Origin of the sequence: Shewanella sp. Actino-trap-3, assembly GCF_002836275.1 — a bacterium.
Taxonomy (GTDB): domain Bacteria; phylum Pseudomonadota; class Gammaproteobacteria; order Enterobacterales; family Shewanellaceae; genus Shewanella; species Shewanella psychromarinicola.
Window position 1 is genome coordinate 2,998,916 of sequence record NZ_PJCE01000001.1, and the last position, 57,671, is coordinate 3,056,586.

At 43.9% G+C, this 57,671-nt stretch carries 42 protein-coding genes, 4 tRNA genes and 4 rRNA genes (2 of these 50 running past the window's edge); 11 read left to right on the forward strand and 39 right to left on the reverse strand.

Annotated elements, in window-relative coordinates; all coding sequences use genetic code 11:
- Positions 1–2,228 carry the 3' portion of a DUF2339 domain-containing protein gene (locus CXF80_RS12830; protein ID WP_332871106.1) on the forward strand. It extends 835 nt beyond the left edge of the window, so the window shows 2,228 of its 3,063 coding nt (coding positions 836–3,063); its start codon lies off the left edge, out of view; its stop codon occupies positions 2,226–2,228.
- Positions 2,229–2,284: 56 nt separating this feature from the next.
- Here CXF80_RS12830 and CXF80_RS12835 read toward each other — a convergent pair whose 3' ends face one another.
- The 11 genes from CXF80_RS12835 to CXF80_RS12890 all read right to left on the reverse strand — a co-directional run bounded on the left by CXF80_RS12835 (position 2,285) and on the right by CXF80_RS12890 (position 14,372).
- Positions 2,285–3,559 (reverse strand): CinA family nicotinamide mononucleotide deamidase-related protein, encoded by a 1,275-nt coding sequence (locus CXF80_RS12835; RefSeq protein ID WP_101033238.1) that lies wholly within the window; start codon positions 3,557–3,559, stop codon positions 2,285–2,287.
- 578 nt (positions 3,560–4,137) lie between these two features.
- Positions 4,138–4,214 (reverse strand) — tRNA-Asp (locus tag CXF80_RS12840).
- Between the two features lie 103 nt (positions 4,215–4,317).
- Positions 4,318–4,433: ribosomal RNA gene (gene rrf, locus CXF80_RS12845) — 5S ribosomal RNA — on the reverse strand.
- 36 nt (positions 4,434–4,469) lie between these two features.
- Positions 4,470–4,545, reverse strand: a tRNA-Thr gene (locus CXF80_RS12850).
- A 31-nt stretch (positions 4,546–4,576) separates the two neighbouring features.
- Positions 4,577–4,692: ribosomal RNA gene (gene rrf / locus CXF80_RS12855) — 5S ribosomal RNA — on the reverse strand.
- Between the two features lie 192 nt (positions 4,693–4,884).
- Positions 4,885–7,788: ribosomal RNA gene (locus CXF80_RS12860) — 23S ribosomal RNA — on the reverse strand.
- A gap of 352 nt (positions 7,789–8,140) precedes the next feature.
- Positions 8,141–8,216, reverse strand: a tRNA-Ala gene (locus CXF80_RS12865).
- 145 nt (positions 8,217–8,361) lie between these two features.
- Positions 8,362–8,438, reverse strand: a tRNA-Ile gene (locus tag CXF80_RS12870).
- Between the two features lie 89 nt (positions 8,439–8,527).
- Positions 8,528–10,070, reverse strand: a 16S ribosomal RNA gene (locus tag CXF80_RS12875).
- Together the 16S, 23S and 5S rRNA genes with 4 tRNA genes alongside form the textbook arrangement of a ribosomal RNA operon.
- Positions 10,071–10,693: 623 nt before the next feature.
- Positions 10,694–13,414, reverse strand: coding sequence for a preprotein translocase subunit SecA (gene secA / locus CXF80_RS12885; RefSeq protein ID WP_101033240.1), 2,721 nt, complete (start codon positions 13,412–13,414; stop codon positions 10,694–10,696).
- A 58-nt stretch (positions 13,415–13,472) separates the two neighbouring features.
- A complete protein-coding gene (locus CXF80_RS12890; protein ID WP_101034769.1) occupies positions 13,473–14,372 on the reverse strand; it encodes a M23 family metallopeptidase in 900 nt (299 codons plus the stop codon).
- A 27-nt stretch (positions 14,373–14,399) separates the two neighbouring features.
- Here CXF80_RS12890 and CXF80_RS12895 point away from each other — a divergent pair, with 27 nt between their 5' ends.
- Entirely contained in the window at positions 14,400–14,852 is a 453-nt protein-coding gene (locus tag CXF80_RS12895; protein WP_101033241.1) for a DUF721 domain-containing protein, read from the forward strand.
- Between the two features lie 4 nt (positions 14,853–14,856).
- Here the strand turns inward: CXF80_RS12895 and lpxC are convergent, their stop codons facing one another.
- The 15 genes from lpxC to mraZ form a co-directional block, all read right to left on the reverse strand.
- Positions 14,857–15,777, reverse strand: coding sequence for a UDP-3-O-acyl-N-acetylglucosamine deacetylase (gene lpxC / locus CXF80_RS12900; protein WP_101033242.1), 921 nt, complete (start codon positions 15,775–15,777; stop codon positions 14,857–14,859).
- Positions 15,778–15,987: 210 nt separating this feature from the next.
- Positions 15,988–17,160 carry a cell division protein FtsZ gene (gene ftsZ / locus CXF80_RS12905; RefSeq protein WP_101033243.1) on the reverse strand — a complete coding sequence of 391 codons (1,173 nt, stop codon included), beginning with the start codon at positions 17,158–17,160 and terminating at the stop codon, positions 15,988–15,990.
- 26 nt (positions 17,161–17,186) lie between these two features.
- A complete protein-coding gene (ftsA, locus tag CXF80_RS12910; RefSeq protein WP_011639211.1) occupies positions 17,187–18,422 on the reverse strand; it encodes a cell division protein FtsA in 1,236 nt (411 codons plus the stop codon).
- The gene (locus CXF80_RS12915; protein WP_101033244.1) at positions 18,419–19,189 is read right to left on the reverse strand and encodes a cell division protein FtsQ/DivIB; all 771 of its coding nucleotides are present in this window, start codon (positions 19,187–19,189) and stop codon (positions 18,419–18,421) included. The genes ftsA and CXF80_RS12915 overlap by 4 nt, the downstream gene beginning before the upstream one ends.
- 121 nt (positions 19,190–19,310) lie before the next feature.
- A complete protein-coding gene (gene murC, locus CXF80_RS12920) occupies positions 19,311–20,768 on the reverse strand; it encodes a UDP-N-acetylmuramate--L-alanine ligase (RefSeq protein ID WP_101033245.1) in 1,458 nt (485 codons plus the stop codon).
- 1 nt (position 20,769) lies between these two features.
- Positions 20,770–21,873, reverse strand: a complete 1,104-nt coding sequence (murG, locus tag CXF80_RS12925; protein WP_101033246.1) for an undecaprenyldiphospho-muramoylpentapeptide beta-N-acetylglucosaminyltransferase — start codon at positions 21,871–21,873, stop codon at positions 20,770–20,772.
- Positions 21,873–23,087 carry a cell division protein FtsW gene (gene ftsW / locus CXF80_RS12930; protein ID WP_101033247.1) on the reverse strand — a complete coding sequence of 405 codons (1,215 nt, stop codon included), beginning with the start codon at positions 23,085–23,087 and terminating at the stop codon, positions 21,873–21,875. The genes murG and ftsW overlap by 1 nt, the downstream gene beginning before the upstream one ends.
- Entirely contained in the window at positions 23,077–24,399 is a 1,323-nt protein-coding gene (gene murD / locus CXF80_RS12935; protein WP_101033248.1) for a UDP-N-acetylmuramoyl-L-alanine--D-glutamate ligase, read from the reverse strand. The genes ftsW and murD overlap by 11 nt, the downstream gene beginning before the upstream one ends.
- 22 nt (positions 24,400–24,421) lie before the next feature.
- On the reverse strand, positions 24,422–25,504 hold the full coding sequence (mraY, locus tag CXF80_RS12940) for a phospho-N-acetylmuramoyl-pentapeptide-transferase (protein ID WP_101033249.1): 1,083 nt from the start codon (positions 25,502–25,504) through the stop codon (positions 24,422–24,424).
- A complete protein-coding gene (locus CXF80_RS12945) occupies positions 25,505–26,893 on the reverse strand; it encodes a UDP-N-acetylmuramoyl-tripeptide--D-alanyl-D-alanine ligase (RefSeq protein WP_101033250.1) in 1,389 nt (462 codons plus the stop codon).
- Positions 26,890–28,383: a UDP-N-acetylmuramoyl-L-alanyl-D-glutamate--2,6-diaminopimelate ligase gene (gene murE, locus CXF80_RS12950; protein WP_101033251.1), complete on the reverse strand. Its 1,494-nt coding sequence runs from the start codon at positions 28,381–28,383 to the stop codon at positions 26,890–26,892. The genes CXF80_RS12945 and murE overlap by 4 nt, the downstream gene beginning before the upstream one ends.
- Positions 28,367–30,106 carry a penicillin-binding transpeptidase domain-containing protein gene (locus tag CXF80_RS12955; RefSeq protein WP_101033252.1) on the reverse strand — a complete coding sequence of 580 codons (1,740 nt, stop codon included), beginning with the start codon at positions 30,104–30,106 and terminating at the stop codon, positions 28,367–28,369. Before CXF80_RS12955 ends, murE begins: the two co-directional genes overlap by 17 nt.
- 11 nt (positions 30,107–30,117) lie before the next feature.
- On the reverse strand, positions 30,118–30,432 hold the full coding sequence (ftsL, locus tag CXF80_RS12960) for a cell division protein FtsL (protein ID WP_101033253.1): 315 nt from the start codon (positions 30,430–30,432) through the stop codon (positions 30,118–30,120).
- Between the two features lie 14 nt (positions 30,433–30,446).
- Positions 30,447–31,388 (reverse strand): 16S rRNA (cytosine(1402)-N(4))-methyltransferase RsmH, encoded by a 942-nt coding sequence (gene rsmH, locus CXF80_RS12965; RefSeq protein WP_101033254.1) that lies wholly within the window; start codon positions 31,386–31,388, stop codon positions 30,447–30,449.
- Positions 31,389–31,413: 25 nt separating this feature from the next.
- On the reverse strand, positions 31,414–31,872 hold the full coding sequence (gene mraZ, locus CXF80_RS12970) for a division/cell wall cluster transcriptional repressor MraZ (RefSeq protein WP_101033255.1): 459 nt from the start codon (positions 31,870–31,872) through the stop codon (positions 31,414–31,416).
- 1,054 nt (positions 31,873–32,926) lie between these two features.
- Here mraZ and CXF80_RS12975 point away from each other — a divergent pair.
- A complete protein-coding gene (locus CXF80_RS12975) occupies positions 32,927–33,247 on the forward strand; it encodes a hypothetical protein (protein ID WP_101033256.1) in 321 nt (106 codons plus the stop codon).
- Positions 33,248–33,259: 12 nt separating this feature from the next.
- Here the strand turns inward: CXF80_RS12975 and glpK are convergent, their stop codons facing one another.
- The 6 genes from glpK to leuA all read right to left on the reverse strand — a co-directional run bounded on the left by glpK (position 33,260) and on the right by leuA (position 41,925).
- The gene (glpK, locus tag CXF80_RS12980; protein WP_101033257.1) at positions 33,260–34,756 is read right to left on the reverse strand and encodes a glycerol kinase GlpK; all 1,497 of its coding nucleotides are present in this window, start codon (positions 34,754–34,756) and stop codon (positions 33,260–33,262) included.
- A gap of 640 nt (positions 34,757–35,396) precedes the next feature.
- Positions 35,397–36,749 (reverse strand): outer membrane protein transport protein, encoded by a 1,353-nt coding sequence (locus CXF80_RS12985; RefSeq protein WP_101033258.1) that lies wholly within the window; start codon positions 36,747–36,749, stop codon positions 35,397–35,399.
- A 477-nt stretch (positions 36,750–37,226) separates the two neighbouring features.
- A complete protein-coding gene (gene leuD / locus CXF80_RS12990) occupies positions 37,227–37,832 on the reverse strand; it encodes a 3-isopropylmalate dehydratase small subunit (protein WP_101033259.1) in 606 nt (201 codons plus the stop codon).
- Between the two features lie 21 nt (positions 37,833–37,853).
- Positions 37,854–39,254, reverse strand: a complete 1,401-nt coding sequence (leuC, locus tag CXF80_RS12995; RefSeq protein ID WP_101034770.1) for a 3-isopropylmalate dehydratase large subunit — start codon at positions 39,252–39,254, stop codon at positions 37,854–37,856.
- 11 nt (positions 39,255–39,265) lie between these two features.
- Positions 39,266–40,360 (reverse strand): 3-isopropylmalate dehydrogenase, encoded by a 1,095-nt coding sequence (gene leuB, locus CXF80_RS13000; protein ID WP_101033260.1) that lies wholly within the window; start codon positions 40,358–40,360, stop codon positions 39,266–39,268.
- Positions 40,357–41,925, reverse strand: coding sequence for a 2-isopropylmalate synthase (gene leuA / locus CXF80_RS13005; protein ID WP_101033261.1), 1,569 nt, complete (start codon positions 41,923–41,925; stop codon positions 40,357–40,359). The genes leuB and leuA overlap by 4 nt, the downstream gene beginning before the upstream one ends.
- 510 nt (positions 41,926–42,435) lie before the next feature.
- Between leuA and CXF80_RS13010 the strand changes: the two genes are divergently transcribed.
- A complete protein-coding gene (locus CXF80_RS13010; protein ID WP_157822231.1) occupies positions 42,436–44,298 on the forward strand; it encodes a hypothetical protein in 1,863 nt (620 codons plus the stop codon).
- 4 nt (positions 44,299–44,302) lie between these two features.
- On the opposite strand, the gene recQ is transcribed toward CXF80_RS13010, so the two are convergent.
- Positions 44,303–46,150 carry a DNA helicase RecQ gene (gene recQ / locus CXF80_RS13015; RefSeq protein WP_164839416.1) on the reverse strand — a complete coding sequence of 616 codons (1,848 nt, stop codon included), beginning with the start codon at positions 46,148–46,150 and terminating at the stop codon, positions 44,303–44,305.
- Positions 46,151–46,351: 201 nt separating this feature from the next.
- On the opposite strand from recQ, the gene CXF80_RS13020 reads away from it, so the two are divergent.
- Both CXF80_RS13020 and rarD read left to right on the forward strand, forming a co-directional pair.
- Positions 46,352–46,816, forward strand: a complete 465-nt coding sequence (locus CXF80_RS13020; RefSeq protein WP_101033263.1) for a thioesterase family protein — start codon at positions 46,352–46,354, stop codon at positions 46,814–46,816.
- A 125-nt stretch (positions 46,817–46,941) separates the two neighbouring features.
- Positions 46,942–47,850: an EamA family transporter RarD gene (rarD, locus tag CXF80_RS13025; protein ID WP_101033264.1), complete on the forward strand. Its 909-nt coding sequence runs from the start codon at positions 46,942–46,944 to the stop codon at positions 47,848–47,850.
- 116 nt (positions 47,851–47,966) lie between these two features.
- Here rarD and argA read toward each other — a convergent pair whose 3' ends face one another.
- The 4 genes from argA to radC form a co-directional block, all read right to left on the reverse strand.
- Positions 47,967–49,286: an amino-acid N-acetyltransferase gene (argA, locus tag CXF80_RS13030; RefSeq protein WP_101033265.1), complete on the reverse strand. Its 1,320-nt coding sequence runs from the start codon at positions 49,284–49,286 to the stop codon at positions 47,967–47,969.
- A 478-nt stretch (positions 49,287–49,764) separates the two neighbouring features.
- Positions 49,765–49,938, reverse strand: a complete 174-nt coding sequence (gene rpmG / locus CXF80_RS13035; protein WP_011494790.1) for a 50S ribosomal protein L33 — start codon at positions 49,936–49,938, stop codon at positions 49,765–49,767.
- Positions 49,939–49,944: 6 nt separating this feature from the next.
- Positions 49,945–50,181, reverse strand: a complete 237-nt coding sequence (gene rpmB / locus CXF80_RS13040; RefSeq protein WP_101033266.1) for a 50S ribosomal protein L28 — start codon at positions 50,179–50,181, stop codon at positions 49,945–49,947.
- A gap of 121 nt (positions 50,182–50,302) precedes the next feature.
- Positions 50,303–50,980 (reverse strand): RadC family protein, encoded by a 678-nt coding sequence (gene radC, locus CXF80_RS13045; protein ID WP_101033267.1) that lies wholly within the window; start codon positions 50,978–50,980, stop codon positions 50,303–50,305.
- A 215-nt stretch (positions 50,981–51,195) separates the two neighbouring features.
- Here radC and coaBC point away from each other — a divergent pair, with 215 nt between their 5' ends.
- The 5 genes from coaBC (at position 51,196) to folE (ending at position 56,412) form a co-directional block, all read left to right on the forward strand.
- The gene (coaBC, locus tag CXF80_RS13050; RefSeq protein ID WP_101034772.1) at positions 51,196–52,392 is read left to right on the forward strand and encodes a bifunctional phosphopantothenoylcysteine decarboxylase/phosphopantothenate--cysteine ligase CoaBC; all 1,197 of its coding nucleotides are present in this window, start codon (positions 51,196–51,198) and stop codon (positions 52,390–52,392) included.
- A complete protein-coding gene (gene dut / locus CXF80_RS13055) occupies positions 52,389–52,847 on the forward strand; it encodes a dUTP diphosphatase (protein ID WP_101033268.1) in 459 nt (152 codons plus the stop codon). The genes coaBC and dut overlap by 4 nt, the downstream gene beginning before the upstream one ends.
- Positions 52,848–52,882: 35 nt before the next feature.
- Entirely contained in the window at positions 52,883–53,476 is a 594-nt protein-coding gene (gene slmA, locus CXF80_RS13060) for a nucleoid occlusion factor SlmA (RefSeq protein ID WP_101033269.1), read from the forward strand.
- A gap of 156 nt (positions 53,477–53,632) precedes the next feature.
- Entirely contained in the window at positions 53,633–55,582 is a 1,950-nt protein-coding gene (locus CXF80_RS13065) for an alpha/beta hydrolase family protein (protein WP_101033270.1), read from the forward strand.
- A 179-nt stretch (positions 55,583–55,761) separates the two neighbouring features.
- On the forward strand, positions 55,762–56,412 hold the full coding sequence (gene folE, locus CXF80_RS13070) for a GTP cyclohydrolase I FolE (RefSeq protein WP_101033271.1): 651 nt from the start codon (positions 55,762–55,764) through the stop codon (positions 56,410–56,412).
- Between the two features lie 94 nt (positions 56,413–56,506).
- On the opposite strand, the gene pyrE is transcribed toward folE, so the two are convergent.
- Both pyrE and rph read right to left on the reverse strand, forming a co-directional pair.
- Entirely contained in the window at positions 56,507–57,148 is a 642-nt protein-coding gene (pyrE, locus tag CXF80_RS13075; RefSeq protein WP_101033272.1) for an orotate phosphoribosyltransferase, read from the reverse strand.
- Between the two features lie 72 nt (positions 57,149–57,220).
- Positions 57,221–57,671, reverse strand: the 3' portion of a protein-coding gene (gene rph / locus CXF80_RS13080) for a ribonuclease PH (protein ID WP_101033273.1). 263 nt of this gene lie beyond the right edge of the window; the window shows 451 of its 714 coding nt (coding positions 264–714); its start codon lies beyond the right edge, outside the window; the stop codon is at positions 57,221–57,223.

Genomic DNA, 57,671 nt, shown 5'->3' on the forward strand with positions numbered 1-57,671 from the left:
TCGACACCAAAGTGGTCGCAATTGTCGCCTTGCTTGGCGGTTCGCTGGCGCCGCTGATGCTACTTGATGGCGGCCAAACACCGTTATTATATTTACCTTACTTAATGCTTATCGGTATCTGCTCTATGGTACAAAGCCATAAGTTAGCCTGGCCGATGTTAATTGAAGTAACCGCACTGCTTCATATTGCCTGTATCCAAATACTCAGTTTATTTATTCCATTACCGTTTTCAATAATCGATTGGCAAACCGGCTTAGCATTGCTGATGATCAATGGCTTGTTTTATCTCTATAGCATTGGCAGTTTGTTATTTATCATAAAATCGGCGTTGACGCCAAGGCTGCTAGCCGTACCTATCGCCTTATTGGTGTTTACCCTTTATACCCTGACAGAATGGAGCGTTTTTGCCGGAGAGCTTTTTGCACTTAATGCTTTCCTTTGTGCACTATTGTATTGGGTGATTAAACGCCACAAGGATATTGGCGCCCTTTCTTTAGCCTTTGCGGGGAGTTTTGCAGGCTTTGCGGCTCTATTTTTACTCAGCGCTGAACTGATAGGCTTAGTATTACTGCTAGAAGGTTTATTGTTATTGTGGATTGGCTGCAAACATCTGTTTAGCCCCATTCGAGCAGAAGCTTATGTATTACTAATGGTAGGTATAATCAGCAGCTTTATTCATGTTTTCGATGTGCTAGCTCAATCTCATTACAATGATGAAGGCATATTGGGTTATCAGGGTCTACTGACTCTATTGATGATCCTGACCTGCGCGATGACCTATTTAGCGCAAAAACTACTATCTCGACATAAAGCTGACTTAGTGAAATTCGAACACATTGCGGTGCGATTTATTCATGAGTTACTTGGGGTACTTTATTCGGTCACGTTACTACTCATCAGCTTTTTTATCACTGATGAATATTGGCTCAATACATTGCCATTTATTGGTTTATTACTTTTATACATGAGCGCTAAGCACACCTTACGTTTTAGTGAAGTATTAGCCTGGCTATGGCAACTGCCTTTATTAGGTTTAATCATTTTTGCCATGCTGGACGCCAATAGCCTTAGCTTTTCAGACCAAGCCCTGAATGCCAAGTTAGCCCGTATCGAACTGTTTGTGGGATTATTACTGGCTTATTATTGGTACCAAAAATACTATGCTGCTGCCAAGTTAATCCGCTTTGCTTACTATGTTCAGTTAGCTTGTTACTTAGCCTTACCGTTACTGTTATTACCCAAAATAGTTCGTAACTACCCTTATTACATTGCTATTTATTTGTGGTTCAGTTGTATTGTGAGTGTTGGTTTAGCGTATTTTGTTAACCACAAAAGTCTTCGTTATGAAGCGCAAATACTCACAGTAATGGCAACCATGATCACCGCCGCTATGTGTCTGGCAGAGCAATGGCAAGGGCTTGTTGCATTAGTTTTAGGTTTACTCTTTCTTGGATTTATTACTTTACGCTATTTGCAATTCCCCACAAAATGGCAGCAAATTACCACCCTACAATGGCACCTTGGCCCGTATTACATCGCCTTGGTGATGGCAGTATTAAGCCAAACGTTAACTAACTTACTGCATCCTTCATGGGCAATTACCGCATTAATAGTGTGTGGTTATTTCTGCATTATTACCGAAAGAAGCAATCGTGTCGGTCAACGTTTAAAGCAAGCCTTAGCGCCGAGTTATAGCTTGGCGTACTCTGCAATCTTTATCTGTGCCATTTTACCTATCGTGTTTCACAGTGAAGCACAGTTAACGTTAAACATTGATAGTTTGCTGACTAATTTAGCAGAGTTTGGAGTGCTCGTTTTATTAGGTCGATATTTACTAACAGCCAGATTAGGCATTAGGGCACACAGAAAAATTATCTCTTATATCGCGCTTAAGTGGGCTTGGCATGCTTTATTGGTGATAAGTTACCTATTATGGAGTTATCAATTCGACCTGAGTATTGCTGCGCCAATGAGTGCTGTGCTGCTGGTTGTGCATGCCTGTGTGGTGATGTTTATAAGCTTACGACCTAAGCAAGCAAGCCTAGTCAGGCTCGCTGCACTGCTATTCGCTTTGGCTTGTATAAAGGTGATATTTGTCGATATGGCGTCCTTTGAACTCATTCAAAAAATCGTCGCCTTTATTCTGATTGGGGTTATTTTACTGACAGTCGCTTACTTTTATCAAAAAGCTAAAAACAGCCAACCGTTGAACGAAGTTGAACCCTAGTCATTAAATCAAGCTTGCCTACCCTTTGTTTACGGGTAAGCAAACTTGTTATGCGACTATTTAGCGAAACGAGTTATAGCAGGATAATCGACTATTACAGCTTCTTCGAGTAACGCGCGGCGAAGCATATCGTAAGCAATCGCGGTACTCATACTACGAACAAGCTGACGAGAACGCTTTGGTAATTTCACCATTTGGCTATACACGCCATGCTTTGTCGCAAGCGCTATTGCAACAGTCCCTACAGGTTTGTCATCAGAGCCCCCCTCAGGACCAGCAATACCGCTAGTGGCTAAAGCAAAGTCACTGTCTAAAATACCTCTTACACCTTGCGCCATAGCTTCAACAGTAGGAATGGAAACCGCACCATGATCGTCTAGTATCTGTGGATTAACACCCAATACCTTCACTTTAGACTCATTACTGTAAGTCACTAATCCATGGTGTAAATAAGAAGAACTGCCAGCAAAGTCAATCAACTGACTGGTGATCATTCCGCCAGTACAAGACTCTGCCACACTTAAGCTCAAGCCTGACTGATATAAACGATGATGAATTTCGGCTGCTAATGTAGGACGATTCTCCGCAACAACGGCACTACCTAACAGAGTTTTAACTTGTTTAGTGACATCATCCAAATAGCGCATAGCCTTCTCACCACGGGCAAATATCTTAATTTCAATGTGTGGCATTGAAGAACGATACCCTAACTCGATACCCGCGGGTAATGAGAGTTCCGATAAAGTGTCTGCCAATGATGACTCACCATGACCAATCGTAAGTAACTTTTCTAGAGCCGATTTATCAGCGACCCCATACTCTTTGGTGATAAAGGGAATAAACTGCTCAGTAATCATGTGTTTTAGCTCAAATGGCACACCTGGGGTAAAGAATAACCACGCATTATTCAATTTAACCCTAAAGCCGCAAGCAGTGCCAACGGGGTTATCGACCATAATCGCCGAGGCCGGTAACCAAGCTTGCTTTAAATTGCTTTTGGCCATCACTCGATTATTACGGGTAAACCAGTCTTCTAAATGTTCACGCCATTGCACATTCTCGACAAGATCTTCGCCCTTAGCCTTAGCCATCGCTAATGCTGACATATCGTCGCTGGTAGGCCCCAAACCACCATTAACAATGATCACATCAGCATGCTTGCTACGCTCTTGGAATACGGCAACAAGATCAGCTAAACGATCGCCAACTGTCACTCTGTGCTGCATTTCAATACCCATCTCCATCATGGTATTAGCAACCCAAGCAGCATTGGTATCTACTATCTGGCCTGATAACACTTCTTCGCCTGTGCAAATCATTTCTAACTTCATCATTATTCCTTATCACATCCAATTGGCACTAACTTAGGTGACCAATATGTGAATGGCAAGAAAATAGACCGAATTATAGAAAATTAGATAATAAGTAGATGAATGAATTACAACAATTCAACAGAAATTGCTCAAAATAATTAAATGAGATCACACAAATACTCTAGAGCAAATTGAGCGAATAGAGACAAAAAAGTAGATTCTGTTGTGACTTACAACCCCCTAAGTGAATGATAATATTGCAATCTATAGATATTATTGGTCTACAAGGTTAGTATTTTTATATGTTGAGGATCCGTTGTACGAGGCAAAGTGGGAGCTGATAGTAATGAGAATAACCCCGTATGCTTTCGGCGCACCAGACAGGCAGTTTTAGTGTGATCAGCCGCTAAAGTCGTCAATGATGGGAGTGAATGTCCAATAATCGAGGAAATATTGTTGGCTCAATTGAACAGCGAAGTTCACGCAGGCAAAATGTCGTCGAGACTATAGATGATCGATAATGATCGCTATGACTGGTATTTCACCAAATTTCAGATACAAAAAAGCCTCGTCATATGACGAGGCTTAGATGTAATTGGCGGAGTGGACGGGACTCGAACCCGCGACCCCCGGCGTGACAGGCCGGTATTCTAACCAACTGAACTACCACTCCTTTAGCAAATTGCTTACGCACGATGCTAAATGCTTTTTAAGTCGCTAGTGTGTCAGCACAAGGAGACTTGCTTTTTCAAGCTACTCTTTCGAGTAAATTAGGCGCCTGGAAATGACCTACTCTCGCATGGGGAGACCCCAAACTACCATCGGCGCGATTGCGTTTCACTTCTGAGTTCGGAATGGGATCAGGTGGTGCCACAATGCTATGGTTTCCAGACAAACTGTTTTCTAGGACATTACACTAGATTATTCTTGGTGCTGATACCCAGAATCGAACTGGGGACCTCATCCTTACCAAGGATGCGCTCTACCAACTGAGCCATATCAGCAAAACTAGCTACTACTTCGAGCTTATTAGGCGCCTGGAAATGACCTACTCTCGCATGGGGAGACCCCAAACTACCATCGGCGCGATTGCGTTTCACTTCTGAGTTCGGAATGGGATCAGGTGGTGCCACAATGCTATGGTTTCCAGACAAATTTGTATATCTACCGCCTTTAAGGCCGTAAATAATAATTCGGAAAGCTGATTTTTTTGAGTCTACAAAACACTACTTAAGCGCTCTATTCTAACACTAAGGTTATGCTCCCTGTCAGTACGACCTCCATGGAAGGAGGAAGTGCTAGAAAATGTCGGGAACATTTTCAGTAAAACCCATCTGGGTTGTATGGTTAAGCCTCACGGGTCATTAGTACAAGTTAGCTCAACGCCTCACAACGCTTACACACCTTGCCTATCAACGTAGTAGTCTCCTACGGCCCTTTAGAGAGCTTAAAGCTCTAGGGATGACTCATCTTAGGGCTCGCTTCCCGCTTAGATGCTTTCAGCGGTTATCGATCCCGAACGTAGCTACCGGGCAATGCCATTGGCATGACAACCCGAACACCAGCGGTTCGTCCACTCCGGTCCTCTCGTACTAGGAGCAGCTCCCTTCAATCATCCAACGCCCACGGCAGATAGGGACCGAACTGTCTCACGACGTTCTGAACCCAGCTCGCGTACCACTTTAAATGGCGAACAGCCATACCCTTGGGACCGACTTCAGCCCCAGGATGTGATGAGCCGACATCGAGGTGCCAAACACCGCCGTCGATATGAACTCTTGGGCGGTATCAGCCTGTTATCCCCGGAGTACCTTTTATCCGTTGAGCGATGGCCCTTCCATTCAGAACCACCGGATCACTATGACCTACTTTCGTACCTGCTCGACGTGTATGTCTCGCAGTTAAGCTGGCTTATGCCATTGCACTAACCGTACGATGTCCGACCGTACTTAGCCAACCTTCGTGCTCCTCCGTTACTCTTTGGGAGGAGACCGCCCCAGTCAAACTACCCACCAGGCACTGTCCCGAACCCCGATTAGGGGCCGCGGTTAGAACATCAAAACTACAAGGGTGGTATTTCAAGATTGACTCCACTCAGACTAGCGTCCAAGCTTCAAAGTCTCCCACCTATCCTACACATGTAGGTTCAATGTTCAGTGCCAAGCTATAGTAAAGGTTCACGGGGTCTTTCCGTCTAGCCGCGGGTATACGGCATCTTCACCGCAATTTCAACTTCACTGAGTCTCGGCTGGAGACAGCGTGGCCATCATTACGCCATTCGTGCAGGTCGGAACTTACCCGACAAGGAATTTCGCTACCTTAGGACCGTTATAGTTACGGCCGCCGTTTACCGGGGCTTCGATCATGAGCTTCTCCGAAGATAACCCAATCAATTAACCTTCCGGCACCGGGCAGGCGTCATACCGTATACGTCATCTTGCGATTTTGCACAGTACTGTGTTTTTGATAAACAGTTGCAGCCACCTGGTATCTGCGACTGCCAACAGCTTAAGGAGCAAGTCCTATCACCGTCGGCAGCGTACCTTCTCCCGAAGTTACGGTACCATTTTGCCTAGTTCCTTCAGCCGAGTTCTCTCAAGCGCCTTGGTATTCTCTACCCGACCACCTGTGTCGGTTTGGGGTACGATCCCCACTAACCTGAAGCTTAGAAGATTTTCCTGGAAGTATGGCATCAACTACTTCATCACCTTAGTGACTCGTCATCAGTCCTCAGTCTTGCAATTAAATGCGTATCCCCGGATTTGCCTAAGAATACAACCTACCACCTTAAACGCGGACTACCAACGCCGCGCTAGCCTAGCCTTCTCCGTCTCTCCATCGCAGTTAGTGAAGGTACAGAAATATTAATCTGTTTCCCATCGATTACGCCTTTCGGCCTCACCTTAGGGGTCGACTCACCCTGCCCCGATTAACGTTGGACAGGAACCCTTGGTCTTTCGGCGAGGGAGTTTTTCACTCCCTTTATCGTTACTCATGTCAGCATTCGCACTTCTGATACGTCCAGTGTGGGTTACCCCTTCACCTTCAACCGCTTACAGAACGCTCCTCTACCGCGCAATTCTAATGAAATGCACCCGTAGCTTCGGTGGTATGTTTAGCCCCGTTAAATCTTCCGCGCAGGCCGACTCGACTAGTGAGCTATTACGCTTTCTTTAAATGATGGCTGCTTCTAAGCCAACATCCTAGCTGTCTGAGCCTTCCCACATCGTTTCCCACTTAACATACACTTTGGGACCTTAGCTGACGGTCTGGGTTGTTTCCCTTTTGACAACGGACGTTAGCACCCGCTGTCTGTCTCCCGAGTAGTACTCATTGGTATTCGGAGTTTGCAAAGGGTTGGTAAGTCGGGATGACCCCCTAGCCTTAACAGTGCTCTACCCCCAATGGTATTCGCTCGAGGCGCTACCTAAATAGCTTTCGAGGAGAACCAGATATCTCCGAGTTTGATTGGCCTTTCACCCCCAGCCACAAGTCATCCGCTCATTTTTCAACATAAGTCGGTTCGGTCCTCCAGTTGATGTTACTCAACCTTCAACCTGCCCATGGCTAGATCACTCGGTTTCGGGTCTACACCTTGCAACTAAACGCGCAGTTAACACTCGGTTTCCCTACGGCTCCGCTATTCGCTTAACCTCGCTACAAAATGTAAGTCGCTGACCCATTATACAAAAGGTACGCAGTCACGGTCTCAAGAACCGCTCCCACTGCTTGTACGTACACGGTTTCAGGTTCTATTTCACTCCCCTCACAGGGGTTCTTTTCGCCTTTCCCTCACGGTACTGGTTCACTATCGGTCAGTCAGGAGTATTTAGCCTTGGAGGATGGTCCCCCCATATTCAAACAGGATGTCACGTGTCCCGCCTTACTCGTTTTCATCTACGGTTAGTTTTCATGTACGGGGCTATCACCCTGTGCCGCTGTGCTTTCCAACACATTCCACTAACACCCCATAGACTTAAGGGCTAATCCCCGTTCGCTCGCCGCTACTAGGGGAATCTCGGTTGATTTCTTTTCCTCTGGGTACTTAGATGTTTCAGTTCCCCAGGTTCGCCTCATAACGCTATGTATTCACGTTATGATGACCACTTATGTGGCCGGGTTTCCCCATTCGGATATCGTTAGCTCAAATGCTTATTACTAGCTCGCCAACGCTTTTCGCAAGTTATTACGTCCTTCATCGCCTCTGACTGCCAAGGCATCCACCGTATACGCTTGGTCACTTAACCATACAACCCAAATGAGTTTCACTTGCGTGAACCTCTGAGTCATATCATGACCAGCTGGTTTTTACTTGTCTCACCTCCGGGTAGGAAGTGGACTCGCCTTAGTTTTTTAGAATATTCAAGACACTTAAACAGTGTTTTGAGAACTCAAGATACTAATGCTTTCGCATCAGTATTATTTTTCGCACTAACGTAATCACACCAATAACAACGAATCATTATTCATGCGCCTTTAGTTAGTACTATCAGCTTTCCAAATTGTTAAAGAGCGGGCTTAAAAAAGCCAAAGATAAAGTTTCATTTATCTTTGGCATCTCTAACCTATGCATATGCTTATCATCATGATAAGTGTAAATGGTGGAGCTATGCGGGATCGAACCGCAGACCTCCTGCGTGCAAGGCAGGCGCTCTCCCAGCTGAGCTATAGCCCCATTTACATGCAGTTGAGATTTTACGTTTACCTTCAATGAAGGTCTTACCAAAAAAATTGGCTTGCCAATCGTTTCTAATCAAGGCGGTTGATAGCGACGTTTAGTATACTAAACGAGTTATCATCCAACGCAGAGTAGGAAAGATTGGTGGGTCAGAGTGGACTTGAACCACCGACCTCACCCTTATCAGGGGTGCGCTCTAACCAGCTGAGCTACAGACCCAACGTAATTTCTCTTTCTTTCTATCAAGTAATCTGTGTGAACACTCACATGCATCGCTGCACTTTTAGGTATTGAGTTAGTCGTATAGGTAAGGAGGTGATCCAGCCCCAGGTTCCCCTAGGGCTACCTTGTTACGACTTCACCCCAGTCATGAACCACAAAGTGGTGAGCGTTCTCCCGAAGGTTAAACTACCCACTTCTTTTGCAGCCCACTCCCATGGTGTGACGGGCGGTGTGTACAAGGCCCGGGAACGTATTCACCGTGGCATTCTGATCCACGATTACTAGCGATTCCGACTTCACGGAGTCGAGTTGCAGACTCCGATCCGGACTACGACAAGCTTTGTGAGATTAGCTCCACCTCGCGGCTTTGCAACCCTCTGTACTTGCCATTGTAGCACGTGTGTAGCCCTACTCGTAAGGGCCATGATGACTTGACGTCGTCCCCACCTTCCTCCGGTTTATCACCGGCAGTCTCCCTAGAGTTCCCGCCATTACGCGCTGGCAAATAAGGATAGGGGTTGCGCTCGTTGCGGGACTTAACCCAACATTTCACAACACGAGCTGACGACAGCCATGCAGCACCTGTCTCACAGTTCCCGAAGGCACAAGTCCATCTCTGGTCTCTTCTGTGGATGTCAAGAGTAGGTAAGGTTCTTCGCGTTGCATCGAATTAAACCACATGCTCCACCGCTTGTGCGGGCCCCCGTCAATTCATTTGAGTTTTAACCTTGCGGCCGTACTCCCCAGGCGGTCTACTTAATGCGTTAGCTTGGGAGCCCAGTGACTAAGTCACCAAACTCCGAGTAGACATCGTTTACGGCGTGGACTACCAGGGTATCTAATCCTGTTTGCTCCCCACGCTTTCGTGCATGAGCGTCAGTCTTTGTCCAGGGGGCCGCCTTCGCCACCGGTATTCCTCCAGATATCTACGCATTTCACCGCTACACCTGGAATTCTACCCCCCTCTACAAGACTCTAGTTCGCCAGTTCCAAATGCAATTCCCAGGTTGAGCCCGGGGATTTCACATCTGGCTTAACAAACCGCCTGCGCACGCTTTACGCCCAGTAATTCCGATTAACGCTCGGACCCTCCGTATTACCGCGGCTGCTGGCACGGAGTTAGCCGGTCCTTCTTCTGTAGGTAACGTCACAGTAACGGGCTATTAACACGCTACCTTTCCTCCCTACTGAAAGTGCTTTACAACCCGAAGGCCTTCTTCACACACGCGGCATGGCTGCATCAGGGTTTCCCCCATTGTGCAATATTCCCCACTGCTGCCTCCCGTAGGAGTCTGGGCCGTGTCTCAGTCCCAGTGTGGCTGATCATCCTCTCAGAACAGCTAGGGATCGTCGCCTTGGTGAGCCATTACCTCACCAACTAGCTAATCCCACCTAGGTTCATCCTGTCGCGGAAGGCCCGAAGGTCCCCTCCTTTCCCCCGTAGGGCGTATGCGGTATTAGCAGTCGTTTCCAACTGTTATCCCCCTCGACTGGGCAGATCCCTAGGCATTACTCACCCGTCCGCCGCTCGTCACCTCAGGAGCAAGCTCCCTTGTGTTACCGCTCGACTTGCATGTGTTAGGCCTGCCGCCAGCGTTCAATCTGAGCCATGATCAAACTCTTCAATTAAAGTTTTTTGAAAACCCCACTCTTACAAGTAAGAACGATGCTTTCGGCTCAATGAATTCTGATTTCATTAATTAGACTCGGAAGAATCTAAATAATGTTTGTACATATTACTATGAACACTCATCGTTGCATTGAGTTGAAATTTTTTGATTGCCAACATTCCGAAGAACAGAAGACAATTTCGAATAACTCAATACCTGTGAATGTCCACACAGATTACTTGATAAATTGTTAAAGAGCGTTGACCGTTTCAGTAGGTCAGGGGTGCGTATTCTACGCATTCCCTTTATGGCGTCAAGTGTTTTTTCAAACTTCTTTTTGCCTGTTATCAACACTACTAAGTAGTTGTTAATAACGCTAACCGGTTTTTGCTTTCGCTGTATGCCGTGTCAGTGGATGCGCATTATAGGCAGCTTGAGATTTAGTGCAAGCGCTTTTGTGTAAAAAAATGACCTTTTTATGATCTTTTATTCATTTCACCACTTAACTACAAGATACCCACTATTTACCCCCAAAGTTATCCACAATTGGTTAATTTATCAGAGAGTTTTAAGATGACAGAAACAAAAAAGGTAGCGAATAATCGCTACCTTTTTTATCTAATATCAATGATGAACTGATAATTAACTGAGTTTACCGTGACATTGTTTGTACTTTTGGCCTGAACCACATGGGCATGGATCGTTACGGCCTATCTTCTCACCTTCACGGATCACCGTTTTAGGCGCTTTTGCTTGTTGTGCATCTTCATTGCCTAATGCTTCAGCTGATGCGTGTTGATAAGCCAGTTCGATCTTTGCTTCTTCGTCACGGCGACGCTGTTCCATTTCGTCTACATCGGACTGAGCTTGCACTTGGACCTTAGATAGAACACTTATCACATCATTTTTCAATGATTCAAGCATTTGTTGGAATAACTCAAAAGATTCACGCTTATATTCTTGCTTTGGATTTTTCTGTGCATAGCCACGTAAATGAATACCTTGACGCAAATGATCCATAGCAGCTAAGTGTTCTTTCCAGAGTCCATCGAGTGTTTGTAGCATTACCGATTTTTCAAATTGACGTAATACCTGTGCACCGACCATTTCTTCTTTAGCTTTATATAAATCAGTCCATGATGTCACGATACGTTCGCGTAAGGTTTCTTCATGCAGATTATCATCTTTATCTAACCATTCTTGTATCGTTAACGCTAGACCAAACTCATTACTGAGGCGTTGCTCAAGCCCAGGCACATCCCAGAGCTCTTCGAGTGAACGTGGTGGGATATATTGATCGATAATAGCGCTGATCACATCTTGTTCGATATTCTGAATCGTTTCTTGAATGCTTTCAGCATCCATTAACTCATTACGCTGTGAATAGACGACTTGACGCTGATCGTTAGCAACATCATCATATTCCAGTAGTTGCTTACGAATATCGAAGTTACGCGCTTCTACTTTACGCTGGGCATTTTCGATAGCACGCGATACCCAAGGATGTTCAATCGCTTCACCTTCTTCCATCCCTAGTTTTTTCATCATGCCTGAAACACGATCTGAGGCGAAGATACGCATTAAGCTGTCATCCATCGACAAGTAAAAGCGTGAAGAACCGGCATCACCTTGACGACCTGAACGGCCACGTAGCTGATTATCGATACGACGTGATTCATGACGTTCTGTACCAAGAATATGTAAACCGCCAGCTTCGAGTACTTTACCATGCTGAATGTTCCAGTCTGAACGAACCTTAGCAATCTGTTCAGCCGTTGGATTTACTAATTCTTCAATTTCAACTTTCCAGTTACCACCCAGAACAATATCCGTACCACGGCCAGCCATGTTTGTTGCAATGGTTACTGCGCCAATACGCCCGGCTTGAGCAATAATCTCTGCCTCTTTCTCGTGGAATTTGGCATTCAATACACTGTGTGGAATTTTTGCTTCTTTTAGTAATGATGCTAAAACTTCAGATTGTTCAATTGATACGGTACCAACAAGCACTGGCTGACCACGTTCACGACAAGCTTCAATGTCTTTAACAATAGCTGCATATTTCTCTGGCGCGGTGAGATAGACCAGATCAGGCATATCGTTACGCACCATAGGCTGATTGGTCGGTACAACAACTGTATCTAAACCATAGATATGTTGAAATTCAAATGCTTCAGTGTCTGCAGTACCTGTCATACCGGCAAGTTTGTCATACTGTCTAAAGTAGTTTTGGAAAGTAATAGAAGCCAGAGTTTGGTTTTCATTCTGGATTTTAGCGCCTTCTTTGGCTTCGACAGCTTGATGTAAGCCTTCAGACCAACGACGTCCAGGCATAGTACGACCTGTATGTTCATCGACGATAATGACTTCATCATCTTTGACAATATAATCGATATCTTTTTCAAACAAGGTATGTGCGCGAAGTGCGGCATGAGCATGGTGCAACAAAGAGATATTCGACGCAGAATAGAGTGAATCACCTTCTGCTAACATGCCTTTCTCAATTAAGAGTAGCTCAACTTTTTCTTGCCCACGTTCAGTTAAATAAACCTGCTTACCCTTTTCATCAATTGTGTAATCACCTTCGCCAACATAGTCTTCGGTATCTTCTTTGTCTTGACGGATTAAACTTGGGATTAATAAATTGATTTTAGCGTATAGCTCAGAACTGTCTTCGGCCGCACCAGAAATAATCAACGGTGTACGGGCTTCATCAATTAAAATTGAATCGACTTCATCAATAAGGGCATAGTGCAATGGTCGCTGAACACGTTCTTGGGGAGAAAACGCCATATTGTCACGAAGGTAGTCAAAACCAAATTCATTATTGGTGCCGTAGGTGATATCGGCAGCATAGGATTCTTTCTTTTCAAATTGGCCTATACCAGAAATGTTAATCCCAACACTTAAGCCTAAAAACTCAAACAGTGGGCGGTTATTTTCAGCATCACGCGTTGCTAAGTAGTCGTTCACAGTAATGATGTGAACACCTTTGCCCGTTATTCCATTAAGGTAGGCTGGCAGGGTTGCCGTCAGGGTTTTACCTTCACCGGTTCGCATTTCAGCAATACGATTGCTGTCTAATACCATGCCACCGAGTAATTGAACATCAAAGGGACGCATTTCAAACACACGCTTTGATGCTTCACGTACAACAGCAAAAGCCTCTGCCATGATATTATCTAACGTTTCACCATTTTCTAGACGGGTACGGAACTCTTCAGTTTTAGCTTTAAGTTCTTCATCAGAAAGTTTTTCGTAATCAGATTCTAATGCATTAATTTGATTAACAATTTTTCCAAGACTTTTCAGGGTGCGGTCGTTGCGACTTCCGAATACTTTTGTCAGTAGTTTGCCTAACATCTTAATCACTTATCTGTTGTAGGTTTGGCTCATTTGAGCGCATTAACCGTTAATATTATTAACTTGCTTTGCGGTAGACGTATTTCTGTGGATCTATTTGTTGTTTACCGCGCAGCACTTCGTAATGCACATGGGGGCCGGTTGAACGGCCTGTGCTTCCCATACTGGCAATTTTATCGCCTTTGGCAACGACGTCACCTACGTTTACTGACAGAGATTTATTATGTCCATACCGAGTGCGAAGACCATTTCCATGATCAATTTCGACTAACTCACCATAGCCAGACATCCTTCCTGACCATGTTACTACGCCTGCAGCAGTCGCAGTAACATCTGTCCCTTCTTTACCGGCGAAATCAATACCTTTATGCATTGTTCGTCGGCCATTAAAAGGGTCATTTCGTAAACCATAGGACGAAGATAACCAACCTTTATCGATTGGCCGCCCTGATATAAAACGCTCTTCATCTATATGGAGATTAGATGCTACTGTTTCAAGTAGTGATAGCTGAACGTTATTATTATCAATTCTAGATGCCAGCTCATTCATTTCATCGATAAGCTGACTTAATTCGACACCATTGCCTATTTCGCTTAAACCGCCGATACCAACTTCTGTAGAGAAATCAAATTGATCATCAAGGAGGTTATTTTGCGCTACTTGTTGCCCCAGGGCTTCAAGACGGGTGATTTTGGCTTGCATCTTGGCCACATGAACAACCAAAGTTGTCAGCTGGGTTTCTGTTGCAGTTTTGAGTTCTACCACTTGTTGCTTTTGCTGTTGGCGCAGTTGTTTATTTTCATCAACTTTCGCTTGTTGGTTAGCAAAACGCTCAGTGCTATATTGATATATTCCTGTGCCTGTGGCCATTAGAATAATAGGTAGGAGTAACCAACGCTTGCTAGGTTGCCAGCGCGTTACACCATTTCGACCTTGGATAAAAACTGTTACACTCATAGCTTCATTCAGCCATCTAATTATCATATGAAAAAGCCCCCTCAAGATCTCAGTAATTTAGTTCATCTGTCTGGGAGACTGCCTGAACTGGCCGAGAAAGCAGAACTACTTAATAATCTGAATCGTTATGTAAAACAGACGTTAAATGGTCCTGTGGCCGAGCAGCTCAAAGTCGCCAATCTCCGCCAGGGTGTTCTTGTTATTGAAACTACATCAGCAGCATGGGCTGCTAGAATAAACTTTCAAAAGCAGAAGCTATTAAAACAGCTTCAAACTGATACGCTTCCGATGCTTACCGGTATTGAGGTGAAAGTCAATCCTGGACTTGCCTTAGCAAAACCACAATCTCAACCTAATCAAAATATGATCAGCACCACTGCTGCAAAACATATTGAAGCATTAGCAGAACATATCGATGGTTCTTTAGGTGAAAAACTAAAACGGCTGGCTGCATTAGCCAGCCGTAATAGGCAATCTTAACCAGTTAAGCGAGTGTTAACGCACCTGGAACCATGAAACTGACAGGTACATCAGCCTCTTTGTCAAAGCTCACTAATTCCCATGCATCTTGCTGAGCAAGTAATGCACGGACAAGTTGGTTGTTTAACGCATGACCAGTTTTATAAGCCGAAAACTCACCGACAATGGCATGGCCAGCAACATATAAGTCACCAAATGCATCGAGAATTTTATGCTTAACGAATTCGTCTTCATAACGCAGACCATCAGGGTTTAATACACGATATTCGTCAAGTACAACGGCATTTTCCATGCTGCCACCCAGTGCAAGATTATTCGCACGTAGATATTCAATATCTCGCATAAAACCAAATGTTCTGGCACGACTAATGTCTTTCACGAACGCTGATGTCGAAAAGTCCATCACCATGTGTTGCTGACTGCGAGCAATTTCTGGGTGAGCAAAGTCAATTTCAAAATCAACTCTAAACCCTTTGAAAGGTTTTAACTCGGCCCATTTATCGCCATCTTCAACACGCACAGGTTTGGTGATTTTTAGATATTTCTTCGCGGCTGCCTGTTCTTTAATACCTGCACTTTGCAGTAAGAACACAAATGGACTTGCACTGCCATCCATAATCGGGATTTCTGGAGCGTCAACTTCGATAATAGCATTATCGATGCCTAAGCCAGCAAGTGCAGCAAACAAATGCTCAATAGTTGATATTCTTATACCGTCATCGTTTACCAGGGCTGTACACATTGTTGTTTCACGAACCATATTGGCCTTTGCTGGTATAGACACAGCTGGGCTAAGATCGGTACGCTTTAGCACAATCCCGGTATTCACAGGTGCAGGCTTAATGCACAGAGTCACTTTGTTGCCAGAATGTAATCCGACACCAGTGCTCTTCACCATTTTTTGAACAGTTCTTTGAAAAATCATTCAGAAGCCCATAAATATCAATATTAAACAAATAGTTGCAATTATAGCCTCAGGCTATCATGCATAACTGGTACAACATCTTACCATAAATTTGGCTTTTCACAAAAAAAACGCCAAACACATAGCAAATTATAAACCTGTTTACAAAATAACCCTTGTCAGCACATCGCGCTCATTAGTCACGCAAAAACATAGCGTTTTATCCGTGTACTAATCAGCTTGTTTACGCAAGAATGCTGGAATATCAAGATAGTCAGCATCTGTGCGCGGTACTGGTTGTGTCTGTGTCTGTGGAACAGCATTACCTTTTGACGCAGCATAACTTTGTTGTGATACAACTTCATCAACAGGTTCTGGACGAGGCTCCATTACAACGGGCTCTGGACGAGCAACAGGCTTAGACACTAATTGAATGTCTGGCTTTTTCTCTGCACCAATACCTGTCGCAACAACGGTTACTCGCAATTCATCACTCATTTCTGGATCAATAACAGCACCCACAACAACAGTTGCATTCTCAGATGCATAGGCTTTAACGTGATTACCCACAGTTTCAAGCTCTTCAATGGTGATATCCATACCGGCGGTAATGTTCACTAACACACCGCGAGCACCTGCTAAATCGATATCTTCAAGTAATGGGCTGGCAACAGCTGCTTCTGCAGCTTCTTCAGCGCGATCATCACCACGAGCGACACCGGTACCCATCATGGCATTACCCATTTCAGACATAACGGTTTTCACATCGGCGAAATCGACGTTGATAAGACCTGGGCGAGTAATTAGCTCTGCAATGCCTTGAACGGCACCAAGTAATACGTTGTTAGCAGCAGCAAAGGCATCAAGTAGTGATGTGCCACGGCCAAGTACTTTTAATAACTTTTCGTTTGGAATCGTAATTAAAGAGTCAACATGTTTTGCTAATTCTGCAATACCAAGTTCAGCGTAGGCCATACGCTTTTTCCCTTCGAATGGGAAAGGCTTAGTCACTACTGCAACCGTTAAAATACCTTCTTCGCGAGCAATTTCTGCCACGACTGGAGCAGCACCAGTACCGGTACCACCACCCATACCGGCTGCGATAAAGATCATATCAGATCCTTTAATCGCCGCACGAATATTCTCACGGTCTTCTTCAGCGGCTTGACGACCGACATCTGGGTTTGCACCCGCACCGAGCCCTTTGGTCACGTCGCGACCAAGCTGAATAGTTGAACCCGCACTTGATTTACGCAGTGCTTGTGCATCTGTATTTGTGACGATAAATTCAACACCTTCGATGCTGTGCTTTACCATATGTTCGACAGCATTTCCGCCGCCGCCACCGACGCCGATGACTTTAATCACCGCTTCGTCTGAATGTGTATCCATGATCTCAAACATTGTCTGATCTCCGATTGTCTGCGTTATTAAAATTCACCTTTAAACCAACTTTTGACCCGATTCAAAAAGCTGGTAACCCCTTGTCGCTCAGGTCGTTCGAACTGACGTTCGATAACTCGCCTTGCTCCATAATGAAGCAACCCTATTCCTGTCGAATAAATAGGTTGATCCACATATTCGTATAATCCTTTTACTGGTAGCGGTGATGCGACACGAACTGGCATGCCAAAGGTTGCTTCAGCAATTTCAACGGCACCCGATATCGAGGACGTTCCCCCAGTAAGCACAATCCCTGCTGCAATTTGATCTTCTAAACCGCTATCTTGTAACTGCTTGAGAACAAGCTCAAACAGCTCTTGGTATCTTGGCTCTACCACTTCTGCCAGAGTATGTCGTGACATGCTGCGTGAAGGACGACCACCCACCGATGGCACTTCAATACTGTCTTCACGACTTACCGTTGAACTTCTGGCACTAGCAAACTGCACTTTAATTTGTTCTGCATGGGTTAACGGTGTTCTGAATATCTTGGCGATGTCACTGGTGACTTGATTACCCGCGACAGGGATCACCGCACAATGACGTAATGCGCCGTTGGTATATACAGCAATATCGGTCGTTCCACCACCAATATCGACAATGCAGACACCTAAATCTTTCTCATCATTTGTGAGTACTGAATCCGCTGAGGCAATACCCGAAAACACGAGGTCATCCACTTTTAAGCCACAACGTTCAACACTTTTAGTAATGTTCTTTGCCATGTCATTGGCACACGTCACAATGTGAGCTTTGGCTTCCATACGCATGCCCGACATTCCAATTGGGCTCTTAATCCCGTCTTGAACATCGATAGAATATTCTTGCGGTAGTACATGCAAGATACGACGTTCTGTCGGGATCTTAACCGAGCGCGCAGTATGGATGACATTATCAACGTCTTCTTGAGTCACTTCTTCGTCGTTAATCGACACCATGCCGTTTTCATTTTGGCAGGCAATATGTTTACCCGAAATACTTAAGTACACCGATGACACCTGGCAATCCGCCATTAACTCAGCTTGATCTAACGCTCGTTGTACACTACGTACAATTGAGTCGAGATCATTTACACCGCCTTTATCCATGCCACGAGAAGGATGATTACCTAAACCAATGACACTAATCTCACCATCAGGTAATACTTCGCCAATGATCACTGCGACCTTGGATGTCCCTATATCTAACCCCACGATGAGGTTTCTTTCCTGATTTTTGGTCATTTATTGTCGACTCTCTGTTTTGAATCATCCCAACCTACGGCGAAACCGGTATCGTAACGTAAATCAACGGTCGCAACGGGTTTATTACTTTGCTTCAAAGTAGGATACACATTAATAAAACGTTGTATCCGTGACATTTTATCTTCCCGCCCAAGCTCAATTTCAATTCCATTTGCTAGTACGGCATGCCAGGCATGGCGTGGGCTTAAGCGTAAACTAGCCAACTTAAACTCGTTTATTGTCAATAAATCATCTAACTGCTGATAACTGGTCAAGACTTCTATTTCCGTCCCTTCTGGGCCAGATAACTTGGGTAGAGCATCATGTTCGGGATGCGCTAGCGCATCAAATATCTCACCGTTAATATTGAGCCACGACACTTCATTCCAATGCGCTACAGCTTGTTGCTCTTGCAAGGTGACCTTAAACTTTGCCGGCCATTCTCGTCTCACTGATGCATGATAAACCCAAGGCAAAGCCTCTAATGCTTTTTGTACATCCACGATATCGGCGTTAAAAAAACTACTTTGCATTAATGACTGCAATGCGTTTTTAATTTCGTCATCGGTGGTATAAATTCGCTCGCCTTTAATAGCAACCGCTTCAATTGGCAGTGTATCTGCATCATTTAACAGATCGTGTAGTTGCACACCGCCCCACACTACGGTGCCAAGCACACTGCATAAAAACACTACACCAGTGCAAAAATACCAATTAACACGAGCCAGTTTATGTTTTAGTTGGCGGCCTTTATCGCTCCACGACACCTTAAATCCGCCTCTGACGTTGTTCCGACATTAGCCGCAAAAGATCGGCCATTATATAGACCAATTTAGAAGGATTAAAGCCCGATTTTCACACTCAATAATGGGTGAGAAATCAATCACTTTATTGACCTTCTGCAGGCACTTTACAACCCAGATTATTCTGGGCTAATTCTTTCGATAAGCTACCAATATTACCTGCGCCTTGAGTCAGAAATAAATCTCCATGTTGCAATACATCAGATAATACTGCCGCAAGTTGATCTGGGCTGGCGATAAAAATAGGGTCTAATTGGCCACGTAGTCGAATTGAACGGCACAATGACCGTCCATCGGCACCCGGTATTGGCGCTTCACCTGCTGCATAAACATCTAATAATAATAAACAATCTACTTGTGATAATACGTCAACAAAATCTTCATATAGGTCACGGGTGCGGCTGTAACGATGCGGTTGATATGCCATCACTAAGCGTTTATCTGGCCAACCAGCTCGCGCCGCTTTAATCGTTGCTAATACTTCACTTGGATGATGGCCGTAGTCGTCTACGAGCATCACACTGCCATTAGGCGTATCGAATTCACCTACATGCTGAAAACGACGGCCTATGCCTTCAAATTTTGCAAGTGCTTCTACAATCGCACTATCATCAATGTCATCTTCACTGGCGACAGCAATCGCGGCTAATGCATTAAGTACGTTATGCTCTCCAGGTAAATTAACCACAAAATCGACATTCTCTTTACCATGGCGCTTAACGGTAAAACTTGATTGATAGCCATTCTGGGCAAAATTAATCGCCTGAACATCAGCCTCTTCGCTAAAACCATAAGTGACAATTTTACGACCTATTCTCGGCATAATTTCACCAATAACCTCATCGTCAATGCACATAACTGCCACACCGTAAAAGGGTAAATTATGCAAAAAATCGACAAAAGTATTTTTCAACTTTTCAAAATCACCACCATAGGTATCCATGTGATCGGCTTCGATATTGGTGATCACACTCACCATTGGCTGCAAATGTAAAAAGCTTGCATCGCTTTCATCTGCTTCGGCAATGAGATAACGACTTGTGCCTAAACGTGCATTAGTACCTGCACTATTGAGCAAACCACCAATCACAAATGTTGGATCTCGTCCAGCTTGACCATAGACACTGGCGATTAGACTGGTTGTCGTGGTTTTACCATGGGTGCCAGCAATCGCAACACCATGACGATAACGCATTAACTCGGCCAGCATCTCTGCACGGCGTACGATCGGAACGCGTAACTCTTTAGCAGCAATAATCTCAGGGTTTTGCTGGTTAATGGCAGTCGAAACGACAACCACATCAACCTGTTCAACACTTTGGGCCTGATGGCCAATAATGATTTTTGCGCCTAAACTCGCCAAACGTTCAGTGACTCTATTGATGGCGATATCCGAACCACTGACTTGATAACCTTCGTTCAAAAGTACTTCCGCAATACCCCCCATGCCAGCACCACCGATGCCAACAAAATGAATGCGCTTGATCCGCCTCATTTCAGGGATCATGCTACGAAGCTGTGCGTATCTTTCTGTCTTTGTCATTTCAACCCTTTATCGCAAATGAGGCACAAATATCTGCTACTCGTTGAGTCGCATCTAATACTGCCACGCCTCTTGCTTTGTGACCCATTTGGACCAGTTCTTGTCTATTTTTAGCAAATAACTGCAATTTCTCTGCAAGATTATCTGCATTTAAAATGGTTTGAGGTAATAAAAAACCTGCACCTGCATCAACAAGCACTGATGCATTAACGGTTTGATGATCATCAACCGCATGGGGATACGGAACTAAAATACTCGGTAAGCCCACTGCAGCAAGTTCTGATACTGTAAGAGCGCCTGAACGGCACACCACTACATCGGCCCAACGATAAGCCGCTTCCATATCATCAATAAATTCAGCAACATTTACACTGTCTGATTGTCCGAGTTGTTGATAGCTCGCTTTCACAGTGGCGAGGTTATTTTTACCCACTTGGTGCCAAACTGTCAGTGAATGGTACTTGCTTAAATGAGCAACCACTGCTGGCATGACATCATTCAATACTTTGGCGCCTAAACTGCCACCCACAACGAGTACTCTTAACGCATCAGCTTGTGACGCTTTAATTTGTCCGCCTAACTCTATCAATTCTTGGCGAATTGGATTGCCCACAACCTCCACATTAGCCACGTGGCTGGCAAAGGTATTTGGGAATGCACACAATACCTTTTTGGCAATCTTAGATAACAATTTATTGGTTAATCCTGGAATCGCATTTTGCTCATGCAATACTAAAGGAATACCTGATAATCTCCCTGCCACGCCACCAGGGCCACTGGCAAAACCGCCCATGCCTAAAATCACGTCGGGCTGGAAATCATCAATCACGGCTTTGGCTTGAATGATTGAACGAATAATTTTAAACGGTGCCGCTAATTTGCGAATAAGTCCATTACCACGCACGCCTTTAATATCAATAAACTCAATATCAAATCCATGTTGCGGAACAAGGCGAGCTTCCATCCGCTCAGCAGTACCCAACCAGCGAATTTGCCATCCTTTGTCGGCTAAGTACTTAGCCACCGCAAGAGCTGGGAAAACATGGCCGCCAGTGCCGCCAGCCATAATCAATATCTTAGGAGAGCTACTAATATTACTGTTCATTAACTCGTTCTCCCTTGTACTGCTTGCACCAAACTAACTCGACGTTCATGATCTATCCTAACAAGCAACATCACAGCAGCGGTCATAATCCACAAACTACTGCCACCATAGCTAATAAACGGTAGGGTAAGCCCTTTGGTTGGTAACATACCAATACTGGCTCCCACATTCACTACAGTCTGAAAACATATCCAAATACCCACACCATAGGCGACATAACTTTCAAATGGTCGCTGCATTTTCAAACATAAATTACCTAATCTAATCGCACGAATAGCAATAAAAAATAATGTGGATAACACAATAATAATACCTATAAACCCCAGTTCTTCACCAATCACCGCAAAGATGAAATCAGTATGGGCTTCGGGTAAATACGCTAACTTCTGAATACTGTTACCCAATCCCTGACCAAACCAATCACCGCGGCCATAAGCCATTAATGATTGTGTTAATTGATAACCACTGCCAAATGGATCTTCCCACGGGTCCATAAATGAGGTCACTCGTCGCATACGATAAGGCTCAAATAGCACCAATAATACGAATGTTGCTACGCCAAGTAAAACCAACACCATAAAGTCAGTAATGCGGGCACCAGCTAAAAACAGCAAGCTTACCGTACACACAAATAGCACCACCACGGTGCCAAGGTCGGGTTGTAATAAAATCAACACGGCGAACAGACCGTAAACCCCAATCGGTTTATAAAAGCCTTTACGGTTTTCACGAAGCTCACCATGGCGTCGCACCAAGTAACCCGCCATGTAAACAATAAATACAAACTTGGCTATTTCGGCTACTTGGATCCTAATCGGACCGATAGACAACCAACGACGCGCACCGTTAACCGATGTGCCGATAAACAGCACTGCTATCAATAAGACCAACACGGCGAGCATCAACATGCCGCTATTTTTTTCCCAATAACTGACTTCGAACTTAAGTACCACATACGAAATAATCACGCAGCCCACAAGATAAAGCACATGGCGGTACATAAAATAAAATGGATCGCCAGTCAGTTTGGTCGCTTCAGGCATCGAAGCGGACATTACCATTACAAAGCCAAAACATATCAAGCCGACAATCGCGACTACAAAACTTCGGTCGTACAGCAGCATATCAGGAGCATGCTCATCCGATAATAACGAGGGTAAAGACCAATTAAGACCTCGTTTAAACAAGCTCAGTTGCGGCTCGTTATTCGCCATTGGCTAACAACTCCACGCACTGCCTAAAATCATCACCGCGGGCCATAAAGTTCTTATACATATCTAAACTGGCACACGCGGGAGACAATAGTACTATGTCTCCCGACGACGCTAATTCAGCGGCTTTGGCGACAGCATCGGCCATTGTTGCCACCTGAAGAGTGCCTTTTTTTAATTTGGCTATCTTGGGGCCATCTCGCCCCAAGGTAATCAATTGAGTAATATTACTCAGCGGTTTTGTCAGTGGACGAAAGTCGCTTCCTTTGCCCGCGCCCCCTGCGATCAAGTACAAATCGCCTAAGTGTGAATTAAGCCCCTCAAGTGCGGCAACTGTTGCGCCGACATTAGTGGCTTTGGAGTCATTGATGTACGACACACCTTGTTTAACCGCAATCAGCTCACAACGATGGCTTAAGCCGACAAAGTTTTTGGCCACTTTAATCATGGCCGCTTTACCCACATCACAAGCATCGGCTAATGCCATTGCTGCGACTAAGTTTGCATGGTTGTGACTACCAATTAAGGTCACATCAATTAAATTAATAATCTCACTGTCACCATGAAAAATTTTGCCATCACTTAATCCCCATGCATCACCCTCTGGCACGTCTAAACCAAAATTATTTTGATTCATCGGCTCAAAAGGATAAGTCAGCTGATCGTCACGGTTGTACATCACAAAACGACTTTGCGGGTATAAACGTAATTTGGCTTCGCGATATGAATTCAAATCGCTGTAACGATCCATATGGTCTTCGCTAATATTAAGGCACGTTGCCGCAATACAATTTAACGAATAAGTCGTTTCCAATTGGAAACTCGACAACTCAAGCACATAAATTTCAGCATCTTGAGCTAATAGATCCAATGCGGGTGTGCCAATATTGCCGCCAATCGCAACAGACTTACCGGCAGCGAGCAGCATTTCGTATACTAATGTGGTGACCGTAGATTTACCGTTTGATCCGGTGATGCCGACAACACACGGTTTTTTGTCTGCAATGTGGCGCGCAAATAGCTCAACATCACCGATCACTTCAATGCCCATATCCAATGCAGCACGCACTTCAGGCGTATCAACCGGTACACCTGGACTGATAATAATTTGGCTGGCCTGAACTAAATAGCGACAATCAAACCCACCGGCTAATAATTCAATATCGGCAAACTCTTGTGCCAACGTCTCAGCACCAGGCGGATGACGACGGCTGTCCATCACTAAAGGTTTAATGCCTTTAGTCGCTAAAAAACGCACGACCGAGAGCCCTGTAGCCCCTAAGCCTAAAACAATGTGCGTGTATTGAGTGTGCATAATACTGACCTTTATTAATTGCTTAGCGTAATTTTAGAGTCGCAAGACCCAGTAACACTAAAAACAACGAGATAATCCAGAAGCGCACAATAACCCGCGGCTCTGGCCACCCTTTTAACTCATAGTGATGATGAATAGGCGCCATACGGAAAATACGTTGACCACGTAACTTATACGAGCCCACCTGTAAGATCACCGATACCGTTTCCATCACAAAAACGCCACCCATAATAACCAACAAAATTTCTTGGCGAACTAAAATGGCAATCACACCCAATGCGGCGCCCAATGCTAATGACCCCACATCCCCCATAAACACTTGTGCGGGATAAGTGTTAAACCATAAAAAGCCTAAACCAGCACCGACTATTGCAGTACACACAATCACTAATTCGCCCGCTAAAGGTAAATGAGGAATGTGTAAATAATTGGCAAATTGAGCATGGCCAGATAAGTAAGCAATTAATGCAAAGGCAGCCGCGACCATCACAGTTGGCATAATCGCCAAGCCATCTAAACCATCGGTTAAGTTAACCGCATTACTGGCACCAACTATGGTGAAATACGCTAAAACGATAAACATGATGCCTAATTGAGGCATTATATCTTTAAAAAATGGCACCACTAGTTGGGTTTCGCCGACCATGGTCGATGTACTGTACAAATACACTGCCACCACTAAAGCGGCGATAGACTGAAAAGCATATTTCCAGCGAGCAATCAGACCTTTAGTATCTTTTTTTACCACTTTACGATAATCATCAATAAAGCCAATAAGCCCAAAACTAGCCAATACAAACAAAGTCACTAATACGTAACGGTTGGATAAATCACCCCATAACAACACGCTGATAAAAATACCCGCAAGGATCAATATGCCACCCATTGTCGGCGTACCGCGTTTGCTAAAATGAGACTCTGGGCCATCACTTCGAACCACTTGACCAATTTGCAACATCTGCAAACGATTGATCAAAATAGGTCCCCACCACAAACTAAATACCAACGCGGTTAACAAGCCTAAAATAGCCCGGAACGTCACATATGAAAAAACGTTAAACCCTGAATAAAACTGGGTTAAATACTCGGCTAGATAAACCAGCATTTACACTAACTCCCCACGCCCGTAGGCATCTAATAAACTGTCCACAACTCGCTCCATAGCCGCGCTGCGGGAACCTTTAACTAAAACGGTGATATTACCTGTGATACTTGCTAACTGTTTTTGTAATGCCACAATTAATGCCTCTTGAGCAATAAAGTGTTTACTACCAAATGCTTCACTGGTATTTGCCGATAGCTGGCCGCAACAAAATAACGACTCTATGGTTGCATTTTTAACCTGCAATCCAATACTGGCGTGCAAAGGGGCAGCATTGTCGCCTAATTCGCCTAAATCTCCCAGCACTAAACAACGATATCCATCTCGTTGTTGCAACCAATTAATCGCTGCACTGACCGATGTTGGATTAGCGTTATAACTATCATCAATTAATAACACTCTACCAAGATCGTGAGGCTGCATTCGGCCCTTTACGGGTTGGAGTAATGCAAAGCCTTGGGCAATTTCAACAAGCGATAGTCCTAAAGCAATACACATAGATGCAGCGGCAAGCGCATTACTCACTTGATGCATGCCAGCAAGTGGTAACTGCACCACTTCACGCTGCCCAGAAAAAGTTAATGTAAACTGAGAACAACCATTGGTATCTGTCACTATGTCTGTCGCGGTAACATCGGCATCAACATTTATCTCACGGGAAAAACGCAGTTGTTTTCGCCCAGTGGACCGTTGCAACATAAAATCGGCAAACGTGTCATCAGCATTGATAACTGCGGTGCCATCTTGTGAAAGATGATTAAAAATTTCAGATTTAGCCTGAGCAACACCTTCAAGCGAACCAAACCCTTCAAGGTGAGCATTGCCAATATTATTAACCAATGCGACTCGGGGTTGAACTAGTGATGAGGTGTAATCAATCTCGCCACGATGGTTTGCACCAAGCTCAAATACCCCATATTCATCACCTTCAGTTAACCGCAGCAAGGTTAACGGCACGCCAATATCGTTGTTAAAATTACCCGCGGTAAACAACACTTGGTGATGTTGAGATAAAATAGTGGCCAGCATTTCTTTAACGCTGGTTTTGCCGTTTGATCCGGTTAAGGCCACACAAATAGGTGCAACTGTTTGGCGAACTAAAACGCCCATTTCGCCCATAGCTTTTTGGGGATCAGCGACCACAATTTGCGCAATACCTGCTGTAACAGGGTTATCGACTAATAGATGATCAACCAAAAGTGCTACCGCACCATTTTTTACCGCTGTAGCAGCAAAATCATGGCCATCAAAACGCTCGCCTTTTAATGCGATAAACAAACATTGAGCGGCAATATTGCGACTATCTGTACTAACACTGGTGATGACGCTATCTTGACCTGTTAACGTGCCATTAAGGTGCTGCGCTAATGCTAATAGATTGACACTTATCATAACGTCTCCTGAGACAACTTGAATGCTAAAGCACGTTCATCATAATCAATTCGCTCGCCAGCCACTTCTTGATAGGTTTCATGACCCTTACCCGCAAGCAGCACAATATCGTCAGCTTGTGCCAATGAGACAACATGGGTAATGGCTTGAATACGATCAACCTCGGTGAGTACGTTTTGAGGCTGACTAATACCTTGTAAAATATCATTGATAATGGCTTGTGGATCTTCGCTTCTGGCATTGTCACTCGTGATCATCACTTTATCTGCATATTGCTCAGCGGCTTGTGCCATCAAAGCACGTTTACCTTTGTCACGATCGCCACCGCAACCAAATACACACCATAACGTCCCTTTGCAGTGCAGTTTTAATGCTTTTAAGGCTTGTTCAATGGCATCTGGAGTATGAGCATAATCAACAACCAAAGTAGCTTTATTAACCGATGAAAAGCGTTCCATACGCCCTGCAACAGGGATCAACTGTGGCAGTACGGCTAATATTGATGCCATTGCCATTCCTTGTAGATATAACACCGATATGGCTGCTACAAGATTAGACAAATTAAAGGCACCTAATAGCGGTGAGCTAAGCGTCCCACTTAGCGGGCGTCCACTGTCAATGTCGGTGAAATGCAGTGTCGCCGTCACCCCAGCGTCATGGTATTGGATGGCATCACAGTAAAAGTCCGCTGTGGTATTAGCTTGAATGCTGAAGGATTTATTCTTTTGGTTCGCCAGTTCTGTCAACCATTTGGCACCGACGGTATCATCAAGGTTAATCACACCATGTTGTACACTGGGGAATTGAAATAAGCGTTTTTTAGCTGCGGCGTAATTATCCATATCACCATGATAATCTAGATGATCACGGCTTAAATTAGTAAAAACAGCTATATTAAATGGCGCCGCTTCGACGCGTCCTTGGACTAAACCATGGCTCGACACTTCCATCGCACACAGTTCAGCGCCTTGAGCAACAAACTCTCCAAGTTGGCGCATAACAGTCACCGCATCTGCAGTTGTATTGCCGCTATCAACAAGTTGCCCCCACAAACCATTACCTAACGTCCCCATCACAGCGGCTTGATGGCCGAGTAAATGAACAATTTGAGCGATAATTTGGCTGACAGAGGTTTTGCCATTGGTCCCCGTTATTCCAATTAAAGACAACGATTGACTATTGGGTAAATAAAACTGTGCGGCAACTGCCGATAATTGACGGCTTAATTGGGAAAAATACACTAATGGCACAGTATACTGAAGGCGATCGACCCTGCCATGTTCATCAGAATTATCAGTATGAATCAGTATTGCCGCAGCTCCCGCTTGGATCGCTTGAGGAATGAAGACTCGACCATCGACTTTATGACCAGGCAAGGCCACAAATAAACCACCCGCTTTAACATCACGGCTGTCTAGCGTTAATCCATTAATGGATTCGCCGCCAGAATAATGAAACCACGGTGCTAATAGATCATTTAATAACATCATGGTGGACTCCTTGCACAGCGGCCAAGTGAATAGCATCCCTCGGTTCAACATTAAGCATTTGTAAGGCACCAGACATAATTTTAGCAAATGCGGGGCCAGCAACGTCACCACCGTAATATTTGTCACCTTTGGGCTCATTAATCACAACCGAAATGGCCAAACGCGGTTTATGAACCGGTGCAACGCCCGCAAATATAGCCACATAGTCATCGCCATAGCCACCGGCAACGGCTTTACGGCTGGTACCGGTTTTACCGGCTACAGGGTAACCATCAATATGCGCTTTCGTCGCCGTTCCTCCAGCCTCAGTCACACCCACTAACATTTTCATTACGTCGTGAGCAACTTGAGTTGAAATCACTTGTTCACCCTTGGGTGCTTTCCTTAGCTTTAATATCGACACAGGATAGAGAATGCCGCCACTGCCTAGCGTGGCGTACATACGTGCAATTTGTAACGGCGTCGCAGTCAAGCCATACCCGAAAGACAGGGTGGCACGCTCAAAGTCAGACCAGCGATGACGAACATGAATTAACCCAGCACTTTCACCGGTTAAATTAATACCTGAATAATTACCTAACCCCATTGATTGATAAGTGGCTAATAACTGTTGTACAGGTATCGACAACGCCAGTTTACTAATGCCAACGTTACTCGACTTAACCAGAATTTTAGCTAATGACATTTCACCGTAATTATGGGAGTCACGAACTTGACGCCCACCGAGGCGGATCCAACCTGGTGATGTCGATATCAATTCATTCACTTTCACTGTGCCAGCTTCAAGTGCTGCAGCAACAACAAAGGGTTTTATGGTTGAACCAGGTTCAAATGTGTCAGTTAACGCGCGATTACGCATTCGATGTGGCTGTAAATTATCTCTGGCATTGGGATTATATGAAGGCGTATTCACCATCGCTAATACTTCGCCGGTATTAACATCAATAACCACCACAGATCCAGAAGTCGCTTGGTATGTTTCAGTCGCACGCTTCAGTTCGCGATAAGCCAATTGCTGAATACGTTGATCAATACTGAGCACTAAATCGTTAGAGCTTTCGCCTTCTTGTACTATATCTAAACGCTCAACAACGCTACCATCGCGGGATTTACGGACTTTTTGTTTAGATGGCGTCCCGGTTAACCACGTATTATAAGTGTTCTCAATGCCTTCAATACCCACATCGTCAATATTGGTAATGCCAATTAATTGAGCGGCTATTTCACCTGAGGGATAATAACGGCGAGATTCTGGTTTAAGATAAATACCGCCAATTTTAAGCTCCTCAATATAGTCAGCAACCGCTGATGTTACCTGACGTTTGAGGTATACAAAGCGTTTGTCAGGGTTGTTTTTAACTTTATTAACCAGCTCATCAACAGGCTCTTGCAATACATCGGCGAGCGCTTGCCAACGGCGCATATCTTTAAACGCATCTTGATCATAGGCATGTTTGGGATCCGCCCACACCGCTCTCACGGGCACACTGACCGCCAGCATATCGCCATTGCGATCGGTTATTAAGCCTCGCTGAACTTGGTTACTGGTTGTGCGTAACGTGCGCATATCACTTTCGTGACGAAGTCTGTCAGGTTCAATAATTTGAATATAAGCTGCACGTGCAACTAGACTGCAAAATAATAACAATACAAAACCCACCACAACGTATAAACGCCATGGAATAAGTTCGTGATTTAATTTTTGTTTTGCTTGTCTAGCCATATTCCCTATGCTCACTTGACTCGAATCATCACTTCCTCCTTAGGAAGCGGCCGAGTCATATTTAATTCTTTGGTTGCAATCCGAGTCACGCGACTGTGCTCAGATTGCGATTGTTCTTCTAATAATAAATTTCGCCATTCAATATCCAAGCGATCTTGCTCTTGCAGCAACTGATCCCATTGGGTAATCAACTTACGCGTTACATGGCTGGTGTAAACTACGGCTACGCCATTCATCACAACCAATACACTCAACAGCAATATCCACTTGTGGTGCCAAATGTCGTGTAACACAATCTGAGGCAAATTTAATGGTGATTGGCTCACATTACCCTCAGTGGTTAATAATCCAGACGCTCGGCAACTCGTAACACAGAGCTGCGCGCGCGTGGATTTTGCTCTAATTCCGCATCAGAAGGCTTCATCGCCTTACTCATGGCTTTTAATTTACGAGATTTATTAATTTCAGCTTCTGTGATCGGTAAACCATGTGGCACGCTATCACCTTGACTATGACGACGAATAAAACGTTTCACCATACGATCTTCTAGGGAATGGAAACTGATCACTGATAGACGGCCCTGGGGAGCTAGCACCGCTAAAGCACCTTCTAACGCTTGATTTATTTGTTCTAATTCGCTATTGATGTAAATACGAATCGCCTGAAACACTCGCGTCGCTGGATGCTTATTACGCTCTTTCTTTTTGGTAATACGCGCGATTAAATCGGCTAAGTCTTTGGTGCGTAAAAAGGGTGTCTTCTCACGATCAGCTGCAATACAACGTGCAATATGGCGCGAATTCTTTTCTTCACCGTAGGTTTTAAATACCCATGCCATATCTTCAATTTCTGCACGCGCTATCCACTGGGCAGCGGTTTGACCTTGACTGTTATCCATACGCATATCGAGCGGGCCGTCACGTAAAAAACTAAAGCCACGTTCCGCATCGTCTAATTGTGGCGACGACACGCCAAGATCAAGCAATACACCATTAATCTGGCCTGTTAATCCAAGCTCATCGACATACTCAGCTAATTGACCAAAGCCACCGTGGACAATTTGGAATCGTGGGTCATCAGCAAACTGCTTAGCAGCCTCGATGGCTTGCGGATCTTTGTCTATCGCAATTAAGCGACCATTTTCACCCAAATGACTCAACACATGACGCGAATGCCCACCACGGCCAAAAGTGCCATCAATGTAGATGCCATCACTTTGGATATTGAGACCATCGACGGTTTCATTTAGTAATACAGATAAATGGGCAAACTCTTGGCTCATTGGATTCTTCTAACCTTTTTGGTCACTACAGTGAAAAGTGTGCCAAGCGTTCATTGCTGGCTAAATCTTGGCTTTGAATGAGCGTATTGCCATCATCCATTTGTTGTTGCCAAGCACTCTCTTCCCATAATTCAAATTTATTCAGTAAGCCCACCAGCATGGTTTTCTTTTCTAAACTGGCGAAACTTCGTAATGCCGGCGGGATCACAATGCGTCCGTGGCTATCTAGTTCGCAATCTTGTGCGTGACCTAGTAATTTTCGTTTAAAGGAGCGCTCAAGTGGATCGGTATCAGAAAGCAATCTTAGCTTTGCTTCAATCTGCTCCCATTCGTGTAGCGGATAAATCAATAAACAAGCGGCTTCAATGTCTACGGTAATAATCACAGTACCGGCATGTTCAACACGCAACGCATCACGGTATCTCGCTGGAATAGCGATCCGCCCTTTAGCATCCATGTTGATTGCACTGGCACCACGAAACACGTTATTGAGTCCTTATTGTTATCATTTGATCCACAATGATCCACTTCTTCCCACAAATGCTAAGTTTAGGGACTCTATGCAAGTTTTGTCAAGGGATGGACAGATATATTAAATCCAGACACCAAGCGGGTTAGCAGCAAATTAATATCAAGCAGGATGAATGACAGAGCCATTTGTAGAAAACAGCTAAAAATCAGGGTAAATGAGTTAAACCAGAGACATAACGGTCGTTTTATCGGCAAAAATAAACACGTGATCTTTTTAATTAATCTTATTTTATGCTTCGAATACTCCATCTTTACGTCGTAATCTTGCCCATAAACGCCATTTTAATCACATTAAAGATCAACAAATAGTCGACTGAGTCCACTTTATATCGTTAAAAACCGCCTTATCTTATGCAATGTCTTGCGACTGTATTCAATCTCAGGATTGATCGCCGCGTTATTGAGACGTAAAAGCCTCTTTATTCACCTTGATGTGCATTGTACTGATGAAATGAATAACAATGCTTAAACGACTTGGTATCATTAGCTTATGCTAAAACGCTATCACTCAAGATCACGGTATTTGTCTTCGATATCTTAATGTTGAGCGCAGCATTTTATCAATTTATCTGGCAATCACAGTTAATTATGTTTAATGCCTTAAGGGTCATGCGGTTGTGATGACTCAATGAAAACGGTTAAAGGCAGTGCTCGAAAGTGAATAACGCGGTGATCACACTAAATCTAAATCCAACCAGAAGTTACACCTTCTTTGGTCAGCTAAGATCAAAGCGACGCGTTGTTGACGTCACTCTGTTAGTAACGCTCTGTTAGCATTATTCTGTTAGTGTTAATGCATCATTGAAATAACGCATAACAATAATGAAATGAGCATATTTGCTGATACCCACCACAAGCAAAGGGCCAGTCTAAATGCATCAATCAAGAGTATGAAAATGTCAGCCAAATTATTCTTAACCTAAAAAGATTAAATTTTAACCAACCTGAGTCGATAAACAGTTATGATGATTAACATCACCGTCATTTCATCGTTACAGGAGAGCAACATGAGTATTGACAGCATTTATGCCATGCTAGCCAGGCCAGTACAGGCTGTGAGTGAACGTAAACGGATTGTTGAACAAGTCAAAAATGCCAGTGCGATTAGTGCGGACAGTCACGAGGCGCCTCAGTCACAATTACCACCAAATATTAGCCATAAAATGCCTATTCAACGGCAGGAAGCACCTCTACAAGATAGGCGAGCCAAACCGCGAACGGTTAATGAGAAAAAAAATGTCGGTAACAAAATTAGACGAATGAAAAGTGATAAGCGATTCTCTACTCGTGGAGAAACCGCCAGTCAGCATATTGATATTGAAGTGTAACGCTTGCCTTAGTTAAGCAAGGTTACCATTAGGACTCACTTGAGATACTGCTTGCTTCCAACCATGGTACAACTTTGCACGGATCTCTATATCCATTGTCGAGGTAAATTCCCGCTCGGTAGACAGCATGGTTTGTAATTCATCCGTCGACTTCCACACACCAACGGCCAAGCCCGCTAGAAATGCCGCCCCCATCGCGGTGGTTTCAGTTACAAGGGGACGAATAACCGTTGCCCCAGTAATATCTGCTTGAAATTGCATTAAAAAATCATTAGCCACCGCACCACCATCGACTCGAATTTGTGTCAGTGGTACATTAGAATCTTTACTCATAGCATCAAGCACATCACGTGATTGGTAAGCAATCGCCTCTAATGCCGCACGAATAATATGATTCCGATTGGCGCCACGGGTTAAGCCAATGATGGCACCACGGGCATCGGCATCCCAATAAGGTGCACCTAAGCCCACAAATGCAGGCACTAAGTACACGCCATTGGTGTCACTCACTTTGTCGGCAAAATATTGAGTGTCGCAGGCATCGGTAATAAGACCTAGCTCATCACGCAACCATTGAATCACGGCCCCTCCCATAAATACCGAGCCTTCTAAGGCATAATTCACTTTTGCATCAGTACCAATAGCAATGGTGGTTAATAAACCATGGGTTGACTCGACAGCTTTGTCACCGGTATTCATTAACAAAAAACACCCTGTGCCATAAGTATTTTTAGCCATCCCAGGTTCGATACATAATTGGCCAAACAAAGCCGATTGTTGATCACCCGCCATCCCCGCCACGGGAACAGGATTGCCTGCAAGTTCGGTATAACCGTATATTGCGCAAGAAGGTTTCACTTCAGGTAACATTGCCCGAGGTATCGTAAACAAATCGAGTAATTCTTGGTCCCACTGTTGATCGTGAATGTTAAATAACATGGTCCGAGAGGCATTAGTCGGTTCGGTCACATGAACGTTACCTTGTGTTAGCTTCCACACCAACCAAGTGTCAACGGTGCCAAACAATAGATCGCCCGCTTCTGCTTGTTCACGAGCACCGTCAACATTATTCAAAATCCACTCAATTTTTGACGCCGAAAAGTACGGATCAAGTACTAGCCCGGTTTTCTGACGAACCATCTCTTCAGCACCTTGTGCTTTATGATGTTGGCATATTGCTTGGCTGCGGCGGCATTGCCATACAATGGCGTTATATACTGGCTTACCTGTGTGTTTATTCCAGACTATCGTGGTCTCACGTTGATTGCTAATACCAATCGCGGCAACATCATGATGACTTATCCCTTTACGAGTCAGTACTTCAACCAGTACTGAACTTTGTGAAGACCATATCTCCATGGGATCATGCTCTACCCATCCCGCTTGCGGATAATGTTGGGTAAATTCACGCTGAGCCACGGCGACGATATTGGCTTGATGATCAAACACAATGGCACGAGAGCTTGTAGTGCCTTGGTCTAACGCGACAATGTATTTATTTGCAACCATCTGACTTCCTATCTCATGTAGATGTGATCTGTTATGTGGTTTTATTATCCAATTACTTACATAATTGTTTTATATGGGTTTTATAATTTTTTATATCGTTTCTGTACTGACTAATCCAACATTACATCCTAAATCGATATATAAAATCAATGCAAGGAAATGTCCTCTGTTAGCATAAACCCAAACCACTTCAACATGCTCGTGTCAGTACTCCCGTAGGAAAACGAACAAGGCAGTAATTGAAGGTAATGGGACTGCCTTACCGAGAGCGTCGCTTCGCGACTTATAGGTTCTAGGAACTGGCAAGCTAGCCAGAGGGCGGATTTCGTCCTTCTAGATCCTAGCAGCCGCAGGCTCTCTAGCACCTAGAAGCGACCCTAGACCGCGCTATCCGTGAGCGCAGCGTTCGCTTGTTATCCGTTATCAGCTTTCCGTAAGCATAGCGCCCTATTCCTAGCACCTTAAACCTTGTCTCTTCTCGACATGTTAAATACTGCATCTAGGGGTCGTTTGGGTATAAACCTCATCATGATTTTAGGCTATTTAATGATGTTAGTAGCTTAACTGCATCACGTAAATAGCAGACTAAAAGGCCCCGCAATTGCGAGGCCCTTTGATCAATGATATCCAACGACATCGATTACATTTTATAGCTTAACTGCACACCTGTTAACCAGACATCACCGGTGGCTTCACCAGTATAGCTAACCGCTGCAAGGTCTTGTAGGCCCTGAGTCTCAGTAATTGGTGCGTCACCATGAGTGCGAATGTAAGTCACACCCACATCAACATTCAGATTTTTGGAGACTTGATAACCGGTACCAACGCTGAACCATAAACGGTCAGAATCTGGAATGGTTGTGGTGCGATGCTGATCATCAACCGCAGTTGTATCTAATGCCATACCAGCACGTAATGTCCACTGGTCATTAAGGGTATAGGTAGTACCCAGCGCATAACGCCAGTTATCTTTAAAGTTCTCTTCTTTTACTACGTCTGACGTTAAACCACCTACTGGCTTAACATCTCCAGGGAAATACGCTACTAGTTGCTCAAACACGCTCCATTCAGTCCAATTCACACTGGCATGCATCGCCCAATTTTCGGTTAACTGATGATAAGAAGCAAGTTCGGCAAAGGCAGGTAACTCAATCGGTAAATAGCCTTCAATTTCGATGTCTTGGCCACCATTATAAATCACGCCAGACACATGACCGTCTAGTTTAAGATCAACACCACTGTGGTAAGCCAAACCAATGCGGTTAGCGGAGTTAACTTGCCAGCTCGCGCCCGCTTTCCAACCATAGCCAACATCATCACCTTCCATTGACTTAAGATTAGTCCCACCCGCAGGTAAACGTGCGCTAATGCTTGCAGGTAAATTAGGATTGGCTTTAATCGTATCAATCCAACCTGGCGCAGTAGCACCCACTTCACCTTCGCCGTACACCACACGAAGACCAGCGCCTACGGTAAATGCATCATCAAGACGGTAGGCAACATTCGGGTTAAATTCGACAGTCGTAATTGAGGTTTTACTACCAAAAATAGCCGCCGCATCCGCCACTGGAATATTGGTTTCTAAACCATAATTTGAATTGACGGCTAAACCCCAAGTCCATTGGTCATTCAACTGGTTTGAATAGTAAAAGTTTGGCACGAGTGCATTATCAGCAACATCGTAGTCATCTGCACCGATCACTAATGGCTCTGAGCCTAATAGTGGTGAAGAAATGCCAACATCACCCATCACATCCACATTTGGCATGACATAGATGCCGCCTGATGACACCTGGCGGCCTTCGAGATAAGCCAGCATCGCAGGATTACGCGCTTGAGTTGACGCATTATCTGCAATGGCGGCTTCACCAGCAAATGCACGTCCTAAACCTGTCGCTGAATATTCTGCAAGTTGGAAACCTGCCGCATTCACTTGAGTCGTTGCCCCAAATACAATGGCGCTAATCGCCAGTGTTAACACTGTTTTTTTCATTATAATTCTCTGTGTTTAGATTCAAACTGCATAAATCGGCTTACATAGAGTTAAAGCTCGACTTAAATGAAGCTGTCAGTGTACTGATCCAAAAAAGCATTGCAACAGCCGCAAGGGACTGAACAAGAAGTGAGTGATTCAATTTTAAATTGTGATCGTGATCAAACTTTTGATTTAATGATGTAAAAGACAACCCGAAAAACAGGGTAACGGTAAATCTAATGGACCTCACCTTACCAATAGTTAATTTTTTGCATTAATAAACAGTATCTTAAATAAAAACTATCGTATAACAATAAGCTTAAATGGTTAAAAATATTGGTCTAAAATAAGCCTAGCTTGTTTTTGTGTACAAAATGGTTACATAAAAGTTTTTACAATTAAAAACAAAAAAAACCTCTTCATGACAACATGAAGAGGTTTTAATTCATTGTTTACACAATATTAACGACACACTAAACACTCAGTGATAGCAGATTATGCATACCAATCGGGTATATGAGCTTCATAGTCACTGATCTGTTGCTCAAATGACAATGTCAATCCGATAGCATCCAGACCATTGAGTAATTTATGCCTTGCAGACTCAACCATGGCAAAATCAAACACACAACCAGAGGGTGATGTGACCGTTAGCGCATGTAAATCTACTGTAATCTGCGCTCCTTCTTGGGCTGCCACTTCATCCATCAATTGTTGTACTTCAGCAGAGGTTAGCGTTACCGGTAGAAAGCCATTATTTATCGAGTTGCCGTAAAATATGTCCGCAAACGTCGGGGCAATGATGACCCTAAGACCAAAATCAGCTAATGCCCAAGGTGCATGTTCACGTGATGACCCACAACCAAAGTTTTCTTGCGCTAATAAAATAGAAGCACCTTGGTAACGAGGCTGATTGAGCACGAACTCAGGATTAGGCTGATCACCCGCATCATCTAAATAACGCCAATCATGGAACAAGTGCACCCCAAAACCGTCACGAGTCACTTTTGACAAGAACTGCTTAGGGATGATTTGATCAGTGTCGACATTGGCGCTGTTAATGGCTACCGCTAAACCGGTATGTGCTGTAAAAGCTTGCATAAAATATCCTTGTTTAGCTGATTAATAAGGTTGACGAATATCAACAAAGTGGCCCGCAACTGCTGCAGCAGCAGCCATAGCAGGGCTAACCAAATGGGTACGACTGCCACGACCTTGACGACCTTCGAAATTACGATTGCTGGTTGATGCACAGCGATCACCCGCGTCTAAACGGTCATCATTCATTGCCAAACACATAGAACAACCTGGTAAACGCCATTCAAAACCGGCTTCAATAAAAATCTTATCTAAGCCTTCAGCCTCTGCTTGCCGTTTGACTGGGCCCGATCCCGGCACCACAATCGCCACCACGCCGTCAGCCACTTTACGATTTTTAGCCTGCGCAGCAGCAGAACGTAAATCTTCAATGCGCGAGTTAGTACAAGAACCAATAAACACTTTATTAATGCTAATGTCGGTCATTTTAGTACCCGGCGTAAGGCCGATATACTCTAACGCTTTGACCATACTCGTCCGATTGGTAATATTGGTTTCTTGTTCAGGATTAGGCACCACACCGTCAATAGCCACCACTTGACCAGGGTTGGTACCCCAAGTTAACTGCGGCGCTATATCGTTGGCGTCAAATACCACTTCACAATCAAATACCGCATCAGCATCGGTCTTCAATTGTGACCATGTGGCAACCGCTTGCTCCCACAGCGCATCTTTAGGGGCAAACTCACGGCCTTTAAGATAGTTAAATGTGGTCTCATCAGGCGCGACCATACCGGCTTTGGCACCCATTTCGATGGCCATGTTGCACAAGGTCATCCGTCCTTCCATGGTTAATGCCTCAATGGCATCACCACAAAACTCAACCACATAACCTGTGCCGCCATCCATACCTAATTTACCAATAATGGCTAATACGATATCTTTTGCTGTTACGCCATCGGTCACTTGGCCGCGAACATCAATCTTCATGGTTTTGGCTTTTAACTGGCGTAGGGTCTGGGTGGCCAATACGTGCTCAACTTCTGAGGTGCCAATACCAAACGCCAATGCACCAAATGCACCATGGGTCGCGGTGTGCGAATCACCACACACAATAACGGATCCCGGTAGAGTAATCCCCAATTCAGGCCCCATTACATGGACAATACCTTGATTAGGATGATGAATATCATACAAACGCACGCCAAACTCTTTACAGTTTTGCGCCAGGGTTTCAACTTGAGTGCGGGCCATAGGGCTCAGTGCATCTAAACTGGCACTGCGGGTCGAGGTATTATGATCCATGGTGGCAAAGGTTTTGTGTGGTGCACGTAGTGTGCGTCCAGCCACTTTTAAGCCACTAAATGCTTGAGGTGATGTCACCTCATGCACTAAATGACGGTCAACATACACGACGGGGGCTTCGCCTTCAGGAGAGGCGACAATGTGTGCATCCCACACTTTTTCATATAAGGTTTTACCCATAACTTGAGCCATTACACACCTTCCTTTATCGCTTGGGCAATAAAATCGCCCATTTGTGCGGTCGACTTTGCTTCACTACGTTTATCTGCTGCCATAAGTTCGCCGGTTAAATAACCACTGGCGAGTGCTTTTGTCACAGCGCGTTCAATAGCATTAGCGGCGTCTTCTTGCTTTAAGCTATGACGTAACATCAGTGCGGCAGATAAAATCTGCGCCACCGGATTAGCGATACCTTGACCAGCAATATCGGGGGCACTGCCGCCGGCTGGTTCAAATAAACCAAAGCCTTTACTGTTCATGCTTGCCGAAGACAATAGCCCCATAGAGCCGGTTAACATGGCAATTTCATCGGATAAAATATCACCAAATAAATTAGAACATAGCATCACATCAAACTCATCTGGACGACGCAATAGCTGCATAGTCGCATTATCGATGTAGATGTGCTCTAAGGTGACATCAGGGAAGTCTTTGGCCACTTCTTCTACCACTTGACGCCATAGTACTGAACAAGCCAGCACATTGGCTTTATCTACAGAAGTGACTTTATTTTTACGTCCACGCGCAGCTTCAAAAGCAATACGAGCAATGCGGCTAATTTCGCGGCGACTATAACGCATAGTGTCGAAGGCTTCTTCGTCGTCACCTTCACCTTGACGCCCTTTTGGCTTACCAAAGTAAATACCGCCGGTTAACTCACGTACGCACAACACATCAAAACCACGAGCTGAAATGTCGCTGCGCAGTGGTGACATATGCTCTAAGCCGTCATGTAATTTGGCTGGGCGTAAATTACAAAATAGCTCAAAGTGACCACGTAACGGTAATAATGCGCCACGTTCCGGTTGATCATTGGGTGGTAAATGTTCCCACTTGGGGCCACCAACGCTGCCAAATAAAATGGCATCGGCAGTTTCACAGCCTGTTAACGTTGCATCAGGTAACGGACAACCATGGTTATCAATCGCAATGCCGCCAACATCATATTCGGTATAGTTAATATCTAATCCAAAACGCGCTTCTACCGCACTCAGCACTTTACGCGCTTCTGCCATCACTTCAGGACCGATACCATCACCCGACAAAACTGCTATTTGATAACTCATACGCCACCTAACTCCCTATTTTTATGGATCTGTTGTTTAAAATCAGCAACCTTGTCTGCGCGGTACACTAAATTCATCACATGAACTAACGCTTGGGCTGAGGCTTCAACCACATCGGTGGCTAATCCGACACCGTGGAACGTCTGCTCGTTGTATTTCGCGGTAATATCAACCTGCCCTAGGGCATTTTGGCCTTCACCTTTGGCACTTAATTTATAGTTGGTAATATTGATTTGACGACCGGTTGCCCGTGCAATGGCATTATAAGCAGCATCGACAGGTCCATTACCTGTCGATGCTTCGGTAAGATCTTTGCCATCTACCGCAATACGCACCGTCGCGGTGGCCACACCTTCAGTCGAATCTGAATGCACCATCATATGTTGTAGTTGATATTTATCATCATCTTGAGCTTGCGACTCCACGAACACTAACGCTTCTAAGTCGTAATCAAATACCTGACCTTTCTTATCTGCCAAGGTTAAAAACTGCTCGTAAAGACTGTCCATATCATAATCGCTTGGCTGGTAACCCATTTCTTCCATGCGATGCTTAATCACATGGCGACCAGAGCGTGAAGTCATGTTCATATTATTACGATTCAAACCAATGCTTTCTGGGGTCATGATCTCATAGGTATTTTTGGCTTTTAGCATACCATCTTGATGGATACCCGATGAATGAGAAAATGCATTAGTCCCCACGATGGCCTTATTAGCTTGAATAGGCATATTACATAGTTGGCTGACCAACGACGACGTACGATGTATTTCTTTGGCGTTAATACCACACTCTACATCAAGCAAATCTTTGCGTGTTGCAAGGATCATGGCAATTTCTTCTAACGAACAGTTACCGGCTCGTTCACCAATGCCATTAATAGTACATTCTACTTGGCGAGCGCCCATCTCTACTGCAGCAATCGAATTAGCAACCGACAAACCTAAATCATCATGGCAATGAACCGAAATCACCGCTTGGTCGATATTTGGCACTCGATTAAATAAGGTTTTAATAATGCCAGCAAACTCGCTTGGCACTGTATAGCCAACAGTGTCTGGAATATTAATGGTACGGGCACCGGCTTTAATTGCCGCCTCTACCATACGACACAAATTATCTATCGGCGTGCGGCCAGCATCTTCACAGGAAAACTCAACGTCATCCGTAAAACGTCTGGCGTACTTAACCGCATTAACGGCCATCTCTAACACATCGTCAAAAGAGCGCTTTAATTTACTTTCAACATGAATGGTCGAGGTTGAAATAAAAGTATGGATCCGAAATTGATCGGCTACCGATAAGGCTTGGGCCGCGGCATCAATGTCTTTTTCAAGTGCACGGGATAACGCGCACACTCGGCTATTTTTAATGGTCTTAGCAATGGTTTGCACCGATTTAAAATCACCAGGAGAAGACACCGGGAAACCCACTTCCATTACATCAACGCCTAAACGTTCCAGCGCCAAGGCAATTTGTAGTTTTTCTTTAACGGTTAAACTCGCTGCCAGCGCCTGCTCACCATCACGTAGCGTAGTATCAAAAATTATAACTCTATTGGACATCGAATTTCTCCATCGACCATCATGTATCTATTTACCCAACTGCAAACAGCACAACTGGTACATTTCAAAAGGGCTAGAAACAAAAAACCCCGCGACTGTTAGCGCGGGGTTTGTGTATGCTTAATGAATTATTTTGCATGTAACACAAAGGACTCCGCGCAGGGTATGCGAGAGAGGAGAAGGAGTCCGAGTAAAAACAATTGTGTGTTCATGGCGTTAATATTCACTTTTAATAACTAAATATGCTAAATGTGTGACGCAAAAAATATGTCTGTACCTAATATGTAACTCGACCAGCCTTCTGTGTCAACCCTAATTTAACCATCGTGAAAAAGATGATAGTGTACTAGTGCCTCATTACAGTTAACCAACAACATTATCAGCCAATATGGATTCGCTTTCAATTAATGAACTTACCTCTCAAAGTGCAAATAAACATCAATCTAAGTTGCTGCATCAATTATATTTTTATGTATCTGGATATAAATAATCGTATACTGCTACCACCCCATGTTAAGTAGATATATGCCGATGATGTTGTCGAAAAAGAGTATTGAATCTAACTTTAGTCGCATTTTCGCTTTAATCTTTGGCATCACACTATATTTAGCGACTACGGCAGTTTTTGCTCAACCAGCGCAACGTTTATTACTCTCCGGCGATATCATTGCCCAAACTCAACAACTGAGCGCTCGTGAACAACTCGATGTGATCAGCAGTATCAATTCTCAACGATCTACAGACGCAAAATCACTGATTGATTCACTTGAGCAACAACATGCTCAACAACCATTAGCCAATATCGATGCGCTACGATTAACGCTGTTACGTTGTGTTAATTTATTGGAATTTGGTGAGTTCAATCAGGCTATCACCTTGGCAAAACAAGGGGAAATAAAGGCCAGACAATTTAAGTACGACACAGCTCGTCCCTACTTCATGCAATGCCAAGCCGCAGCACATCAAAGCCTTGGCAATACACTCCAAGAACAACAACTCACCGAAGAAGCGCTACGCTTGGCAAAGCGTTACTCTGAAAAGCAAGCGATTGTAAACAGCCTTTATGCCAGAAGTAGGCAAAATACTAGCTTAGAGAATTATAATCAATCGATTGAGGATTTACGCTTAGCTTTAGCTATTTTTGATGAGGCACAAGCACAATTTCAACATTGGTACTTATTGCCGAAATCATTCATCCAATCGGAAATTTCAAACGTTTTTTTCTCTATGGGTGATTATGTAGAGGCACTGTATTTTTCCGAAGCGGCTTATAAAGATATTTCTTTTTTCGGAAAAATAAAATCGACAGTGGCTATCAATGTAGCACTTATATATATCGCGCTAAATGATAAATCCAACGTGCTGTATTATTTAAATAAAGCAGAAGATTTCAGTAAGAATATAACCATGGGCTCTGAGAGAGATGCGGCAAACCAGGATGCTATACTTGCGATAATTCATTTATACGTTGGCGATTATGACATCGCCGAGCAACTCGCCCACTCAAGCATCAGCCTTTTCACAAAATACCAACAGCCTATTTATGTGATGCGCATTAAGCGTACATTAGCCAAAGTGTATTTTGCACAACACAAAGACACCCTCGCCTTGTCGCTATTAAATGAGATTGTTGAACAAGCCACTGAACTCAAGCAATTTTCGGATTTAGAAGAATTTAATCAAATAATCAGCCAATACTACGCTGAACAAAATCAATTTGAGTCGGCTTATCAATTTCAAGTGCAGCGTTTTGCCGCTGCTAAACAAGCAGCTGCAAAGTTAAACAATGCCCACTTTATGCAGTATAAAGCCAGAATAACGGCACAAAGTGAAGCCAGTACAGCACCCGAAAAACCTGCCAGCAACATCAATCAAAATTTGACCATTACGGCTTTAATCATTTTGTTACTGTCCGTTGGATTAGTGCTGTTTTTGGCCCGAAGACCACAACGCCTCAATGCTGATACTCAAGAAGAAAACCAGCAGCAACGTATTGATCATATGCTGAGCAATGCCAAACAAGGGCAGTATCAACTGAGTCTATTACTGATTAATATCAATCATATTAATCTCGAGGATATACCGTTTATGATCCCACGACTCAAACTCACACTGAGAGAACAAGACCAATTATTTCGTCACAACACTGACGAACTCATTATTATCCTGCCACACACCTCGTCAATGGGAGCGGCGAGAGTCGTAACCCAAATAGAACGAGTACTTAGCGAATGGAAAACGGGGATCAAAGTAAATATTGGTATGGCGAGTTTACAACAACTTGACAACTTTGACGTGCTAGTAAAAAAAGCCGTTATAAATCAATTAAACAAAATAAAACTTCAAGAGACCCCGCCTAATGATGAACATTAAATAACTAACTTTTGGTCAGATAATCAGAGATTTCATCTAAAAAATCGCCGCCAAATCGGTCAAGTTTAATCTGCCCAACCCCGTTTACCGCGAGCATCTCCCCAGGACTTGTGGGCAGCATGACACACATTTCAACCAAGGTAGCATCGTTAAAGACTAAATAAGGTGGAATGTCATTCTTTTCAGCCAGTTCACGGCGCAGTAATTTTAAACGCGCAAATAATTTACGATCATATTGCTGCGGCCCACGCGCACTGGGCTTACGTTTAACATTGATCAATTGAATTCTGGGTTCCGCTAACTTTAACGACAGTTCAGCCTTTAACACCGGCCTCGCGGCAGGATTAAGCTTAATCGCAGATCCCCGAGTAATATCCTGACTCATCAAACCTAAGTGAATTAACTGGCGGATAACACTGAGCCAAAACTCTGTTGATTTATCTTTACCAATGCCCCATGTCGATAACTTATCATGGCCTCTATCAACGATATTAGCCGCTTTAGACCCGCGTAATACTTCAATAACATGGTGGATACCAAAACGTTGCTGCAAACGATAAATACAAGAAAGCACTTTTTGTGCATCTTCAGTACCATCATATCGTTTAGGTGGGTCAAGACAGATATCACAGTTACCACAAGGCTTAGAAGCCACTTCATCAAAGTAGTTTAATAACACTTGGCGACGACAAGTCTGCGCTTCAGCAAAGGCTGCCATGGTATGCAATTTATGAAATTCGACTTGCTGTTGCGGACCCGGTTCAGATTGCTCAATCAAATGTCTGACTCGGCCTATGTCAGCAGGGTCAAACAACATATAAGCTTCAGCGTCTAAACCATCACGACCAGCTCGGCCTGTTTCTTGGTAATAAGCTTCAATGCTTTTGGGAATATCGTAATGCACCACAAAGCGCACGTTAGACTTGTTAATCCCCATGCCAAAAGCCACGGTTGCCACCACAATATCGATTTGATCTTTTAGAAATTTATCTTGAACGTTGCCTCGATCTTGCTGGCTCAATCCTGCGTGATACGCTTGGGCATTAAACCCCTGTAGGCGTAAACGCTCAGCCACCTCATCAACTCGTCGCCGGCTACTGCAATACACAATACCACTGGTGCCGTTTTGCACCGTTAAAAACTGACGCAGCTGATTCGCCGCATTCAGTTTTTCAGCCACGGTATAACGAATATTGGGGCGATCGAAACTCGACAGCAAAGTATAAGGTGTTACCCCTAAACGTTCGCAAATGCTTAAACGCGTGGCGTGATCTGCCGTCGCGGTTAAAGCCATTAATGGTAAATAAGGAAAATATTCTTTTAATTGACCTAATGCAGCATATTCAGGTCTAAAATCATGGCCCCATTGACTAATACAATGCGCTTCATCGACGGCAAACATTGAAATATCAACTGATTGAAGACGCTCAATAAAGTCAGGACGTAACAAACGCTCTGGCGACACATACAACAATTTAATCTCGCCCGCATGAAGCTTGCGTAACACCTCAGCACTTTGTTCGCGCGGTAATGATGAATTGAGATAAGCTGCCGATACCCCACTTTGCAATAAACTGTCGACTTGGTCCTTCATCAACGAAATTAATGGCGAAACGACCACAGTAACGCCAGGCAACACAATAGCAGGCAATTGATAGCACATACTTTTGCCGCCACCAGTAGGCATAATCACTAAGGTATCTTGGCCTTGTAAACTTTGCTCAATGACTTCTCGCTGCCCTTCACGAAAGGCGCGATAACCAAACACCTGCTGCAAGCTTGCAGCAAGTACATCTTGCTCTGTCGTCAACACATCTGAGGACGCAATATTGGCCGAAATCGGAGTATCCATTACACTACATCATCATTCAAGGGGCACTCATTTTAAAGCACTCAGCCACAGATGTCTTGAACCAAAACACCTTTACGCTGTTTTGACCCAAGATAGAAGATTGAGTCAATGTCACTTTAGGGTTAGATTAAATACTCTTTAGCAGTAAGCCGCCCCTACAAACAACAAGCATAATAATTATAAAACAGACAAGGATTGCTCATGACCACCGCTATTCAAACCCAAGTATTACAACAAGTTGCACAAATATTTGACCAGCATGTTCCGTTTCATAATCTACTCGGATTAGACATAAAACATTACGACATCAATGGTGTTGAAGTGGTGATAAAAATGAAGCCTGAGCTTATTGGTAATATTCATCAAAACATTTTACATGGTGGTGTCACAGCAACCTTACTCGATGTTGTCGGCGGGCTCACGGTATTTGCTGGGCTAGTTGCCAGTAAAGAAAATTGGACAATAGAGGAATTACAACAACGTTTAACCACCTTAAGCACTATCGATATGCGCGTCGACTTTCTTCGTCCGGGTCGCGGTGAAGTCTTCACTGGCACAGGCAGTGTTATCCGAGCGGGTAATCGCGTATCAGTTTGTCGGATGGAGTTACATAATGAACAAGGGGTCCACATCGCCTTCGGCACAGGGACTTATATGGTGGGATAAGCTAAACGCGCTGCCATTTAAAGCTGACAACCGGTTTATAAAAGAATTCGCTTAATCACTTGTGTCATCCAAAATGGCGACCTACAATCGCCATCTATTATTGTTCTTCCCACTGTTGACTCACTATGCCTGATTTAGAATACCGTAAAGGGGTTTTACTGGCCGTTTGCGCTTACACCATTTGGGGTGTCGCACCGCTGTATTTTAAACTTTTACATAACGTCCCCGCGACAGAAATATTAATGCACCGTGTGATTTGGTCATTTATTTTTATGATCATCATGATGCAGTTTATCGGTGGTTTTGATCGTCTGCGCCTTATTCTCAAACAACCTAAACAACTTGCGGTACTGTTTGTCACCTCGGTGCTAATTGCAGCAAATTGGCTGATTTTTATTTGGGCCGTCAACAACGACCATATGCTCGATGCCAGTCTAGGTTACTTTATTAACCCGCTGTTTAACGTATTGCTTGGGATGGTATTTTTAGGTGAGCGTCTACGTAAATTGCAATGGGTTGCGGTAGGTTTAGCCAGTACCGGAGTGCTGGTACAATTAATTTCTTTTGGCTCTATTCCACTGTTGTCATTAGCCTTGGCGGCCAGTTTTGGTTTTTATGGTTTATTACGTAAAAAAGTTAATATCGATGCTAAATCAGGATTATTGGTCGAAACGGCCATTTTATTACCTATTGCCTTAGGGTATTTACTCATCACCTTAGACAGTTCGACAACGAGCATGCTAACCAACACTCTCGACCTCAATTTACTGTTAGTCGCTGCCGGTATTATCACAACGATTCCGTTACTATGTTTTGCAGGTTCCGCCGTCAGAATTCCATTTTCGATTTTAGGTTTTTTCCAATATATTGGCCCAAGTATCATGTTTATCTTGGCGGTAAAACTCTTTAATGAACCGTTTGATATAGAGAAAGGCATTACCTTTGGATTTATTTGGGGCGCGTTAGTTATCTTTGTTGGCGACATGATATTGCAACGTCAACGACGTAACGCCTTAGCCAAAGCGTCAGCTTGATAATTCAACATTGGTTAGTTTAAGCCACTAAAATCATTGATAATTGACTCACAAAAATGCCAGATTACTTTGTTCAGTAATCCGGCATTTTTTATGTGTTAACTGTCTTGTTACTTCTACAAATCTAACGCAAGAATTTTTGAGCGACGTTGATAGTTATACAGCTGCTTTTTCATATTCGGGAGCACATCGACATCGACAATATTAAAGCCATGCTCTAAAAACCAATGAATACTCCGAGTTGTCAGTGCAAATAAACGCGAATAACCACGAACACGGGCCTGACCAATAATATTATTTAGCAGTAAACTACCTCGGTCAGCATCACGATAATCGGGGTGCACCACCAGACACGCAAACTCACCCGCATTGTCTTCTTCAAATGGATACAATGCTGCACAGCCAATGACCAAATTGTCACGTTCAACCAGCATAAACTGCTCGATTTCCATTTCAAGTTGCTCACGAGAGCGGCGCACCAAAATACCTTGTTCTTCCAAAGGCCGAATAAGATTTAAAATACCGCCGATATCGCTAATGGTTGCCCGGCGTAAACGTTCGGCGCTTTGGGTAACAATTTGAGTACCAATACCTTCGCGTGAAAATAATTCTTGTAATAATGCGCCATCTTCTAAATAGCTCACCAAATGACAACGTGGCACGCCTCGGCGACACGCTTCAACGCTGGCTTTTAAGAAAGCCATCGTCCCCACAGAAGCATGCGTATCTGTAGACATCGTCTTAAGCATTTCTTCAACTTCGTCTGGCATCAGTTCAGCAATCACGTCGCCATTTTCATCCAAAATGCCGTGACTATTACTAAAACCAATAATCTTATCAGCCTTTAGCTTTATCGCGACTTGGGTCGCGACTTCTTCTGCCGTAAGGTTAAAACTTTCACCGGTAACTGAAGCCGCAATCGGTCCCATCAAGACTATGCCATTATTGTCTAATTGACGACGAAGACCCAACGCATCAATACGGCGAACCTTACCACTCAAACAGAAATCAACACCGTCTTCGATGCCTAACGGTTGCGCAATCACAAAATTGCCACTAACAAGGTTAATTTGGGCATTTTGCATTGGCGTGTTGCCTAAACACATCGACAACCTTGCGGTGATATCAAATTGAGTCGCTCCCGCAACCTGTTTGATAATTTTAAGGGTTTCATCATCAGTAATGCGTATACCATTGTGATAGGCGGGTTCAATTCCAGCAGCCTTCAACCCCTCATCAATCTGTGGCCTGGCCCCGTAAACTAATACCACCTCTATTCCAAGTGAGTGCAACATAGCCACATCATTTAAAATACCGCGAAACTGCGGATGTGCTAAAGCCTCGCCACCGAGCATGACGACAAAAGTTTTACCTCTATGTGCATTAACATAAGGAGCAGAATGACGAAATCCATCAACCAGTTCAGTGGTTCTCACAGGCAAATTCACCTCAGGATAAGTTTGATATTCATTAATAGTTATGACAAAGAACGTCACATGATTTTTTATTACGTTAAAAGGAATGGTATTGCATTTTAATTCACTTTTAAAGCATTTTATTTCACTTTTAATAAAATATAGTGTCTCACTTTAGTGTGAAAAAATCATGACAGCCAAAAAGTTAACTCATTTTAGCCGCTAATAGCCCTTTACGCATTTTTTATATCGATTGGGTTACATTTTTACATCAAAATATTAACGAAATAGCAGGTTACCAATGTTGAGGACCCAATCAAAATAGAATGATTTTATGATGAGCACATTAGATCAACGCTGTAAATTAGCACAACTTGGGATAATAAACGCTTATCAAACATTTTTGTGGCCAGTCTAAGGTGTTATTCAGTATAGACTATTTTTAAACGGCCATAAAAAAAGCCCCTATTAAGGGGCTTTTTTAAGAATCAAAAATCAATTACTTGATTTTAGCTTCTTTGTACATAACGTGCTGACGAATGACTGGATCAAATTTCTTGATTTCCATTTTTTCAGGCATGTTACGCTTGTTCTTTTCAGTAGTGTAGAAGTGACCAGTTTTAGCACTAGATACTAATTTGATCTTCTCACGATTACCTTTAGATTTAGCCATTTTCTATTATACCTTCTCGCCACTGGCACGAAGTTCAGCAACAACTACTTCAATACCTTTTTTGTCGATAATACGAATACCTTTAGTAGATACACGTAATTGCACGAAACGCTTTTCTTCTTCTAACCAAAAACGATGGTTTTGTAGGTTAGGTAAAAAACGACGACGAGTCGAATTTTTTGCGTGCGAACGGTTGTTACCAACCATTGGCTTCTTGCCAGTTACTTGGCATACTCTTGACATGTCAATCTTCTCCAAAACAATTTTTTAACGCTCGAGCATTAATGTGCCTCGTATGGCCGTCGCCCGAGGCACAAAGAGGGCGCATTTTATACACGATTGACCATATAAGATCAAGCAGTGTTTATACTATCCACCCTCGCTCAGCAAAGGAGACTATCTCCTGATCACCTACAACCATATGATCTAACAAAGAAACATCTATGGTTGCCAATGCATTTTTTATTCGCTCAGTTATTCGCCGATCAGCCTGACTTGGCTCTGCGATGCCAGACGGGTGATTGTGACACACTATTACTGCCGCTGCTTTTTTCTCCAAAACAAGGCTTACAACCTCGCGAGGATAAACAGAAGCGGAATCGATGGTGCCACGAAATAATTCTACAAATTGAATGACTCTATGTTGGGTATCCAACAATAGTAAGGCGAACACTTCATAGGATCGGTCGCCTAATTGTCTCATTAAATAGTCCCGAGTTAAATCAGGATTTGTCAAAATTTGCCCTCTTTGTAGATTTTCATGGGCAATTCGCTTAGAAATCTCGGCCGCGGCCTGTAATTGAGCGTATTTTACCGGTCCAACGCCAGCTAATTTACACACTTGGCTTTTCGATGCACTCAGCAAACTGCGCAAACCACCAAACTGACTGATCATCTCTCGGGCTAAATCCACCGCATTTTGCCCCGCCAGACCATTACGCAATAACACCGCAAGCAATTCTGCATCAGACAAATGTCCAGCACCTTTGAGCAGTAACTTGTCTCGAGGTCCTTCTCCTTGAGGCCAATCTTTAATTCCCATGAATGTCCCTTATATTCAATGTGGCGATTTAATTGCACGCATTAACTCGACGCTATACCCGATGACAACACCCACAACGGCTGGTTATCTTTTTCAACAACAGAGTTCGAATTAATGACTACAGTATGGTTGATATTTTTGAGATTGGATCTGCGCCACTTGTCATAGGTTTGTGATATTGTTAGCCGTAATTAGATTTGAGTCGGATAATGTGCATCATGCTGACAAATAAAAAAGTATTACTCGGAATTGGTGGCGGTATTGCCGCCTATAAAAGCGCGGACCTTATTCGCCGTTTAAAAGAGCGTGGCGCAGATGTGCGAGTCATTATGACTCAAAGCGCCATGGCGTTTATCACCCCGTTAACCATACAAGCGCTTTCTGGCAACCCAGTGGCCTCTGACTTGCTTGATCCCGCAGCAGAAGCGGCTATGGGTCATATCGAACTCGCTCGTTGGGCTGAGGTGGTATTAATTGCTCCAGCAACAGCAAACATAATCGCGCGGATCAATGCCGGTATGGCTAATGACTTATTAACCACAACCTGCTTAGCCACCAGTGCGCCTGTCATTGTATGCCCAGCGATGAATCAACAGATGTACCAAAATATTGCCACGCAAGAGAACATGGCCAATTTAGTCCGTAAAGGCCTGATAATTTGGCACCCAGCATCGGGTAGCCAAGCCTGCGGTGAAGTCGGCCCCGGCAGAATGCAAGAGCCCGTGGTGATGGCAGAACAACTGGTACAATTTTTTGGTCCTAAAACACTTCAAGGTCATCAACTACTCATTACTGCCGGGCCAACGCGCGAAGCGATAGACCCTGTGCGTTATATTTCCAACCACAGCTCAGGAAAAATGGGTTTTGCCTTAGCCCAAGCCGCAGCAGAAATGGGCGCCAGCGTAACATTAGTGTCTGGTCCAGTTAACTTGGCAACCCCAGCAGGTGTGACTCGTATTAACGTTGATTCTGCTCAGCAAATGCTTAACGCAGTGATGGAACAGGTTGAGCAGCATGATATTTTTATCGGCTGCGCCGCCGTAGCAGATTATCGAATTGCCGATATAGCAGAGCAGAAAATCAAAAAATCAGCCGACAAAATGCAGCTTGCACTAGTACGTAATCCTGATATCTTAGCCACGGTTGCGGAGCACTCACCTCGACCTTTTACTGTCGGTTTTGCAGCAGAAACTAACGATGTGGAGCAATACGCTCGCGGTAAATTACAACGCAAAAAGCTCGATATGATTGCCGCTAACGATGTTTCTATTCAAGGCTTGGGCTTTAATGCCGATAGCAATGCACTACAGGTATTTTGGCAACACGGCAGCCAACAACTACCAGCAACAGACAAACTAACACTGGCGCGCCAATTACTCTCATTAATAGAAAAACAATTAAAAAAATCATGAAAACACCCATTGAACTAAAAATTCTCGACTCGCGTATTGGCAATGAATTTCCATTGCCAGCCTACGCAACTCCCGGTAGCGCAGGCATGGACTTACGTGCCATGACCGACACCACTATGGTGATTGAACCTGGCCAAACGGTATTAATTCCAACGGGTATTGCCATTCATGTGGCCGACCCAAGCCTTGCCGCGGTTATCTTGCCACGCTCAGGTATGGGTCATAAACATGGCATCGTTTTGGGTAATTTAGTGGGCTTAATTGACTCCGATTACCAAGGACCATTAATGGTGTCATGTTGGAACCGAAGTGATAAACCATTCACGCTCGAAATAGGCGATCGTTTAGCCCAATTGATGTTTGTACCCGTGGTACAGGCAACATTTACCTTAGTGGATGAGTTTAATCGCTCAGATCGTGGAGAAGGCGGATTTGGTCACTCAGGAACCAAATAATCTTTTCTAGTCGTCACTGAGCCAAGGAACAGATAATGGCTGAAAGCCCTAAAATGAATCGTCGTGAGCATATTTTACAATGCTTAGCAAAAATGCTCGAAACCAGCCCAGGCCAACGTATTACCACAGCTAAACTTGCTGCCGAAGTCGGTGTATCAGAAGCGGCACTGTATCGTCATTTCCCCAGTAAAGCGCGGATGTTCGAAGGCTTAATCGAGTTTATTGAAGACGCTATTTTGTCACGCCTCAATATCATCATGGACGAAGAAAAAGACACCATGGCCCGCTGTCAGTTAGTACTGCAGTTATTACTGGTGTTTTCTGAACGTAATCCTGGTATTTCACGCGTATTAAATGGCGATGCTCTGCTGGGTGAAAACGAACGTTTACGTAGCCGAATCGATGTGCTATTTGCCAAAATTGAAACCCAAATAAAACAAATTCTGCGCGAAAAAACTTTACGCGAAGGCGTAGGCTTTAACCTCGACGAAGCCGTTCTCGCCAACCTATTACTGGCCTTTGTAGAAGGGCGTATTTCACAGTTTGTTCGCAGTGAATTTAAACAGAAACCAACGCTACACTTTGATGAGCAATGGACCTTTATTCAGCAACAATTGTTAAGAAGTTAACTCATATCGGGCTGGATTATTTCATGATGCAGCCCAATACCTCAAACACATAGCGCCTTCATTTCGATGAATAATTAATCTGAATCTGTTGCTCCGATCACTTGATTAAAATACAATACCGTTACACTTTTAACATTTATTACACGGATTGTAGTCATGCTGCGTATTTTATATCTCACTTGCTGTTTGCTTATTCTTTTTACCTCTCACACTTTTGCTAGTCCTCAGATCAAAGATTTTAGTGCTGATTCCGAATTCTCTGAAGTCAAAATATCACCCGATGGTAAACACCTTGGCGTTATTTTAATTGAAGATGAAAAGCGCACCCTATTAATCCTAAACCTTGAAACCATGAAGCCGACTAATGCAGTCAAATTTAGTGGTGATGAAGAAGTTGGTAGTTACTATTGGGTGAATGATGAGCGGATTGTATTACAAAAACTCTATAAGCACGCACAACGTGAAGTATCTGATTATCGAGGTGAGTTACTGGCGGTAAATTATGATGGCAGTAAATCTAAGTACCTGTTCGGTTACAATGGCCGCAACACAGCGGGCACGAGCATTTCCAGTAATGAGATAATATATGCTCATGCATATGTATTAGACACGTTAAAAGATGATGACAAATACATCTATGTCATGGCCAAACCTTGGAATAGCCTTAACTATGCATATACCCTTGTATACCGCGTCAACGTCTATTCCGGTAAACGCAAACGCCTTACCACGTCACCTATCGCCAATGCAGGTTTCCTTGTTGATAATAAAGAAGACGTTCGCTTTAGCTTTGCACGAGATAACAAAAACGATGATCAGCTCTTCTACTATGAAAATGGTGAATGGGTTGATGCTGAAAGAATTAAAGGCGGACTAACAGATTTCTACCCTATTTCGTTCACCGAAGACAACAAATCAATTTATGCTATTGCACATGGTGAAGGCGCTACTCAGGCGATTTATGAAGTAGAACTTGCAACGGCGAAACATAAAAAAATCATCCAACATGATGTTGTTGACCCATTTATAACTTGGATTAGCGAACAAACAAACTCACTCTACGCGGTAGAGTTTGAAAACGGTTACCCAGAATACCAATTTGTCGATACCGAAAGTGCTAAAGCCAAAGCATTGCAGCAGCTTATGGCAGCAATTCCTGATCATCGTATTCGTATCGTAAGCGAAACCATCGACGGTAACACACTCATCGTTGCGGCAATGAATGATAAAAATTCGGGTGACTACTATCTGTTTGATCGTAAAAAACTCAAACTCAAATTCCTGTTTGCTGGAAATGCAGCACTTGACCCAAGCGAGATGTCTGAAGTACGCCCCATCAGTTTCACAAATCGTGACGGCGTAACGATCCATGGTTATTTAACCCTTCCAAGTGGCATTAAAGATCATAAAAATATGCCACTTGTAGTTAACCCTCATGGTGGCCCGCACGGTGCACGCGACTTATGGATATTTAATCCAGAAAATCAATTACTCGCACAAAATGGAATAGCGGTATTACAAGTTAACTTCCGAGGTTCAGGTGGATACGGTAAAGCGTTTGAGGAGTCAGGCTACCTCGCATGGGGAAGTAAAATTCAATATGACATTATCGACGCAACTCAATATGTTATTGACCAAGGTTATGTAGATAAAGATAGAGTGTGTATTTCTGGTGGTAGTTTTGGCGGATATTCAGCACTAATCAGCCCGATGTTAGCACCCGATATGTTCAAATGCGCCATTGGTGTTGCCGGAGTATACGACTTAGAACAAATGTATAACACAGGCGATATTCCAGACTCTTATGGTGGGGAAGCATTTTTAAAAGAAGTGCTCGGTACAAATACCCAACAACTACAGACAATGTCGCCAACCCACAATGTCAGCAAGCTCAAGGCTAAAGTGTTATTAATTCATGGTGAAGAAGATGAACGTGCACCCATAGAGCAATTTGAAGCAATGGAAAAAGCCTTAAATCAAGCCAATTACCCATTCCAAAAAGAAATCTGGGAAAAAGAAGGTCATGGCTTCTACAATGCCGAAAATCGCGCTAAATATTATGAAATAATGCTTAAATTCATCAAAGAGAATTTAAACATTAAATAGCCATAGCCAAAGCGTTTACACCTCAAAAGCCGATACCCGACTAAAAGGGTCGGCTTTTTTATCGTCTACAGTGTTAATTTGCAACGAATCACGTTATTCTCCATTCCCCTTATGGCATAAGCGTCCTAAGGCTTTTTAAGATATACTTATCGCAGTATGACAGGGTTGTTGGAGGATATATGGCACTAAGTGAAGCCGCAATAAAAGTACAAGCCGCGCTGAAAGATCGTGGGCTAGAAACACCTATGTTGCCAAAAACCTCGACGCCAGAACAACGTAAGGTAAAAATTGAGCATCATATGAGAGAGATCCTGACATTAATGTCATTGGATTTATCAGATGACAGCTTAGTCGATACCCCTCGGCGTATTGCAAAAATGTATGTCGATGAAATATTCTCAGGCCTAGATTATGAAAACTTCCCCAAGATCACTGTTATCGAAAACAAAATGGGTGTCGATGAAATGGTGCGTGTGCAAGACATCAGTCTGACCAGTACCTGCGAGCATCACCTAGTGACCATTGATGGATTAGCCACAGTAGCCTACTTACCCCGCAGCAAAATTATTGGCTTATCGAAAATTAATCGTATCGTACGATTTTTTTCCCAACGCCCACAAGTGCAAGAGCGCTTAACCCAGCAAGTGTTAGTGGCACTGCAAACCCTACTTGAAACCAAAGACGTAGCGGTAAAAATGGATGCAGTACATTACTGCGTTAAATCACGTGGCGTGATGGATTCAACCAGCTCAACGACCACCACGGCATTGGGCGGCGTGTTTAAATCAAACCCGGCTACCCGCGCCGAGTTTTTACATCTGGTAAAATAGGCTATGACTCAGTGTTATTGCCAATAAAAAAACGCAGCCGACTAACGCAGCCATCTAAGGCTGCGTTATTGTTTAGGATGATTAATAGAAAAGATTAAATCCCGTATTGCTCACGATAAGCGCTAACGGATGCTAACTCAGCTTCCATGCCCGGTTTTTCAGACAAGTAACAGATTAAATCAGCCAACTTAATAATCGACACAATTTGACAGCCAAAGTCGCGCTCAACTTCTTGGATCGCCGACAATTCACCTTGGCCTTTTTCTTGACGATCTAATGCAATCAATACACCGGCAAGCTGGGCATTATGGGCATTAATAATCTCCATCGACTCACGAATAGCGGTACCTGCAGTGATCACATCATCCACCAGCATCACTTTGCCTTTGAGCTCGCTGCCCACCAAACTGCCACCTTCGCCGTGGGTTTTGGCTTCTTTGCGGTTGAAACAATAGGGAATGTCCACATCGTGATGATCGCACAAGGCAACGGCGGTGGTAGTCGCAATCGGAATACCTTTGTATGCAGGACCAAATAACAAATCGAACTCAATACCCGAGTCCATCAACGCCGCGGCATAAAAACGGCCTAAACGTGCCAAGTCTTTACCCGTATTAAACAGTCCAGCATTAAAGAAGTACGGGCTAGTACGGCCAGATTTAAGGGTAAACTCACCAAAACGTAACACTTGGCGGGCTAAAGCAAACTCAATAAATTCGCGTTGATAGTCTTTCACGGTTAGTCCTCTATGATCAATTTTCAGGCTAAAAAAAAGGACCGTAATCGGTCCTCATTTTTCAACTGCATATTAACTTAATGCGGCTTTTTGCACATCGACAATTTCGCGAATACTGTTTTTAGCTAACACTAACAACTCAAGCAACTCTTCATGGCTGAATGGCTCGCCTTCTGCAGTACCTTGAATTTCAATAATTTTACCGGTTTCGGTCATCACTACGTTCATATCAGTTTCTGCAGCGCTGTCTTCAATGTATTCTAAATCACTGATCGTTTCGCCTTTATAAATACCCACGCTCACAGCGGCAATTAAAAACTTAAGCGGGTTAGCTTTAATAATGCCCTTGCCACGCGCCCAGTTAAGCGCATCAACCAATGCCACACACGCACCCGTAATGGCAGCAGTACGCGTACCACCATCAGCTTGAATAACATCACAATCGATAACGATAGTGTTTTCACCCAATAATTTCATATCAACCGCAGCACGTAATGCGCGGCCAATTAAACGTTGGATCTCT

What these genes read in the sequence shown, in the direction of transcription:
- CXF80_RS12835 (WP_101033238.1), bottom strand. Translation starts at nt 3,559, where the DNA reads ATGAAGTTAGAAATGATTTGCACAGGCGAAGAAGTGTTATCAGGCCAG.
- secA (WP_101033240.1), bottom strand. Translation starts at nt 13,414, where the DNA reads ATGTTAGGCAAACTACTGACAAAAGTATTCGGAAGTCGCAACGACCGC.
- CXF80_RS12890 (WP_101034769.1), bottom strand. Translation starts at nt 14,372, where the DNA reads ATGAGTGTAACAGTTTTTATCCAAGGTCGAAATGGTGTAACGCGCTGG.
- CXF80_RS12895 (WP_101033241.1), top strand. Translation starts at nt 14,400, where the DNA reads ATGAAAAAGCCCCCTCAAGATCTCAGTAATTTAGTTCATCTGTCTGGG.
- lpxC (WP_101033242.1), bottom strand. Translation starts at nt 15,777, where the DNA reads ATGATTTTTCAAAGAACTGTTCAAAAAATGGTGAAGAGCACTGGTGTC.
- ftsZ (WP_101033243.1), bottom strand. Translation starts at nt 17,160, where the DNA reads ATGTTTGAGATCATGGATACACATTCAGACGAAGCGGTGATTAAAGTC.
- ftsA (WP_011639211.1), bottom strand. Translation starts at nt 18,422, where the DNA reads ATGACCAAAAATCAGGAAAGAAACCTCATCGTGGGGTTAGATATAGGG.
- murC (WP_101033245.1), bottom strand. Translation starts at nt 20,768, where the DNA reads ATGACAAAGACAGAAAGATACGCACAGCTTCGTAGCATGATCCCTGAA.
- murG (WP_101033246.1), bottom strand. Translation starts at nt 21,873, where the DNA reads ATGAACAGTAATATTAGTAGCTCTCCTAAGATATTGATTATGGCTGGC.
- ftsW (WP_101033247.1), bottom strand. Translation starts at nt 23,087, where the DNA reads ATGGCGAATAACGAGCCGCAACTGAGCTTGTTTAAACGAGGTCTTAAT.
- murD (WP_101033248.1), bottom strand. Translation starts at nt 24,399, where the DNA reads ATGCACACTCAATACACGCACATTGTTTTAGGCTTAGGGGCTACAGGG.
- mraY (WP_101033249.1), bottom strand. Translation starts at nt 25,504, where the DNA reads ATGCTGGTTTATCTAGCCGAGTATTTAACCCAGTTTTATTCAGGGTTT.
- CXF80_RS12945 (WP_101033250.1), bottom strand. Translation starts at nt 26,893, where the DNA reads ATGATAAGTGTCAATCTATTAGCATTAGCGCAGCACCTTAATGGCACG.
- murE (WP_101033251.1), bottom strand. Translation starts at nt 28,383, where the DNA reads ATGATGTTATTAAATGATCTATTAGCACCGTGGTTTCATTATTCTGGC.
- CXF80_RS12955 (WP_101033252.1), bottom strand. Translation starts at nt 30,106, where the DNA reads ATGGCTAGACAAGCAAAACAAAAATTAAATCACGAACTTATTCCATGG.
- rsmH (WP_101033254.1), bottom strand. Translation starts at nt 31,388, where the DNA reads ATGAGCCAAGAGTTTGCCCATTTATCTGTATTACTAAATGAAACCGTC.
- CXF80_RS12975 (WP_101033256.1), top strand. Translation starts at nt 32,927, where the DNA reads ATGAGTATTGACAGCATTTATGCCATGCTAGCCAGGCCAGTACAGGCT.
- glpK (WP_101033257.1), bottom strand. Translation starts at nt 34,756, where the DNA reads ATGGTTGCAAATAAATACATTGTCGCGTTAGACCAAGGCACTACAAGC.
- CXF80_RS12985 (WP_101033258.1), bottom strand. Translation starts at nt 36,749, where the DNA reads ATGAAAAAAACAGTGTTAACACTGGCGATTAGCGCCATTGTATTTGGG.
- leuD (WP_101033259.1), bottom strand. Translation starts at nt 37,832, where the DNA reads ATGCAAGCTTTTACAGCACATACCGGTTTAGCGGTAGCCATTAACAGC.
- leuC (WP_101034770.1), bottom strand. Translation starts at nt 39,254, where the DNA reads ATGGGTAAAACCTTATATGAAAAAGTGTGGGATGCACACATTGTCGCC.
- leuB (WP_101033260.1), bottom strand. Translation starts at nt 40,360, where the DNA reads ATGAGTTATCAAATAGCAGTTTTGTCGGGTGATGGTATCGGTCCTGAA.
- leuA (WP_101033261.1), bottom strand. Translation starts at nt 41,925, where the DNA reads ATGTCCAATAGAGTTATAATTTTTGATACTACGCTACGTGATGGTGAG.
- CXF80_RS13010 (WP_157822231.1), top strand. Translation starts at nt 42,436, where the DNA reads ATGTTAAGTAGATATATGCCGATGATGTTGTCGAAAAAGAGTATTGAA.
- recQ (WP_164839416.1), bottom strand. Translation starts at nt 46,150, where the DNA reads ATGGATACTCCGATTTCGGCCAATATTGCGTCCTCAGATGTGTTGACG.
- CXF80_RS13020 (WP_101033263.1), top strand. Translation starts at nt 46,352, where the DNA reads ATGACCACCGCTATTCAAACCCAAGTATTACAACAAGTTGCACAAATA.
- rarD (WP_101033264.1), top strand. Translation starts at nt 46,942, where the DNA reads ATGCCTGATTTAGAATACCGTAAAGGGGTTTTACTGGCCGTTTGCGCT.
- rpmG (WP_011494790.1), bottom strand. Translation starts at nt 49,938, where the DNA reads ATGGCTAAATCTAAAGGTAATCGTGAGAAGATCAAATTAGTATCTAGT.
- rpmB (WP_101033266.1), bottom strand. Translation starts at nt 50,181, where the DNA reads ATGTCAAGAGTATGCCAAGTAACTGGCAAGAAGCCAATGGTTGGTAAC.
- radC (WP_101033267.1), bottom strand. Translation starts at nt 50,980, where the DNA reads ATGGGAATTAAAGATTGGCCTCAAGGAGAAGGACCTCGAGACAAGTTA.
- dut (WP_101033268.1), top strand. Translation starts at nt 52,389, where the DNA reads ATGAAAACACCCATTGAACTAAAAATTCTCGACTCGCGTATTGGCAAT.
- slmA (WP_101033269.1), top strand. Translation starts at nt 52,883, where the DNA reads ATGGCTGAAAGCCCTAAAATGAATCGTCGTGAGCATATTTTACAATGC.
- CXF80_RS13065 (WP_101033270.1), top strand. Translation starts at nt 53,633, where the DNA reads ATGCTGCGTATTTTATATCTCACTTGCTGTTTGCTTATTCTTTTTACC.
- folE (WP_101033271.1), top strand. Translation starts at nt 55,762, where the DNA reads ATGGCACTAAGTGAAGCCGCAATAAAAGTACAAGCCGCGCTGAAAGAT.